Origin of the sequence: Myroides indicus (assembly GCF_004364575.1) — a bacterium.
Lineage (GTDB): Bacteria > Bacteroidota > Bacteroidia > Flavobacteriales > Flavobacteriaceae > Flavobacterium > Flavobacterium indicum_A.
This window is the reverse complement of record NZ_SOAG01000011.1, coordinates 1-57,671: the sequence shown is the minus strand read 5'-3', so window position 1 is coordinate 57,671 and position 57,671 is coordinate 1. Positions and strand designations below refer to the sequence as shown.

At 36.8% G+C, this 57,671-nt stretch carries 40 protein-coding genes (1 of these 40 running past the window's edge); 20 read left to right on the top strand and 20 right to left on the bottom strand.

From position 1 onward, the window contains the following. From C8P70_RS06120 to C8P70_RS06105, 4 genes are all read left to right on the top strand, one after another. On the top strand, positions 1–389 hold the 3' portion of the coding sequence (locus C8P70_RS06120; protein WP_133712456.1) for a DcrB/PsbP domain-containing protein. It extends 112 nt beyond the left edge of the window; only the last 389 of its 501 coding nucleotides appear in the window; its start codon lies off the left edge, out of view; it ends in the stop codon at positions 387–389. A gap of 81 nt (positions 390–470) precedes the next feature. Beyond that, positions 471–983 carry an azurin gene (gene azu / locus C8P70_RS06115; protein WP_133712455.1) on the top strand — a complete coding sequence of 171 codons (513 nt, stop codon included), beginning with the start codon at positions 471–473 and terminating at the stop codon, positions 981–983. 187 nt (positions 984–1,170) lie between these two features. After that, positions 1,171–1,872: a YceI family protein gene (locus C8P70_RS06110; RefSeq protein WP_133712454.1), complete on the top strand. Its 702-nt coding sequence runs from the start codon at positions 1,171–1,173 to the stop codon at positions 1,870–1,872. Positions 1,873–1,995: 123 nt separating this feature from the next. Further along, the gene (locus C8P70_RS06105; protein ID WP_133712453.1) at positions 1,996–2,964 is read left to right on the top strand and encodes a YpdA family putative bacillithiol disulfide reductase; all 969 of its coding nucleotides are present in this window, start codon (positions 1,996–1,998) and stop codon (positions 2,962–2,964) included. Here the strand turns inward: C8P70_RS06105 and C8P70_RS06100 are convergent, their stop codons facing one another. The 4 genes from C8P70_RS06100 to C8P70_RS06085 all read right to left on the bottom strand — a co-directional run bounded on the left by C8P70_RS06100 (position 2,965) and on the right by C8P70_RS06085 (position 7,606). Further along, positions 2,965–3,384 (bottom strand): Fur family transcriptional regulator, encoded by a 420-nt coding sequence (locus C8P70_RS06100; RefSeq protein ID WP_133712452.1) that lies wholly within the window; start codon positions 3,382–3,384, stop codon positions 2,965–2,967. It lies immediately after the preceding gene. Positions 3,385–3,544: 160 nt separating this feature from the next. Further along, positions 3,545–4,264 (bottom strand): tRNA threonylcarbamoyladenosine dehydratase, encoded by a 720-nt coding sequence (locus C8P70_RS06095; RefSeq protein WP_133712451.1) that lies wholly within the window; start codon positions 4,262–4,264, stop codon positions 3,545–3,547. A 24-nt stretch (positions 4,265–4,288) separates the two neighbouring features. Beyond that, positions 4,289–4,921, bottom strand: coding sequence for a TatD family hydrolase (locus tag C8P70_RS06090; RefSeq protein WP_133712450.1), 633 nt, complete (start codon positions 4,919–4,921; stop codon positions 4,289–4,291). A 51-nt stretch (positions 4,922–4,972) separates the two neighbouring features. Beyond that, positions 4,973–7,606: a valine--tRNA ligase gene (locus tag C8P70_RS06085; RefSeq protein ID WP_133712449.1), complete on the bottom strand. Its 2,634-nt coding sequence runs from the start codon at positions 7,604–7,606 to the stop codon at positions 4,973–4,975. A 236-nt stretch (positions 7,607–7,842) separates the two neighbouring features. Here C8P70_RS06085 and C8P70_RS06080 point away from each other — a divergent pair, with 236 nt between their 5' ends. After that, positions 7,843–8,232, top strand: coding sequence for a DUF1573 domain-containing protein (locus tag C8P70_RS06080; protein WP_133712448.1), 390 nt, complete (start codon positions 7,843–7,845; stop codon positions 8,230–8,232). Between the two features lie 140 nt (positions 8,233–8,372). Here the strand turns inward: C8P70_RS06080 and C8P70_RS06075 are convergent, their stop codons facing one another. The 4 genes from C8P70_RS06075 to C8P70_RS06060 form a co-directional block, all read right to left on the bottom strand. Beyond that, a complete protein-coding gene (locus C8P70_RS06075) occupies positions 8,373–8,549 on the bottom strand; it encodes a histone H1 (RefSeq protein ID WP_133712447.1) in 177 nt (58 codons plus the stop codon). Between the two features lie 351 nt (positions 8,550–8,900). Beyond that, positions 8,901–9,638 (bottom strand): tyrosine-protein phosphatase, encoded by a 738-nt coding sequence (locus C8P70_RS06070; RefSeq protein WP_133712446.1) that lies wholly within the window; start codon positions 9,636–9,638, stop codon positions 8,901–8,903. A 17-nt stretch (positions 9,639–9,655) separates the two neighbouring features. Continuing rightward, positions 9,656–10,774, bottom strand: a complete 1,119-nt coding sequence (locus tag C8P70_RS06065) for a lipoprotein N-acyltransferase Lnb domain-containing protein (RefSeq protein WP_133712445.1) — start codon at positions 10,772–10,774, stop codon at positions 9,656–9,658. Positions 10,775–10,777: 3 nt separating this feature from the next. Further along, positions 10,778–11,854: a putative type IX sorting system protein PorV2 gene (locus C8P70_RS06060; protein WP_133712444.1), complete on the bottom strand. Its 1,077-nt coding sequence runs from the start codon at positions 11,852–11,854 to the stop codon at positions 10,778–10,780. Positions 11,855–11,999: 145 nt separating this feature from the next. On the opposite strand from C8P70_RS06060, the gene C8P70_RS06055 reads away from it, so the two are divergent. Beyond that, entirely contained in the window at positions 12,000–12,731 is a 732-nt protein-coding gene (locus C8P70_RS06055; RefSeq protein ID WP_133712443.1) for a CDP-alcohol phosphatidyltransferase family protein, read from the top strand. 60 nt (positions 12,732–12,791) lie between these two features. After that, positions 12,792–13,970: an MFS transporter gene (locus C8P70_RS06050; RefSeq protein WP_133712442.1), complete on the top strand. Its 1,179-nt coding sequence runs from the start codon at positions 12,792–12,794 to the stop codon at positions 13,968–13,970. A gap of 24 nt (positions 13,971–13,994) precedes the next feature. On the opposite strand, the gene C8P70_RS06045 is transcribed toward C8P70_RS06050, so the two are convergent. From C8P70_RS06045 to porU, 5 genes are all read right to left on the bottom strand, one after another. Continuing rightward, positions 13,995–14,582: a uracil-DNA glycosylase family protein gene (locus tag C8P70_RS06045; RefSeq protein WP_133712441.1), complete on the bottom strand. Its 588-nt coding sequence runs from the start codon at positions 14,580–14,582 to the stop codon at positions 13,995–13,997. 143 nt (positions 14,583–14,725) lie between these two features. Further along, positions 14,726–16,114 (bottom strand): hemolysin family protein, encoded by a 1,389-nt coding sequence (locus tag C8P70_RS06040; protein WP_133712440.1) that lies wholly within the window; start codon positions 16,112–16,114, stop codon positions 14,726–14,728. A 169-nt stretch (positions 16,115–16,283) separates the two neighbouring features. Then, positions 16,284–16,766 (bottom strand): cytidine deaminase, encoded by a 483-nt coding sequence (locus tag C8P70_RS06035; protein ID WP_133712487.1) that lies wholly within the window; start codon positions 16,764–16,766, stop codon positions 16,284–16,286. A gap of 73 nt (positions 16,767–16,839) precedes the next feature. Then, complete coding sequence (gene porV / locus C8P70_RS06030) at positions 16,840–17,979, bottom strand: type IX secretion system outer membrane channel protein PorV (protein WP_133712439.1); 1,140 nt, start codon at positions 17,977–17,979, stop codon at positions 16,840–16,842. Positions 17,980–18,019: 40 nt separating this feature from the next. Continuing rightward, positions 18,020–21,862 carry a type IX secretion system sortase PorU gene (porU, locus tag C8P70_RS06025; protein ID WP_243832675.1) on the bottom strand — a complete coding sequence of 1,281 codons (3,843 nt, stop codon included), beginning with the start codon at positions 21,860–21,862 and terminating at the stop codon, positions 18,020–18,022. 202 nt (positions 21,863–22,064) lie between these two features. On the opposite strand from porU, the gene gldJ reads away from it, so the two are divergent. Next, complete coding sequence (gene gldJ / locus C8P70_RS06020; RefSeq protein ID WP_208293384.1) at positions 22,065–23,594, top strand: gliding motility lipoprotein GldJ; 1,530 nt, start codon at positions 22,065–22,067, stop codon at positions 23,592–23,594. A 67-nt stretch (positions 23,595–23,661) separates the two neighbouring features. Next, positions 23,662–24,960, top strand: a complete 1,299-nt coding sequence (locus C8P70_RS06015; RefSeq protein WP_133712436.1) for a UDP-N-acetylmuramoyl-tripeptide--D-alanyl-D-alanine ligase — start codon at positions 23,662–23,664, stop codon at positions 24,958–24,960. A 52-nt stretch (positions 24,961–25,012) separates the two neighbouring features. Here the strand turns inward: C8P70_RS06015 and C8P70_RS06010 are convergent, their stop codons facing one another. The 6 genes from C8P70_RS06010 to C8P70_RS05985 form a co-directional block, all read right to left on the bottom strand. Next, positions 25,013–26,044, bottom strand: coding sequence for an endonuclease/exonuclease/phosphatase family protein (locus C8P70_RS06010; protein WP_133712435.1), 1,032 nt, complete (start codon positions 26,042–26,044; stop codon positions 25,013–25,015). 2 nt (positions 26,045–26,046) lie between these two features. Continuing rightward, positions 26,047–26,889: a rhomboid family protein gene (locus C8P70_RS06005; RefSeq protein ID WP_133712434.1), complete on the bottom strand. Its 843-nt coding sequence runs from the start codon at positions 26,887–26,889 to the stop codon at positions 26,047–26,049. Next, a complete protein-coding gene (locus tag C8P70_RS06000; RefSeq protein WP_166666178.1) occupies positions 26,890–27,651 on the bottom strand; it encodes a rhomboid family intramembrane serine protease in 762 nt (253 codons plus the stop codon). It lies immediately after the preceding gene. Continuing rightward, on the bottom strand, positions 27,651–29,681 hold the full coding sequence (gene mutL / locus C8P70_RS05995; protein ID WP_133712432.1) for a DNA mismatch repair endonuclease MutL: 2,031 nt from the start codon (positions 29,679–29,681) through the stop codon (positions 27,651–27,653). Before mutL ends, C8P70_RS06000 begins: the two co-directional genes overlap by 1 nt. Before the next feature lie 260 nt (positions 29,682–29,941). Next, positions 29,942–30,433, bottom strand: coding sequence for a 6,7-dimethyl-8-ribityllumazine synthase (ribH, locus tag C8P70_RS05990; protein ID WP_133712431.1), 492 nt, complete (start codon positions 30,431–30,433; stop codon positions 29,942–29,944). Between the two features lie 5 nt (positions 30,434–30,438). Then, entirely contained in the window at positions 30,439–31,215 is a 777-nt protein-coding gene (locus tag C8P70_RS05985; protein ID WP_133712430.1) for a tetratricopeptide repeat protein, read from the bottom strand. A 134-nt stretch (positions 31,216–31,349) separates the two neighbouring features. On the opposite strand from C8P70_RS05985, the gene recF reads away from it, so the two are divergent. From recF to C8P70_RS05965, 4 genes are all read left to right on the top strand, one after another. Continuing rightward, on the top strand, positions 31,350–32,447 hold the full coding sequence (recF, locus tag C8P70_RS05980; protein ID WP_133712429.1) for a DNA replication/repair protein RecF: 1,098 nt from the start codon (positions 31,350–31,352) through the stop codon (positions 32,445–32,447). A 15-nt stretch (positions 32,448–32,462) separates the two neighbouring features. Next, positions 32,463–33,476: a UDP-N-acetylmuramate dehydrogenase gene (gene murB, locus C8P70_RS05975; protein ID WP_133712428.1), complete on the top strand. Its 1,014-nt coding sequence runs from the start codon at positions 32,463–32,465 to the stop codon at positions 33,474–33,476. A gap of 66 nt (positions 33,477–33,542) precedes the next feature. Next, positions 33,543–34,646 (top strand): glycosyltransferase, encoded by a 1,104-nt coding sequence (locus C8P70_RS05970; RefSeq protein WP_133712427.1) that lies wholly within the window; start codon positions 33,543–33,545, stop codon positions 34,644–34,646. After that, on the top strand, positions 34,643–35,221 hold the full coding sequence (locus C8P70_RS05965; RefSeq protein WP_243832674.1) for an RNA polymerase sigma factor: 579 nt from the start codon (positions 34,643–34,645) through the stop codon (positions 35,219–35,221). Before C8P70_RS05970 ends, C8P70_RS05965 begins: the two co-directional genes overlap by 4 nt. A 56-nt stretch (positions 35,222–35,277) precedes the next feature. Here C8P70_RS05965 and C8P70_RS05960 read toward each other — a convergent pair whose 3' ends face one another. Then, positions 35,278–36,006 (bottom strand): hypothetical protein, encoded by a 729-nt coding sequence (locus C8P70_RS05960; protein ID WP_243832673.1) that lies wholly within the window; start codon positions 36,004–36,006, stop codon positions 35,278–35,280. 430 nt (positions 36,007–36,436) lie between these two features. Between C8P70_RS05960 and nirK the strand changes: the two genes are divergently transcribed. The 7 genes from nirK to C8P70_RS05925 form a co-directional block, all read left to right on the top strand. Next, positions 36,437–37,906 carry a copper-containing nitrite reductase gene (gene nirK, locus C8P70_RS05955; protein WP_133712425.1) on the top strand — a complete coding sequence of 490 codons (1,470 nt, stop codon included), beginning with the start codon at positions 36,437–36,439 and terminating at the stop codon, positions 37,904–37,906. Between the two features lie 85 nt (positions 37,907–37,991). After that, positions 37,992–38,690 (top strand): formylglycine-generating enzyme family protein, encoded by a 699-nt coding sequence (locus tag C8P70_RS05950; RefSeq protein ID WP_243832676.1) that lies wholly within the window; start codon positions 37,992–37,994, stop codon positions 38,688–38,690. A 5-nt stretch (positions 38,691–38,695) separates the two neighbouring features. Next, a complete protein-coding gene (locus tag C8P70_RS05945) occupies positions 38,696–39,325 on the top strand; it encodes an SCO family protein (protein WP_133712423.1) in 630 nt (209 codons plus the stop codon). 348 nt (positions 39,326–39,673) lie between these two features. Further along, on the top strand, positions 39,674–41,452 hold the full coding sequence (locus C8P70_RS05940) for a tetratricopeptide repeat protein (RefSeq protein WP_133712422.1): 1,779 nt from the start codon (positions 39,674–39,676) through the stop codon (positions 41,450–41,452). A 444-nt stretch (positions 41,453–41,896) separates the two neighbouring features. Next, complete coding sequence (locus C8P70_RS05935) at positions 41,897–52,042, top strand: MBG domain-containing protein (protein ID WP_133712421.1); 10,146 nt, start codon at positions 41,897–41,899, stop codon at positions 52,040–52,042. A gap of 50 nt (positions 52,043–52,092) precedes the next feature. Beyond that, positions 52,093–52,902, top strand: a complete 810-nt coding sequence (locus C8P70_RS05930; protein WP_166666176.1) for an outer membrane beta-barrel protein — start codon at positions 52,093–52,095, stop codon at positions 52,900–52,902. A 1,785-nt stretch (positions 52,903–54,687) separates the two neighbouring features. Beyond that, the coding region (locus C8P70_RS05925; RefSeq protein WP_133712419.1) for an MBG domain-containing protein at positions 54,688–57,671 on the top strand (2,984 nt) is incomplete at its 3' end.

Genomic DNA, 57,671 nt, shown 5'->3' with positions numbered 1-57,671 from the left:
TACCCGGTAACCTCGCAAAAATGGAAGACCTATATGAAGGTGCTGATTTACAATATGGAAATACTTTTTTACAAACTTATTTGGTTGTAAAAGACGATCCAAAAGAAACAAATATGGATTTTAACACCTACGTTGCTAAAGCAAAAGCTACTTATGAAAAAAGACCTGAATATGAGGTTTTAAAGGAAGACAACGTAAAGATAAACGGCTTAAACGGCAAACTCTTTGAATTAAAAATGAATCAGGGAAAAGCCGTCATGTTTATGATTCAGACTATTATAGAAGGCAAAAAAGCAAATTACCAAATTATTTCTTGGACTACTGAAAAAAACAAAGACTGGCAAGGTACAGAAATGATGAATGCTATTTCTACTTTTAAAGAAATATAACCTATTTATCTTTTATAAAATTCATAAATTCTTGTTTTTAATCGTATCTTTATCAATAACTATATTTTTAATTAAAATAGCATGAAAAAATTAAATTATCTTTTAGCATTCACACTAGGTGCAACAATGCTTATTTCTTGTGGTGGTGACAAGAAAAAAGACAATACAACAACCACGCCTGAAACGCAGACAGAGACTCCCGCCAAAGAAGAGAATCAAGGGGTTAAAATTTCAATTTCAGGAGACGATCAAATGAAGTTTAACAAAAACGAAATCCGCGTTCCTGTAGGAGAAAAGATCATCTTGACTTTAAAACATACAGGTAAAATGGATAAAAGCGTAATGGGGCACAATTGGGTTTTGCTTGCGCAAGGCACAGATATGACCGCTTTTGCTACAGAAGCTGCCCAAGCTACAGCTACAGATTACATTCCTGAAAATGGAAAAGAAAACGTAGTTGCCCATACCAAAGTTTTAGGAGGCGGAGAATCAGACACAATTGAATTTACAATTACAGAAGCCGGTACTTATGACTTTTTATGCACTTTCCCTGCTCACTTTGCTCTAATGCAAGGAAAATTGATTGCAGAATAATAATATTTTAAAATTATGATTAAGCCAGCTTTTTCACCATGCTGGCTTTTTTTCTATTTTACAACGTATGCAATAATTTAATAGTACAAAATCTTAATCTAGATTAATTAAATTGTTATTTTCTCTCAATTAATTGCTTATTTATTTTGTCTATTGTATTTTCGCTTCACAATAAATTAATTATAATATGAAAAAAATTGTATTGTCGCTAGCTGTTTTAGCTATGGTTTCTCTTTCCTCATGCGGAAATAAAAATGCCGACAAAGCTACCACTACTACAGAACAAGAAGTAGCGGTTGAAAAAGGAGACAAATTTGCTGTAAATCTTACAGAAAGCTATGTAACCTGGAAAGTAGGGCACAAAGGAGGATTAAATCCAAGATGGGGAAAACTTGCAATCGAATCTGGAGATATTGCCATTGACGCTTCCGGATTAAATGCGGGCTCTTATGTTGTAGATATGAATAGCATTTCTCCGGACAGAGCTTCTGTTGACAAAGACGAAGATGTTGAAAAACTTGGTGGACACCTAAAAAGCCCAGACTTTTTTGATGTTGAAAAACACCCTACAGTTGTTTTTAAAATAACAAAAGTAGAAGATTTTAATCCAGCTTCAAATCAAAGTGCTGTTGAAGGAGCAAATAAATTGATAAGTGGAAATTTAACTATTTTAGAAAAAACAGTTAATATTACTTTTCCTGCAAAAGTTACCATTACCGACAATAAAGCTACAATGGAGGCTAATTTTATCGCTGATCGTTCTGAATGGGGATTAGTGTTCGGAACAACAGATAAAGATTCGGGTGCGGCATTAAATCCGGCTGAATGGGGAATCAGCAAAGATATGGAAATCGGCATTTTCCTTACTGCTGACAAAATTACAGAATAACAATATTTTTAGATAATAAACAAAGCGGCTGTAAGAGCCGCTTTGTCATTTACAATAAACTGCATCTAAAATTATTTAAAAGATCTTTTTGTATTCATTATCAGCTCTTGTAAAAGTATAAAAATGGAACATTTTGATATTGTCATCGTAGGTGGCGGACCAATTGGACTTGCTTGTGGTTTAGAAGCCGAAAAAAAAGGATTATCTTATCTTATTATAGAAAAAGGCTGTCTGGTTAATTCTCTATATAATTATCCTGTCAATATGCAGTTTTTTTCTTCTTCAGACTTACTGGAATTAAATGAAATTCCTTTTATCAGTATTGAAAAAAAACCCAGACGAAATGAAGCTTTAGAATATTATAGAAGAGTTGCCGTATCTAATGGTTTAAATATTCACTTGTTTGAAACGGTTATAGATATACAAAAAAATGAATATAATATATTTGTTATACAAACTTCCAAAAACACTTATACGGCTGCTAACACAATTATTGCTACGGGATTTTACGACATTCCTAATCTGTTAAATATACCGGGAGAGGATTTACCCAAAGTATCTCATTACTACAAAGACCCTCATTTTTATGCAGGAATGAACGTAGTAGTAGTTGGTGCAAGCAATTCTTCTGTTGACGCTGCTTTAGAATGTTACCGAAAAGGAGCAAAAGTAACTATGATAATCCGGGATTCTGCTATAAGTTCACATGTAAAATATTGGGTAAAACCAGACATCGAAAACCGAATTGCTGAAGGGAGTATACATGCTTTATTTAACAGTAACCTGACTAAGATAGATATTAACACTGTTACTGTTGATAGTCCGACCGGAAAAATCACTTTACCCAATGATTTTGTATTGGCTCTTACAGGATATCGACCTGATTTTGACTTTTTAAGAAAAATCGGTGTGGGAGTTGCTGACTTAATAACCAACATTCCTATATACAATACTGAAACAATGGAAACCAATATCTCCAATTTATATTTAGCTGGAGTTGTTTGCGGCGGTTTAAACACACATACCTGGTTTATTGAAAACTCAAGAATTCATGCGGTTAATATTGTTGAAAACATATCTAAAAACCGTTGATTACAGTTCACAGTCTGCACAAACGCCTTTAAATACCATTTCAACATCATCCACTACAAAACCCGCCGCAGGCACTTCAACGTCTGGAATTAAAACCTGAGTTAAGCAAATTGTCTGTCCGCAATTCCGGCAGACAAAATGTACATGTGTATCACGATGTTTTTTTTCGTTACAATCCGAGTTACACAACGCATACTGCGTAACATTATTAGAAGTTATACTATGAATCAGTCCTTTACTCTCAAATGTTTTTACCGTTCTGTAAAGAGTTACTCTGTCCGACTGATCAAAACCTGCTTCAATATCTCCTAATGTAACTGCCTTATGCTGTTGTTTAAAAAATTTCAAAACCAACAAGCGCATAGCTGTAGGGTTTATATTTTTACTGAGCAATTCTTTTTCTAATACATCTGCCTTCATCTCGTTCAAAATATATAATCTGTTACACAAAGATAAGCTTATTTTTAGTTAGTATATATCTTTCTGTTCAATCAGTAAAGATAGATTTCTCAAAATTTTGTGTCAGACACAAAAAACCGGAAAAACTTCCGGCTAAAATAACTCATTTTAGTATTTGTAATTATTCTTTTGATAGAATATAGCGTACTACGTATTCTGCAGAATGCAGACCAAATAAGGCAGGAATCCAACTGTTAGTTCCGAAAAATGATTTTTTAAAATTAGTTCCGTCTGTCATTTTCAGACTGCTTTCATCTGGTTTTTCTTTAGAAAACACAGCTTTGACTCCCGAAGAAATTCCTTCTTTCTTTAAGCGTTTTCTAATTTGTTTGGCCAATGGACAAACGTCTGTTTTAGCAATATCTTTAATAACTATTTTAGATGCCTGCATCTTCCCTCCTGCTCCCATGGCACTGATAACTTTTACTCGTTTCCGCTTTGCCGCCAAAATAAGGTTTACTTTAGGAGTAATACTGTCAATACAATCTAAGATATAATCAAAATCCTCAGTTATAATTTCGTGTGCTCTTTCAGGTGAAATAAATTCTTCTATCTTTACTAAATTCAATTCGGGGTTGATATCCATCAACCGATCCCCTACAATTTGCACTTTAGCCTTCCCGATAGTAGAATGCAACGCCGGAAGCTGCCTGTTGATATTTGTAATATCCACAGTATCACCATCCACAATAGTCATGCTCCCAACGCCTGCTCTTGCTAAAAATTCTGCCGCAAATGATCCTACTCCTCCCATTCCGACAACCATTACTTTTGCTTTTTTCAATTTTTGAAGACCTTCTTCTTTAAAAAGTAATTCTGCTCTTTCTTGCCAAACTGCCATTTTATCTATTTTTATCTGCCTTTTTTAAATTTTAAAAAGTTTAGAAAAGTTTTTTTCTATCAGCATCTCTATATTGGGCTTCAACGCAATTGCCTTTTCATAAACAGCTTCTATAGTTACTTCAGAATCATCCGTTTCCAAAAAAACATGATTCTCCGGAGTATTCAAAAACGCTTCCTGCACCTGTTCGTTATCAACAAGAGCTTTGCCAAAAGACAAGTAAAATCCGTTTTTCCAAAGTGATTCTGCAACCTGTTTTTTCTTATTAAATCCATGAATAATCAATGGGTTGCTTATTTTCATTTCCTTTTTCAAACTGATAATTTCCTGATACGCTGAAACGACGTGCAAAATTACTGCTTTTTTATATTTTTCTGCAAGTTTCAGTTGCTTCTTAAATACTTCGACCTGTATTTTTAACGGTAAATCAATTTTTTTGTCTAATCCGCATTCTCCGATTGCCAAACAATTAGGATGATTTAATGTCTCTTTCATGAGTTGCAATTCTTTTTCTATTTTATTTTCAACGATATACCAGGGGTGAATTCCAACAGAAAAATATTTGATTGAAGTATCTAATCGATTGGGATATTGATTAACAATCTCAATACCATTTTTACTATCAGTAAAGGTGTGAGTATGCAAATTAATTTTCATAACATCCGAAGATAAAAAAAAGAGCTGTATTTGACAGCTCTTTTTTATGTTTTACTTTAACCCTGCCAAACTATGCTCGATAGTTGCAATTTTTGCCAGTGCATCTGCTTCTTTTTTGCGTTCGTTATCTACCACCTGAGCAGGAGCTCCGCCAACAAATTTTTCATTGGACAGCTTTCCCCGTACTGCTTTTAAAAAGCCTTGCAGATATTTTAGTTCTGCTTCCAGTTTTTCAATTTCTTCTTCTACATTTACGCTTCCTGTTACAGGAATAAAATATTCATTTGATTTTACTCGATACGACAATGCTCCGCTTACCTGCTCTGTTACATACTCCAAAGAAGCAATATTTCCTAGTTTTGAAATAATTACATCAAAATAAGACGGCGATTTTTCGTTATTCAGTACTTTAAGCTCAATTGTTTCTTTAAACGGAATATTTTTGTCTTTTCTGACTGTTCTTATACCTGCAATAACCTCAGTTACAAATTCAAATCCTTTAATTAAATCTTCATTAAACGACTTTACTTGCGGCCATGCAGAAACTACTAAAGCTTCTTTAGCTGAGCGCTCTTTAATATGCTGCCAGATTTCTTCTGATAAAAACGGCATAAAAGGGTGTAATAATTTCAGGTTTGCTTCCAACAATTCAATTGTCTTAGCATACGTTACTGCATCTATAGGCTGTTGATATCCTGGCTTAATCATTTCAAGAAACCATGAACAAAAATCATCCCAAACTAATTTATAGATATACATCAATGCATCTGAAATTCTATATTTGTCAAAGTAATCTTCAATTTCAACCAGTGTTTTTTGCAACTTGGTTTCATACCATTCTAATGCCACCTTAGCGTAATCGGGTTGTGCAATAGCAGAATCAACTTCCCATCCTTTTATCAACCTGAAAGCATTCCACACTTTATTAGTAAATGCTTTTCCTTGCGCACACAATTCTTCATCAAACAGAATATCATTCCCTGCCGAAGCGGAAAGCAGCAATCCTACCCGTACGCCATCTGCTCCAAATTTGTCAATCAAACCTAAAGCATCAGGTGAGTTTCCTAATGATTTAGACATTTTTCTTCTCAGTTTATCTCGTACAATTCCTGTAAAATAAACATTCGTAAAAGGTTTTTTACCGGTATATTCATAACCTGCCATAATCATACGCGCAACCCAGAAAAAGATAATATCCGGACCGGTTACCAGATCATTGGTAGGATAATAATAGTTAAACTCTTTATTATCGGGACAGGAAATACCGTTAAAAACAGACATAGGCCAGAGCCATGCAGAAAACCAGGTATCCAATACATCTTCATCTTGCTTTAAGTTTTCTACCGATAAGTCTGCATTTCCTGATTTTGTACGTGCCAGTTCCAAAGCTTTTTCTTTCGTTTCGGCTACTACAAAATCCTCCTTACTATCTCCGTAATAATAAGCTGGAATCTGATGTCCCCACCACAATTGACGGGAAATATTCCAATCGTGAATATTTTCCAGCCAGCTTTTATACGTATTGTTATATCTGCTCGGATACAATTTGATTATTTCTGTATCCAGTACAGCTGCTAATGCTGGTTTTGTCAATTGTTCCATTTTCAAAAACCATTGGTCAGACAGCCTTGGCTCAATAACCGCTTTTGTTCTCTCGGATGTTCCAACATTATTGACGTAATCTTCTACTCTTGCCAAAGCACCTATTTCAGAAAGCTCTTTTTCAATTTCCTTGCGAACCACAAAGCGATCTTTTCCTTTGTAATGCATTCCGAAATCGTTTAAAGTAGCATCAGGATTAAAGATGTCTATGATTTCCAGATTATGGCGTTCACCCAAATTTTTATCATTAATATCATGGGCTGGCGTTACTTTTAAGCATCCCGTTCCAAATTCTACATCCACATACTCGTCAAAAATAATAGGTACAACGCGATTGCATATCGGAACAATGGCTTTTTTCCCTTTTAAATGACTATACCTTTCATCATTGGGATTTATACAAATTGCAGTATCTCCCAAAATAGTTTCGGGACGTGTAGTGGCAATAGTCAAATATTCTTCGCTTCCTTCAATTTGATAATTGACATGATAAAGTTTCCCCTGACGCTCTTCGTAAATAACTTCTTCGTCAGATAGGGTTGTTTTAGCCTCCGGATCCCAGTTTACCATGCGATAACCGCGGTAAATTAGTCCTTTGTTATACAGATCCACAAATGTTTTGAGAACTTGCTCAGACATTTCATGATCCATTGTAAATTTAGTTCTGTCCCAATCACATGAGCATCCCAGTTTTTTAAGCTGTTCCAAAATAACTCCACCATATTCATTCGTCCAATCCCAGGCATGTGTCAAAAATTCCTCGCGCGATAAATCATGCTTATTAATTCCCTGCTCTTTCAATTTAGCGACGACTTTTGCTTCGGTAGCAATAGAAGCGTGATCCGTACCGGGCACCCAACAAGCGTTGAGTCCTTTTAATCTTGCACGGCGTATCAGCACATCTTGTATTGTGTTATTTAGCATATGCCCCATATGCAATACTCCTGTCACATTCGGCGGAGGAATTACAATTGTATAAGGCTCTCTCTGATCAGGCACTGAGTAGAAATATTTATTTTCCATCCAGTATTGATACCACTTTTGCTCTACTTCTTTAGCGTCAAATTGCGCAGGAACTGTCATCTAATTACGTATTTTATTTATTTTTAACACATCAGCTATATTAAAAAAGAATTAACAACTATTCATTTTTATCTTTTAAAATAAAATCTATAATTCCTTTTTTTATATATTTGTAACAGGCAAAAATAGCCATAAGTCACGAATTATGAAAGTAATCTGACAGAAGGATTACAATAAAAAATTTGTTTTATTTTTAAAAGTTTATAATTTTACGAATCAACAAAAAGATTTTTACAATGAAAAAATTATTTGCATTATTAGCTTTAGTATTGACCAGTGCTATTTCTTTTGCACAACAAGGTCCTAAAATCGAGTTTGCAGCAGAAAACAACACGATTGATTACGGAACTGTAGTTAAAGGTCAGGACGACGGCTTAAGATCGTTTGAGTTCACTAACACAGGAGATGAGCCTTTGATTATCACAAATGTTCGTTCTACTTGCGGTTGTACAGTGCCTTCCAAACCAACTGAACCGATTTTACCGGGAAAAACAGGTAAAATTGACGTAAAATACAATATGTCAGTAGGAAGAATCAGCCGTACAATTACTGTTGAATCCAATGCTGCTAATTATGAAAAAGGAATTATTCCTTTAAGAATTAAAGGTGAAGTTGTTCAACAATAAACAACTAAAACAAAGATGATAAAACAAAAAAGCTGCCAATGGTAGCTTTTTTGTTTTCAAACATCCCTTTCAATATAACTTATAGAATTCTATAAGAGAACAATTTAATAAATCCGCTGAAATTTCAGCGGATTTTTAATTTAATTTTTAGATGCTTCTAAAGAGGTTTTTCTAAACTCTTTTAACAACTTCTCTAAGTTTAAAGTTGCTTTTCGTGCTCTTGTACCTGCGGCCTTGTTTCCTTTTTCTGCTTGTTCTCCCGATTCTAATTTGAATGATTCAAATTCTGCATTGATTTTTTCGATCAGTTCTTTCATTTTTCTATTTTATTAATTGAATCTCAAAAATAAACTTTTTTATTCAATTCAGACCAACCAAATCCGAGTAAATTGCAGTAAATATGCTTATTTAGCATAATTTACACCTTCTTTTTAGACAACTATTCTTCCTTAATATTATAAATATCTAGCTATTAAAACGTTGTTTTTAATTATTAGATGAAAAAAATTATTGGTAGTATTATTATAGTGCAATTATTATTGTTCATAAGCGTGTCTAAATTAATAGACAACAGAAACTTTAAATCAAAAAGTAAAAGAGAACCCCAATTATCTATTATAAGTTATTATCCAATATAATTTGGGAAGTATTCTCCAAAATTTAAAAGTTTATATTCTAAAAAATTGATTGTTCTGGATTGCTTTTTCAAAATTTTGTACATTTTTAATCTGTATCTTATTTTCAAAAGCTTTAACATGTCTTACATGGTGAATATCGGAACCTACAAAATCTATCATATCTCCATCGAGCAGATGATTTGCTGCTTCTAAAACGTGATTACCGTAATAGCCGGTTACCGATAATAAGTTCATCTGAAATTTACAGCCTGTCCGTTTTAATTTTTTATAAGCTTCTTCGTTTTGATGATAAAAATTATAACGTTCAGGATGCGCTAATACAATATCATAACCTCTGGATTTTAACTGAAATAAAATATCGTATAATTGAACCGGAGGATTCATATAAGACATTTCCACTAAAACGTAATTGTCTTTTAATGTTAATAGCTTTTCGTTTTCTAACCGATGTAAAAAACTTTCGTCCATCAAATATTCCGAAGCAACCCTCAAATTTAAAGCCTTCGTTTCAACAGGTAAAACACTTTTTACTTCTTCATATTTTGCTAAAATCTGTTCTTTGGTGTTATCCCATACTAATGGAGTAGTATGAGGAGTAGTTATAGCTTGTTCAAATCCCAATTGCTTTAAATTTAAAAGGAGTTCTTTGGTATTTTCTTTATCTTTTGCTCCGTCATCGATTCCAAACAATAAATGTGAGTGTATATCTACAAAATTTTGAGGAATCAAATGTTTTAAAAGCGGCTTTGTCTTAAAAAACGAAAACATAATTCTTTATTTAAGTATTATTTCTTATTTGTATTTAATTTAAAATTAAAAAAGTATATTTCAAATAATAAACTAAACAAAATTAATAAAATTACCGGTAAACTAATCCAAAGTTTTTCTGAAGTAATATTAAGAGCAATAAAAAGCAGAAGCGGAATTCCAAACACAATACTGTATAGTTTTTTATTCCATTTTAAAAAAGGTATAAATACCAAAAGCGGATTACACAATAATATACTGTTGTTATCCAGCAGTTCCTTATGCAAAGAATAAAATCCAACAGCGAAAAAGAAAACGCCCAGTAATCCAAAAATGAAAAAATAAGTGTAACGAGCTATTTTATATCTTCCCAATACGATCAGTCCTCCCGAAAGCACTAACGCAAAAATAAACGTATTCCACCAAGCTGTGTGATTTCCCTGCCTGGCTTCAAAAACGGTCAGTGTTTCTTTTACTAATGGTTTTCCGGCTACCGAAGTCAATGCCAGCGCATTCATAAACTTATCGGGTAAAAACAGCAAATCTGATTTTTTGTCCACTTTTGAACCGAATATCAGATTGATTCCTAACATTTCAAAATACCGATTATGCAAATATGTATTCAGTATCTTTCGATATGAAGCGGTGTTTCCTTCCACTGTCGTACGCAAAGGTACCTCCAGCGTATTATTGACAATATCTACTACTTTAGTGGTACAGTTTTGATCGATAAATTTATAAATGTAATATTTATTGTTTTCAGATAAAGATTCATTTAATTCATTCCAAACGATTTGTTTTTGTTGATCGTTCAAATCTAAAATCTGTTCATAAACAGTTCTGTCGTCGTATATATAGCTTATTAAAAAGTTTTTGTACGTATCGTAATCTACAAAATATAACAAATCGCCTTTTACGAATTTACCGTAAAAATTAGGGGTGAGAAAATCAAACAACCCATAGTTATATACCCTGTCAATTCCCTGCATCGGATCAGAAACCCGAATAGCAGTATGTCCGAAAAGAGCGTACAATTCTTCTCCCGTCCCACAAGTTAAAATACTAATTTGAGCAGTATCAGAAAGCGGTTCTTCATTTTTTGCACTCCAAATCGGCGAGCACAATAGAAGTAAAAAAAACAATATATATCTTTTCATTTTTTATTTGCTAAAAATATCTAAATCCAGTTTTAAAGAAAAAATATTGGAATATATAGCAGCACTTTGATCTCCAATATCCGTTAAAGCATAATCTATCTGAATGCCTTTGTAGTGAAATCCAATACCGATATTAGGTTGAAATTCTACTTTTTCCACACCGTCGAGCTGCATATTTTTTTGAAAATTACCAATTCCTCCTCGTACATATACCAAATCCGTATATGCAAACTCTACTCCAAAAGTTGGATAGAGACTAAATCCTTTAGTAGATATTATTGCTTTGGTCTCGGCAAATTCCACATTTAAACCTAAAGCAGTGAGAACGGAAAAATCCTTATTAAAATAAAATTTTCTTGCTCCCGCTAATTGAAGCTTGGGAAGCGTGATTTCGGTTGTTTCAGGTAATTCTTGATTTTGATCAGGAATAGCATTGCTTATTTTTTCAAATTCTTTTTTATTAATGCTCCACATATTATATGTAGTGGTTATATCTCTTGCCATTACTCCCAGCTGCCATCCTGATTTGGAATGATATTGTAATCCTGCATCAAATCCAAATCCCCAAGAATTAGCAAATTTACCAATAATCCGTCTGACTACTTTTGCATTTGCTCCATAACTCAATCCTTCAATTGGCGTGTTACGCGCATAGGAAATGGCAAATGCGTAATCTGCTGCCGAAAACATATTTATTCTATTATAATCAATATTTCCGTTTTGATCAATCAATTCTGTCGTATCCATAATATCGTCTACTCCAAAGCGGATTATCGAAAATCCAACTGCACTCTTTTCGTCAATAGGCATGGCAAATGCTCCGTAATCATATTGTGCAATATTAGCAAAATAGCTCGCATGCATCAGAGCTATCTGCTTGCTTTGAAGCTGCATTAATCCTGCCGGATTCCAATACACCGCATTTACATTATCCACAGATGCCACAACACTGTTTGCCATTGCCATAGAAGCCGCATCTACACCTATATTCAAAAACTCATTGGAATATTTACGCGCTTTTTGAGCAAAAACAGGTATAAAAAACAAGGATGACAAAATCAAAAATACTATCTTCTTCACGATCTTTACATTATCTTACAAAGATTAAATAAAATTATTAAAAACTAAACCTCTGTCAATATTTAATTATTCTAAGTTTTATGATACATTTGTAAGTACAAAAATGGTTAATTAACCTGTTTGATCATCTTCTAAAAAGACACATATGAAAAAACACATTCCCAATTTCATTACCTTACTCAACTTATCAGCTGGTTTGATAGCCTGTATATATGCCTTTGACGACAACATCAAAATGGCATTTTTATGGGTTTGCTTAGGTATATTTTTTGATTACTGGGATGGTTTTTTAGCCCGGGCACTGAACGTAAAAAGCGAAATAGGATTACAACTTGACTCACTTGCAGATATGGTTACCAGTGGAGTTGTACCTGGATTGGTAATTTATAAACAACTTGCCAACATTCAGGAAAATCAGGAGCTGTACAACCTAACACCTGAAACATACTATATGGCTGTAGTACCCTATATTGGTTTTATCATTACATTGGGTGCTGCTTACCGATTAGCTAAATTTAACGTAGACACGCGTCAGACTGATTCTTTTATTGGTTTGCCCACGCCGGGTAATGCTTTGTTTATACTAAGTCTTCCGATGATAGTCAGCACTACGCACTCAGAATCCATAATCTCTTTACTCAGCAATCCTTACGTTTTGGTTGTTATCAGTCTATTAAGTGCTTATATTATGAATGCAGAAATCCCATTATTTTCTTTAAAAGTCAATCCAAAAAATCTATCAAAATATACTCTGCAAATTACCTTTATTATTTTATCAGCTATTTTACTGTTTGTATTAAAATATCTGGCTGTACCAGTTATTATCGTTGTTTACATCCTTTTATCTGTAATAAAAAACAAGACTTCGAAAGCTTAGGAAAGTATAATTTCACAACAGAAAAACACCCGCCAACAAGCTCCTTGCTATTTTAAAGCCATGTCGGTAAAATCAGCTTCTTCGCACCCTATATACAATACTCAATTCATCTTAGTTTGTTTGAGTTCTCTATTGTTTTCAGCGAGTTTTAATATGCTTATTCCCGAATTACCCGACTATTTATCGGGGCTGGGAGGCACTGAATACAAAGGTTTAATTATTGGTTTATTTACTATAACCGCGGGTATTTCTCGTCCTTTTAGCGGAAAGCTCACTGATAAAATTGGTAGAGTTCCCATTATGGCAATCGGTTCGGTCGTTTGTTTTATCTGCAGCCTGCTTTACCCCATCCTGACCACTGTTTCAGGCTTTTTGTTCTTGAGATTACTTCACGGTTTTTCAACTGGTTTTAAGCCTACAGCTACAGCTGCTTATGTAGCAGATATTGTACCTAAAGAACGATGGGGAGAGGCTTTAGGTCTGCACGGCATTTGTTTTAGTACAGGTATGGCGGTAGGTCCGGCAATAGGAAGTACAATAAAAATATATACTTCTATCAATTTTTTATTTTATGCTTCTGCTCTGTTCGCATTGTTGTCAATCATTATTTTACTAAACATGAAAGAAACGCTTTCTTCAAAGAGTAAATTTTCTTTCTCATTGCTCAAATTATCTCGAAATGATCTATTTGACTTTGCTGTTTTTCCGGCTGCACTAGTCACCTTTTTATCCTATATAGCTTACGGAGTAATTCTTACACTTATCCCTGATTGGACAGCACATTTAGGTATTGAAAACAAAGGGATTTTCTTTATGATTTTCACTGTATCTTCTTTGCTAATCCGGTTTGTGGCAGGCAAAGTTTCTGACCAATACGGAAGGGTTCTCATTATTAACATAGGTCTTTGCCTGCTAATTATTTCTTTGCTTGTCATTGGTTTTTACGATAGTATCGGAGGACTGTATCTCGGAGCATTCACCTACGGGATTTCGTTAGGCGTATTATCGCCTGCACTAAACGCGTGGACTATAGATTTTAGTGCTCCAAACCAACGCGGAAAAGCAGTTTCTACTATGTATATTGCACTGGAAGCAGGTGTTGGCGGAGGTGCTTTTGCCGCCGGTTGGTATTACAAAGACCACATCCAAAATATTCCTTTAATTATGTATGCAAGCGCTTTTATCGTTATTCTGTCACTGCTGTACATGGTATATCGGAAATTAAAAATCGCTGAATAAAAATGTCCAATCTTAGATCCAGATTTATTTTTTATTCAAAATAGTACGAACTCTTTTTTTGAGTTCAGGGATAACTTCCTCTTCAAACCAATGGTTTTTAGCTTTCCACATAAAATTGCGGGGAGAAGGATGTGGCAGCGGAAAATACAGAGGCAAAAAATCTTGATAATGTGCTACATTTTCTGTTAAAGTTCGCTTTGGCTCTTTTTTTAAATAATATTTCTGTGCATATTGTCCTACCAATAAAATTAATTGTATTTCGCTTAAATGTTCTAAAAGCTGTTCATGCCATGTGGGTGCGCATTCTTTTCTCGGAGGCAGATCTCCCTGCTTTCCTTTTCCCGGATAGCAAAAGCCCATAGGAACAATAGCAAAATTATCAGGATTATAGAACTCATCTACAGTAACATCAAGCCATTGCCGCAACTGATCTCCACTTTTGTCATGAAAGGGAATCCCAGAAAGGTGTACTTTTATCCCCGGTGCCTGTCCGATGATCATTATTTTTGATTTTTCACTTGCCTTCAAAACCGGATTTGCTCCCAAAGGCAATTCTGCTTCACATATTTTACATTGTTTTATTTTTTCCAGCAGCCTTTCTAACGATTCCATATTGTTATAATTTAAACAGAGATTTATGACAATTTACTCATTTAAATTAACTGCCTAATATGATTACACGCATATTATGTTTTCAAAAACATTAAAAAAGCACTCTATTAAAAAGAGTGCTTCTATCTTTACAAATAAAGTGATTACCCTTCTTCGATATCTTTTCCTTTAGGCTTTAAGGTAAGCTGAATTTTTTCGATGGAATTGCGATACATATTCAAAACAATTCCTTCGTAATCACATAAATCAATTGCATCTTGCTCTTTAAATTCATCATCCGGATAAGTTTCTGCGATTAAACCCGCCAAAGTATCATAATGCTCGCTTTCTTCAAACTTATAAGGCAATAAGCGGTTAATATCTGATAAATTATAATGTGCATTTACATGATACACTCCTTCTCCAACTGTTGTCACAATAGGTTCTTCATTATCATATTCATCCTGAATCTCTCCTACCAATTCCTCCAAAATATCTTCCATCGTTACTATACCTGAAAACTCACCTACCTCATTAGTAACCACGGCCATTTGGAGGTGCTTTGCCTGAAACTGTTTTAATACATTTTTAATCAATGCATTCTCAGAAATAAAAATAGGCTCTCTCATTAACGGTGCGATTTTTTTATCTTCCATCTTATTCATCATTGCCTTCATTAAATCTTTTGTATAAATAACCCCTTTAATGTTATCCAGCGAATCTTCATAAACCGGATAGCGGGAATACCCTTCATTGATAGCGTAATCAATAGCATCCTTTACTGTAGTTTCAATTTCAATAGCCGAAACATTTTTGCGTAAAGTTTGAATATTGTTTACTCTTCTGTCGTCAAAATCGAATACATTCTGAATTAGCATGCGTTCGGTTTCTTCAATCGCTCCGCCTTCCTGACTCTCGGTAATGATCATCTTTAACTCCTCTTCTGTATGAATATCTGAGCCGTGAATTGGTGTAATTCCCATCATCCTTAAAATTGCATTGGCAAAACCGTTCATTAACCAGATTACGGGTTTAAACACAAAGTAAAAAATTCGCAACGGCAAAGCAATTGTAAAAGTTGTTTTGGTAGGAAAATGAATTGCCAGCGATTTAGGTGCTAATTCTCCAAATACAATATGTAATATAGTTATTATGGCAAATGCCAGGGGAAATGATATATTTTTCGCCACGGCATACCACTCCGGACCTGTCATTCCAAAAAGTTCAAACATTTTCATGATTACAGGTGTAAGAGAACTTTCTCCTACCCAACCTAAGCCCAAGGAGGCTAATGTTATACCTAATTGTGTTGCTGCCAAATAAGCATCTAAGTTAGTTACTATATTTTTGGCGATTCCGGCTACTTTAGAATTTAATTCTTGATGTACTTCAATCTGAGAGGAACGAACTTTTACGATGGCAAACTCTGCTGCTACAAAAAATCCGTTTAACAGGACTAAAAAAAGCGTTAGTAATAACTTCGCTATAGATATTTCTTCGTGTACAATGCCGGCGCTAGCCAACATTGTAATGATCTGGGGGTATGTGTCCATTTTAAATTAAAGAAAAGGCCGTAGTTAATCTGTTTTTAAGACCTCTTTTTGGAATTCTGCCTGATTATTATTGCTGAATCCTCTACCAAAAATAATCAATTTTTATATTATTGCATAACAAAAAATAATTTTATTTAGTTATACTGATTTTCAAATTAATAGTATCTCTTTACATTGAATCCCTATCAAAATAAAAAGGCAGCATATTAACCAAAGAAGGCGAATAGCAAATTTTTCCTTCTGCACCCATAAAAAACATTTCTATAAATTGATTTTGCTTTGTTTCATATTCCAAAATACTTTGACGACATGCGCCACAAGGCGGAATAGGGGCTTGTGTCAATTTTAAGTCAGAAGAGGCTGAAATAGCAATCTTCAAAATCTTTTTATCAGGGTACAGTGCTCCTGCCTGAAAAATGGCTGTTCTTTCAGCACATAAACCAGAAGGAAAAGCAGCATTTTCTTGATTGGATCCTAATACAACTGTTCCGTCTTCCAACAGAAGTGCTGCACCAACTTTAAACTTAGAATAAGGAGCATAGGCACTTTTTCTGATTTGTACTGCCTGATCCATCAGCTGTTTATCTTCTAAAGCTAATTCTTCTATGGAGTCATACTCTATAAATTCGGTTTTTATTTCTATCTTTTTCATGTGATACAAGGTCAGACAAAAAATCCAAACTTCAAATGAAGTTTGGATTTTTATCATATAAGCTTCTTTATATTTATCCTCTGTACGTTTTTTTGCCCAGATCAAAGGTTAATGAAAAGCGCAGAGTATTTTCTAATGGGTTAGTAATTTTTGATGTTGAAAACATATAGGATAAATCTACCGTTATCATACTGTATCTAAACCCTGCTCCTAGCGTAGCATATTTACGAGCCCCTTTATATTCGTTTTCATTAAAGTATCCTGCCCTGAAAGCAAAAACATTGTCATACCAATATTCTGCTCCAAATGACCAAACCACTTCTTTCATTTCTTCACTAAAGCCTCCCGGAGCATCGCCAAATGATTTAAAAACACCTTTAAACCAGCCGATATCATTATATTTTCTCTGCTCTTCTGCATCATAGCTTTCAGGCGGAGTAGGAACCATTAGTTTATTAAACTCCGTAGTAACCGTTACCGTATTGTACTGATCCAATATGAAGTCAAATCCAGCTCCCAGCTTTAAATTTGCCGGTAAAAAACTTCCGTACTGCTCATCCCCATACTTCATTTTAGGCCCCAAATTTTGAAAGTTAAACCCAAATCTCCAACGTCCTTCAAAACTTTCAAACTGCTTGACATCTGATTCATAAAATCCGGAAACATCTACTGCAAAACTACTTGCACTTGACGATTCGCCATCTCCTGCTTCCGGATATTTTAAACTTGAATTAATAAATCTTCCGGCAACTCCCATACCAAAATTATTACTCAGCTTCAGGGAATACGACACATCAATAGCAAACTCATTCGGCTTTTTAGACACAGGCATATCATTATAGTTCTCTCTAAAATTCATTTCTCCCATTCCAAAATACCTTAAACTAGCCCCTATTGCGCTTCGCTCATTAAACTTGTTAAAATAAGTAAGCTGCCCTAAAGACATATCGCTTGCTATTTTTGCCATATAAGGCGTATAGCTTACTGAAAAACTTTGGTCTTTTTCTGCAAATGCATATTTAGAAGGATTGTGCTGCTGTGAGAAAACATCAGAAGTTGTAGCAACTCCCATATCTCCCATTCCGGCAGATCTTGCATCAGCAGCAATTGTTAAAAAAGGAACTCCCGTAGTAATGGGATTCATCTCTTTTGTCTGTGCCCACAGGGCTTGCCCTCCAAAAAAGATCACTAATAAGGCTGTTATGTTTTTCATTTAACTATAGTTAGATTGATTATGCAAATATAATTGTTTTTTAAAGTACAACTAATTTTTCTATTTTTTCTGCTTGGTGTCCTGTTTGATTAGATCGTACTGTTAGTTTATAAATATATACTCCTTTTCCTATTCTATCACCAAAATCATCTCTTCCGTCCCATACAATTTCTCTGCACAAATTATTTTCAGTGGTTACCTGCTGATTTATTGTTTTCACAATTCTTCCGGCAACTGTCATAATCTGCACCTGAACATCTAAAGTTTCATAAGGTCTATTATGAGTAAACCAAAACTCGGTGTAACTCACAAAAGGATTAGGGTAATTTAAAACATGTTCCAATTTTAAATCTTCCTGTTCTGCAACCACAAACTGCAATTCGGCGCTGGAAAGGTTATTATATACATCCCATGCCTTAAACAACAGCGTATGCATTCCTGGTGCAAGGTCTTTTAAAGGATACGTTATCTTTCCTTTTCTAAAATTATCCGGTTCTGTTTCGTAGTAGTCATTCATTACAATCGGTTCTCTTTCATTGTCGTCCAGCACTGCAACCAGATCATGTCCGATACCGCTGGATGTATTAATACCGCTTTCATCTTCTAAGAACGCTAAAAAAACCGGATTATTATCTGTCATACCTCCCGAAATGAAAGATTCGTTATCCATATAGAGTTTTATCACGGGCGGCGTCTTGTCTTCCGGCGCATCTTTATTTAATCCGCCTATTTTTAAACGATCATTGTTTCCTGTGTAATCTATTGCTTCATTATTAGCATAAAAACTGATTCTCCCCTCCCCAACAGCTATCTTTACATCCTTTGGCAGGATAAAATCAAACGCAAATTTCCCTTGATTTACGGATGCGTTTCCTCTAAATACTGTTTCTCCTAAAATCGTAAAATCCATCAATAACAATTCTCCGTTACTTGTAACTCCATCATTGCCCAGCGTTTTTTTATCAATAAACTTATCAAATACCTGAACTGCTAAATTCCCGTTAAAGCTATGAATTAGATTATTGTTTTCGTCTTGTATTTCTCCTCCTATTTTCACATATCCCAGCGCTTGCAGTTCACCGTCAAAAGTATTTACATCTTCATCGTTTACAGTTGTCAGCTCAACTTTTAAATTAGGAATAGCCAGCTCAAGAGCCGGATCTCCAATATAAGACACCACATTTTTATCTCGGGTAGTAGTAGCATTTTTGGTATTCATCAATGCTTCTGCAATAGTTAAATCAGTTTTTGAACGGAACAACTCCTTACTAAATCTCTTATTTATCTGTCGTCCAGTAGCAATTCCGATTTCTCTGGTAGTTGCAACTAAAGCTATAGCGCCCCCTTCTTTATTTTTATACATTGCTTCTCCTCCCGTTGTCTGTAAAGGAGTGTCAAATCTTGTAAACTCACATGTAATCGTTGTAAACAGAGGATATTTCTTATAATTTTTCAGATTATTTGCATCTTCGATCGTAAAAACGCGCTCTTGAGTCAGTGCATCTTCTCCTCCATGTCCTAAATAATTAATATACAGAGCTCCTGATTCAATAGCTGCAATAAAATCTTTTTGTGCTTTAAAATATCGGTTTCCGCCTGCCGAAACATCTTGCACATAAGCGTCTAAATAAATTTTTACGGGATTAAAATAAGGACGCTCCTCAATTATCTCCTTCACTATTTCATCACTGTCCAACTCCAAAACATAATCGCTCTCTCTATCTACATCATCTGCCATCGCTATTATATTATTACGCCATCTTCCTTGTGTTTCTTTTTGATTGTAATCCATCACTTTGCTCACCATAGCATTGGCCTCTTCTGTATTTTTTGCCAGCATGCGACCAACCGCAATATCAATTCCATAGGCAGAATTCGTCATTTCTCCTTCTCCAACATCCATTTGTCCATAATAATCATCAGACATAAATGTAGTGTACATCGAAAAATTAGCTCCACTATTTACTACTTCTCTTGTTTTATTCATTCCATAAAAAGTAGGTACTATATTCGTATTATTTTGAATTCTATCTTTGTAATCAAAGGAAGTATCTCCGAATAAATTAACAAAGCGGAGTCGTCTGCTCTCGTCCGAGGCGTTTTCATATACATACCGAATAAAATTTCTAATCGCTGCCACATCCTGTTTACCCGACGAAAACTCATTATATATCTTTTCCAGCTCTACTACTTTTACTTTATAACGGTGTTTACCCGAACGGTGAAAATTTGCCAAGCGCTCTGCAGCTCCTCTCAGCTGTTCATTAGTAATAATGAGATAATCTACGTCACCTTCTGAAAAGACACTCCCTTTTACATCTTGATTTACGACACGGGAATTTGGAAGAGCAATGGGGCTGTAATAGTCGCTACCTGACAGAGCGTGAAACTTGCGAACCGCTCCTCCCATTACTTTAAAGGAAACAATATTTGCTGAATTAAGTGATATATTCTGTATATTTTCGATATCATTCACATACCATATTTCATTTAGTTGGCTGGCATTTTTGACCTGATATTGAACAATACCCGATTCTTGTGCCAAATCGGTATTATAAAATCCAAACTGTTTATTTCCTCCGGACAAATCAGCTTTATACTCTATTTGAATATAGTCCAAATATCCTTCTGCATTGGGAACTCCTCCGTTATTATAAGTCAGTGAAACAGTTGGATTTGCTGAATTGATTGTAATTTCTTTAGAAAAAAAAGTTTCATAGGCTTTCACGGTCGAACCTTGTATAGATGCAAAATTAATCCCTCCCAAATAGTTTCCGTTTAACTCAAAACCAAAAGAAGAGTTCCCATAAGAAGCCGATGCCGTGTTAATATTTACTTTTATTGGAAAAGATGAGTTTAAATTTAATAGCGAAAACGAGAAATCCTGTTTGTTTTGTATATTAAACCTCTCCCCAAACCATTTTCTTCCAAGTTGAGCTATATTATTCAAATCATGTTCATGAAAGGCAATAGCATTATACGTATCGTATATTTTAACTGCTCCACCCGACGGTTGTTGGTATGCTCTGATGCGTTTGCCAAAATCACCATCATAAGTCAAAAAACAATAGGCTTTATCTTCAAATAAATTTAAATGTGTCAGATTATCTCTATCCCACTGATCAACACCGACAGCATAAAATAAAATATAATCTTCATCGTCAAAAACTCCGTCTTGCTCGCCAACTACTTTGATTGCATTTTCTTTTAAATCTTTCTCAAAGTCGGCAATATTGGATACAGGCAGCATTTTTCCACCTGAACCATATATCTTTATTGTTCGCGGATCTACTGACTCAGGTACTCCCAAACTCTGCAAAAAAGCTTTCGATATTCTATATACACCAGTTTTTTCGACGGCAAATTTAAACCAGTTCCCACTCTTTAAAACAGATGATCTTCTTTCTATTGAAGCAGTTGAATATCTGCTTTTTCGCTGGGTACTTTGCCCTGTTTTATAAGACACTTTTATGCTTTTAATGCGTTTAATGGCATTACCTTCTCTTATAATCGGATAAAAATTCAAGATATTTTTAATACTGTTTCTGGCATAAAAAGATTTTACAGATACTTCTGAGTCTACAGGCAGAGTACTTTTGGACAAAACACCCAATTGATTTTCATTGATGTTTTCATAATTTACAGACTCAACTTTTAAAGATTTCTCATCTACAAAAACCCCATCTTCCAAAACTACAGAATAAATTAACCTATTATTAACAGCATCAAAATTATAATTTTCCCCTTCAAAGTAGGGTATTTTCTCTTTTAAAGCAGAATTTATTAGCTCTTTTGTTCCATTCCACTCCAAATTAAACGTTTTTTGTTGCCCGAATAAGGTAAAATAAGTAAAAAACAGAAGTGTCAATATTAATTTTTTCATATATATTTGCATAAAAGCAGGTTATTAAAACGCAAAAAAACATGATTTGCTACACAATAACCCTGCTAAAATAAGCGTTATAGAAGATATCGCATAATATAATCAGAAAAAAATTTAAGTTTTTTTTAAATATTTGTTCAATAAACATTGCTAATTAATCGTTAATTCTTATATTGCGTCAAATTATTTACCCGTTTTTAACATGAAGATAAATAGACTTATGACATTACAACTGATCGCTGGCCTTATCGCTTCAGTTGGTTTCACTAGTTGTAGCAACACAAACAACGGACTTACGTCAAGTGCTACCGGATGGAAAATAAATGATAAAAAAGGAGGCTTCCAGTATAATTCAAACTTTTCTCAGCAGACTCCGCAGGGTATGGTTTCCATTGAAGGAGGCACCTTTACTATGGGAAGAATTCAAGACGACATTATGGCTGACTGGAACAACAATCCAAAACAGCAGTATGTGCAGTCTTTTTATATGGATGAAGCTGAAGCTACCAACTTAATGTACAATGAGTACCTGTATTGGTTAAAATCAGTTTTTCCGCCTTCCAACGAAATTTATGCAGAAATCTACAGAAGTGCCTTGCCGGACAGTACTGTTTGGAGAAGCTCTGCCGGATATAACGAAACACTTATCTCAAGTTATTTACGTCATCCCGCTTATGCAAACTACCCGGTTGTAGGCGTTACATGGCTACAGGCAAATGACTATGCTAAATGGAGAACAGATCGCGTTAATGAATTAACATTGGAGAGAGCTGGTTATCTTAAAAAAGATGCTAAAATTCTTGAAGCATACGGAGACGCTCATTTTAGCACCGAAACTTATCTTACCAATCCTGAAGCTGTTTACGGCGGAAATAGCGACATTGTTCGCAGAGGCGTAAAAGGTAAAGCTAAAGAAGGAGAAAAAAACATTTATGCTACTTTAGAATACGGCTTATTCACTGCTGAATTTCGTTTACCAACAGAAGCTGAGTGGGAGTATGCTGCTATCGGAATGGTGTCTGACAGAGAATACAACAATTACAAAGGACGAAAAATATATCCTTGGGAAAAATCAAACAAGAAAAGCAATAAAAATAGAGCGGGGTCTTCAATGACTCAGTTTGCCAACTTTAAGCAAGGACGAGGAGACTACGGCGGTATTGCAGGATGGTCTACCGATAATGCTGACATTACAAATGCTGTTAAATCCTACCCGCCAAATAACTTTGGGCTATACGATATGGCAGGAAACGTTGCGGAATGGGTAGCAGATGTATATGATCCAAATATTGATAATGTATCTGATGACTTCAATTTCTTTAAAGGTAATGTATATTACAAAAACCAAATTGGAAGTGACGGAAGAACTCAAATTGTTACAGACCAAAGCGTCGCTTTTGACACGCTGTCTACAGGCAAATTACGCGTAAGAAATTTACCGGGACAAGTAGCTCAAGTTATGTATGACAATGGCGCTGAAAAACAACAAGCTACAGAAGAAAACGAGACAGATTTTATGGCTGCTGCTCCAAAAAAAGAAGACAAAAGAGCTACTTTATTTGACAGTAAATCAAGAGTAATCAAAGGCGGTTCGTGGAAAGACAGAGCTTATTGGCTAGATCCTGCTACCAGAAGATTTTATCCAGAAGACCAAGCTACTGACTATATCGGGTTCCGTTTAGTAATGACAAAAGTTGGTCAAAAAGAAGCCAAAAGAAAAACCAAAAATTAATTTTTCATTATACTCATTTTTTAAAAAAGCTCTAATTAAATTAGAGCTTTTTTTATACATTTGATTTATGAATATAAAAGAATTGTATCAGTGTTTTTTATTGTGTAACGGTGTGAGTACTGATACCCGGAACATACATCCAAACTCTCTCTTTTTCGCCTTAAAAGGTAATAACTTCGATGCTAATGAGTTTGCTGAGGAAGCCTTGGATAAAGGCGCCGCATATGTGGTAATGGACAATAAAAAACTAATCACAGACACTTCGAAAATGTTTTGGGTACCCGATGTTTTATCTGCTTTACAGCAACTCGCAAAATACCATCGTCAACAATTAGGACTCCCTGTTATCGCACTAACCGGAAGCAACGGAAAAACAACTACCAAAGAACTCATTTATACGGTACTTTCTAAAAAATATAATACAAAAGCCACCACAGGGAATCTAAATAATCATATCGGGGTTCCCCTTACTCTGCTTTCTTTTGACGAAGAAACTGATTTAGGTATTGTGGAAATAGGAGCAAATCATCGCGGCGAAATTGCACAGCTTTGCGAAATTGCACAGCCCGATTTTGGCTACATTACCAATTTCGGAAAGGCACACCTCGAAGGCTTTGGAGGTTTTGAAGGAGTTATAAAAGCAAAAAGTGAGCTCTACGATTATCTGGAAGACAATCACAAAATGGTATTTTGTAACATTGACGATCCGAGACAAGATGCCAAGACCTTGACATTTTCCAGATTTTCATTCGGGAAAAACCCTGAAGCAGACGTTATAATAGATAAATACGCAGCTTCACCCAACGCAACTGTTAGCTATAAAAAAGAAATTATAACTTCAAACCTGACAGGAATATACAATACTGCAAACATAGCAGCAGCCCTTGCTTTTGGTCTCTTTTTTAATGTAGGCTTACAAGACATAAAAGAAGCTCTTGTTCATTACACCCCAATCAACAACAGGTCGCAATGGACAGAAAAAAACACTTCAAAGATCTTGTTAGATGCTTACAACGCCAACCCTAGCAGCATGGAAGCGGCTATTTTAAATTTTGACCAACTCCCAGAAAAACATAATCTATCTAAAGTCTATATTTTAGGCGATATGTTTGAACTGGGCTCTGAAAGCACACAGGAGCATCAAAATATCATAAATACAGTTTCTGGGTATACTAATCCGACCTATTTTATCGGAGAAGAATTCTATAAATTAGCTGGACAAAAATCGCAATTTATCAGTTTTTTTAAAACTTTTGATGATTTTAAAATATTTCTGACAAAAAATAAGTCCCTTTTTTTACAAAAACAAATATTGATAAAAGGATCCAGAGGAATGGCTTTAGAAAGAATTCTTGATTTTTTATAGCCATAACTAAATTAATGAAGCTTGTTTTTTCTAAGAGAAAACAAGCTTCATTTTATTTATTTAATGTTAACCGCGTAATTATCGGGAAGTGGTCTGAGTTTATAAAATCACTGTGGGTTACAAAAGATTTTACATGAATCTGCTCATCTACAAACACATAATCAATACGCATAGGATAATAAGCAAAATCATAACTTTTCCCAAAACCTTTCCCGGCTTCTACAAAAGCGTCTTTTAAATTGCCCCTTATGTTTCTATATACATACGAAAAAGCACTGTTATTCATATCTCCACAAACAATTTTAGGAAACGAAGCATCATTCATATGAGATTGGATAAGCTCGGACTGGAGCTGTTGTTCTTTAAATGCCTTAGAAATTCTATTGAATATTTTTCGGGATTTTGTCTCGTCAATTTTTTCGTGAATATCAGGACTGATACTTATTGATTGCAAGTGAATACTGTAAATCCGAATCGTATCTTCTTCCTTTAGGATATCGGCATACACTACATTATTATTCGAGTTTGGCAGTTTTATTTCTCCTTTATCAATAATTCTGAACTTAGAAAAAATTGCCTGTCCTGTTTGAATTTTACTTCCATGAGAAATAATGTGCTGATAAGGGTATTGCTTAAACTTTAACTTGGTATTTTTGGAATATTCCTGCAAGCACAAAACATCCGGATCGTGTAAATCAACAAACTCTTTGATCTTATCCGGAACCTCCTCGTCGGCAATCCAATTAAAGAGGTTAAACAACCTTACGTTATAAGTCATCAATACAAAATCGCTCTTAGCTTTCTCTTCATCTATGCCTGAAAATTTATAAAATTTATTGATATTAGAAATTCCAATCGCCAAAATCAGCAGCGGAAGCCAAATCTGTTTTTTAAACTGAATGGCCCAATACAATAAAAAAAACAAATTGACTATCAAAAAAGAAGGTAAAAACAGCGTAAAAACAGATAAGAGCGGAAATATCTTAGGTGCTAAAAAAGACAAAAAATAACCTGCTATGGTCAATATTCCAACAAAGATATTTCCAACAAAAACAATTTTATTAAACCATGACAGATTCTTCATAATCAGTCTTTCCCTGTTCTAAATAAAAAATCTTTTTCTTCTTTCGTCAGACTTTCATATCCGGATTTGCTTATTTTATCCAAAATACGGTCAATTTTTTGCTGCTTATTCTTATCTTCTGTTACTTTTGTTTGAGAGTCCGCCTTTTTATTGACATACACCTTCTTAAATTTTGCTCCTTGACGGTGCTTGAAAAGATTTACCAATTTATCAAAAACACAACTGAGGTCGGTTCCCTTCGTCAACAATCTGATATATAGCACTCCGCTTAACGCACCACCTAAATGGGCTAAATGTCCTCCAAAATTAGATGAAGAAAGCTGGAAAATATCCAGAATCACTATAAAAATGGCTATGTGCCACATTTTTACCCGTCCGATCAATGCCAATCTTACCTCCATATGCGGAGCATAAAAAGCCAAACCAATTAAAGGACTCATGATCGCGGCAGAAGCACCTACAAGAATACCCATCTGCCAAAAAAGAGAAGCGAGAATATAAAACACCCCTCCTCCTACAGCTCCTAATATATAAGCAGTTAAAAATTGTTTTTGATTAAAAAATGTCAAAAACAAATTGCCTATAAAATAAAGAATAAGCATATTAAATATCAGATGCCAAACCCCTGCATGAGCTACGGCATAGGTCAAAATTGTCCACGGTTTTATCAATGCCGAAAACCAATTACCCGACAATCCGATATAAGGTATAATCATACTATAAAAAGTAGAAAATACCCCTTTTAAAATAAACAGAAAAACAGAAATCCCTACGCTCCAAAAAATTAATTTTTGAACGATTCCTCCATATTTATATTGCTGTTTTAAATCTTGTATAAAACTCATCTATAAATCCCAACGATTGTGTTTAAATTGATTTTTTTTCCAATACCACATCAATAAATATCCCATCAGAGCCCCTCCAATATGGGCAAAGTGCGCAATACCGCTACCTCCGCCAAAAATACTGAATCCGCCAAAAATTCCTCCGTATAAATCTAGCAGCAATATTCCGGGAACAAAATATTTCGCTTTAATCGGAATAGGCAAAAACATCAACATCAGCTCTGCATTAGGAAACATGAAAGCAAAGGCTACCAAAAGTCCGTAAATAGCACCGGAAGCCCCTACAACAGGTACATTAAGTGCTGAAGCAGCATTTGTAATTTGTTCCATAGAAACATAATTCAGCCACCTTGTATCGTATCTAAAACTGCCCGTATTGCTGTAAATAGTTTCGAGAATTGTTTGTTTAGAAATGCCGTGCTGTCCTAAAGTGGAAATAAGTTCATGTAATGAATAATAATTTACCCCTGTATGCAGGGCTGCTGCTCCAAAACCGCATACCAGATAAAACAACAAAAACTTTTTGCTTCCCCATATGCTTTCTAATGTAGAACCAAAAGAAAACAAGGCAAACATATTAAAGAAAATATGCATCATTCCGCCATGCATAAACATATGAGTTAACGGCTGCCAAATATAAAAATTGGGATTTTCAAAATTGTACAACGCCAAATACTGCATTGTGGCAGGCACAAAATACGTTCCTATAAAAAACAAGGCATTTATTATAATCAGCTGCTTAACTGTTTCTGTCATTCTCATCATAAGGTAAATTTTTTCTCTATATCTTCTACTTTCATGGTAATAAAAACAGGCTTCATAAATGGCGAAATCTGTGGATCTTTACAGGCAAATAGCGAGTTAACCATATTTTCCTGTTCCTCTTCATTTAAAATTGTTCCCGTTTTTACTGCCAAACTATGTGCCAAAGACTTAGCAATCCTGTCTCCTTGACTAAATGTCGTATCGGGAAGTCCGTTGTGAAAATCAGCGATTAAATCTTCCAGCACAATCGATGCTTCACTTTCGGCTACATGCAACGGCAGTCCGGAAATAACTATATAATCTTCTCCTGTTTGTTCAAATCCAAAACCAATGCAAATCAAAAGCTCCTTTAGTTCTTTCAGCATTTCTATTTCATAAGGTGCATAATATAACGTCAGAGGGAATAGCAATTGTTGTGATGAAGCTTGCTGATGCACCGTTATGCTCTCCATAAATTTTTCGTATAAAATACGCTGATGCGCTCTTCCCTGATCAATAATCAGCATTCCTGACTTAATCGGGCTAACAATGTATTTTTTATGAATTTGGAATGTTTTATTTGCTGCCGTATTGTCAGTTATGACATCAAACAATACACCTGTAACTATTTCACTTTCAATATTCAGCTGAGAAACATCAATGTTCTGCCCAGACTGCTTCAGGTTTTCATACATCTTGTTCCACTCCCCTGCACTTCCGTCTGACAATGGTTTATTGGCATTTTGCTTACCTCCTGCATTTTTTCCTTTAAAAGAAGGTGAGGATATTTTACTCTTAAATACTTTTTGCAAATCAAGCGAAGCTGTGTCATTATTCATCAAACTACCATACAAGCGCTCCTCTATTTTAATCGCCTTTTCCTCTTTTAAATCTTCATCATCCTCAAACGGATTATAGCTCTTTTTAGAATTATTATCCTGCTTAAACGGATTGTAAAGGGTATCAATAGCTATTGTTGGCGTTTCAGCCTCTTTTCCTTTAAACCCATAAGGCGTATCCAGAGAAGCATCTCTTTGAAAATCCAAAGCTGCTGTAACATTAAACTGCCCCAAGCTATGTTTTACGGCAGATCTTAAAATACTGTATAAAGCCTGTTCGTCATCAAATTTAACTTCCGTTTTAGTCGGATGAATGTTAATGTCAATGGTATCGGGAGGAAGGTTTAAATAAATAAAATAAGTAGGGTGTACCCCCTCTTTCAGCAGTCCTTCGTACGCCGATAATACAGCGTGATGCAGGTAACCGCTCTTTATGAACCGATCGTTTACAAAAAAAAATTGCTCTCCACGGCTTTTTTTTGCATATTCCGGTTTCCCTACAAATCCTTCCACCGTTACGATGTCTGTATTTTCTTTAACCGGCACTAATTTTTCATTTGTTTTTCCGCCAAATACATTCACAATCCGCTGGCGCAAGTTGGACGCAGGCAGATTAAACACTTCGCTGCCATTGTGCAGCAATATAAAATGAATATTGTGATGTACTAAGGCAACACGCTCAAATTCGTCAACTATATGTCTGAATTCTACTGTATCTGATTTTAAAAAATTACGTCTGGCAGGTATATTGAAAAATAAATTTTTGACAGAAAAGCTCGTTCCTTCTGGAACGACAGCAACTTCTTGAGAAACCACTTTAGACCCTTCTATGACAACATGAGTTCCCAGCTCAGCCTGTTTAAGACAAGTTTTTAACTCCACATGTGCAATGGCAGCGATAGATGCTAAAGCTTCTCCTCTAAACCCCTTTGTTTGCAAAGCAAATAAATCTTCTGCTGTAGAAATTTTAGAAGTAGCATGGCGTTCAAATGCCATACGGGCATCAGTTTCACTCATTCCCTTACCATTGTCAATTACCTGAATAAGCGTTTTACCTGCTTCTTTTAAAATCAATTTAATTTCAGTTGCTCCCGCATCCACCGCGTTTTCAATTAGCTCTTTTACCACAGAAGCAGGTCTTTGCACTACCTCTCCGGCTGCTATCTGATTAGCTACATGATCGGGTAATAAACGGATGATATTAGACATTTACGCTTTTAAATTGTTTGAAAGTTTAAATTTATGCACAAATACAAATTTAATGAAATATGTAGGATTACTGCTTTTCTTAAAAATTATTCTACAAAAAAAAGAGGTTATCTCTCAAAAACCGCATTACTCAAATTGAATTTACTTTCGATTTCTCTCCAGCTGAGTATACATCAGCTTTATGAGCTCCTGAAGTCAATTCAGCCTGACCAGTTTGGCAATTGTAAGACAACCTCCTTGTAAAGTTGTATTTCAGAATATTAGTATTTTCTGTTTAATTCTATCATTTTTAAAGCAGCTATAGCGGCTTCTGTTCCTTTATTCCCATGAACGCCACCACTTCGTGCGATAGACTGCTCCTGATTGTTATCTGTCAATACGCAAAAAATAGTTGGAATATCTGCCATTAGATTAAGATCTTTAACTCCTTGCGTCACTCCTTCGCACACAAATTCAAAATGCATCGTTTCGCCTTTGATCACGCAGCCGATTACGATTACCGCATCTAAATCTTCATATGTTTCAATCATTTTTCTGGCTCCAAAAACCAATTCAAAGCTTCCCGGAACATTCCAGCGAATTATGTTTTCTACCGCCATACCGCAATCTGTCAAAGCTGATTGTGCACCTGAAAATAACCCTTCGGTAATCTGATCATTCCATTCCGAAACTACAATCCCTACTTTAAAGTCCTGTGCATCGGGCAGTGTAGATTTATCGTATTCTGATAAGTTTTTATTTGCTGTAGCCATTTATATTATTGCGCCATTCCTATCAAAACATCAACTGCATTTGCTTCTGCAGACTCCTGATAGTTGTTTTTTATTTCATTAAATAATTTCAAAGCTTCCTCTTTTTTCCCTAAATCTAAGGCTATTAATCCTGCCTTGTTTAAAAATCTTGGAGCTGTAAAATCATTTTTGTTATAAGCTGCTGCTTTTTTATAATAATCTAATGCGTCTTCTTTTTGTCCCAATTCAGAAAAAGCATCTCCGATTGCTCCTAAAGACAAAGCACCTAAAACTATATCGTTAGCTTTAAATTTTTCTAAATGCTGGATGGCTTCTTTAAATTTTCCTTGGTTCAAAAAAGTAGTCCCCACATAATATTGAGCCAAATTTGCTGCTTGTGTACCGCTATAACTATCTATAATTCCCAAAAAACCTAATTTTCCTTCTCCTCCATTTAATGCCAGCGTATATAAAGAGTCACTTGTTGCTGTGTTTGCCATAGCGTCGTTATAATACGTCTGAGCCTGAAACATTTCATTAGCAGCATCTTCATTTTTAGGCTCTACAACAAACTTACTATATCCCACATAGCCAATTGTAATTAAGGCAATTGCTCCTACAAAACCAAAAATAGCTTTCTGGTTGCGAGCCACCCAATTCTCCATTCTGTTTGCATTTTTATCTAGCGTATCAAATACCTCCGCCGTTGTACTGTTAGAAGTATCTACGTTGCTAAACTGATCAAATTCGTTTTCCTCTTTTGGTTTTGGGGCTTTATAACCTCTCTTATTATAAGTTGCCATGTATAAAAAGTTTAATGATTGGCAAAAATAGGATTTTTATTGTAATTTAAAAGTGCTTTTTATCTATATTTTTGATAATTTGCACCGAAATTAGGCAGAAGTCTCTCCGAACCATTAAAATCTTAGATAACTCCGTGTATTTAAAAAGCTTAAACATTCTGAATTTTAAAAATATTGAAGACGAAAATTTCCAATTTAACCAGCGAATCAATTGTTTTGTCGGATTAAACGGAGTGGGTAAAACAAATATTCTAGATGCTATTTATTACATGGCATACGGAAAAAGCTATTTTAATCCTATTGCTCTTCAAAATATCAAACACGGAACAGATTTTTTTGTCATAGATGCTCATTTTGTAAAAAACGACAAAGACGAACACATTGTTTGCAGCCTGAAAAAAGGACAAAAAAGAATCTTAAAGAGGAATGGCAAAAATTACGATCGTTTTTCGGATCACTTCGGGCTGATTCCCCTGGTTATTATTTCACCTTCTGACACGGATTTAATCACCGAAGGAAGTGAAACCCGCAGAAAGTTTTTAGACAGTGTAATTTCGCAGATGGACAGCCAATATCTGCAACAGCTCATTCAATATCAAAAGCTGATTGCACAGCGCAATGCCTTGCTCAAAAACTACGCTTTAAGCCATTTTTTAGATCAGGATACGCTGGTTGTTTATAATGAGCAGCTTGAAATACTTGCGCATCCGATTTACGAATCTCGCAAGCAGTTTATTCAAGATTTTTTACCTATTTTTAATTATTATCACCAATTAATAACAGACAATAAAGACGATGTACAGCTCATTTACGAAACCCAGCTCAACAGCAAAACAATGAGTACGCTGTTAACCGAAAACCTCAACAAGGATCTTGCTTTGCAATACACTTCAGTGGGTATTCACAAAGATGATTTGTCATTTGAGTTAAAGGGATATCCGATTAAAAAATTCGGATCGCAGGGGCAGCAAAAATCATTTTTGATTGCGTTAAAAATAGCTCAGTTTGAATTTATCAAAAAGCAAAAAGGCATCGCTCCTATTTTACTATTTGACGATATCTTTGATAAGCTGGATGAAAACAGAGTTCGGAAAATTTTGGAACTCGTAAATCTTGATACATTCGGACAATTGTTTATATCCGACACCCATGCTGAAAGGACTGAGAATTTGCTAAACAGCATACATCAAGATTTTGAAATTTTTAAAATTCAAAATCCTAACAATGAATAACCACTGCTAAAAACTATGAAAGTAGAAGAAAATTTTTCTTTAAAACCGTATAATACTTTTGGCTTTGACGTAAAGGCAAAATACTTTGTTGAAGTAAACACAATAAACGAATTAAAAGACGTTGTCCGCACTCACAAAAAAGAGGATCTTTTTATTTTGGGAGGCGGGAGCAATATGCTTCTTACAAAGGACATCAGTCAAACCGTTGTCAAACTCAACTTACGAGGCATAGAAATTACTAAAGAAACAGATGATTTTGTTTGGGTAGAAGTTCAGGCAGGAGAAGTTTGGCACCAGTTTGTGCTCTGGGCTATTGAAAACGGATACGGAGGCATCGAAAACCTCTCTCTTATCCCGGGAAATGTAGGCACTACCCCCATCCAAAATATTGGTGCTTATGGCGTCGAAATAAAGGATGTGATGGTGAACTGTAAAGCGATTTCCCTGACGACAGGCAATATACAGACGTTTTCCAATCAAGAATGTCAGTTTGGTTACCGGGAAAGCATCTTCAAAAATAAACTCAAAAACCAATTTATAATTCTTTCAGTCACTTTTCAGCTCACTAAGCGAAATCACAATTTAAAAATAAGTTATGGAGCTATACAAAATACACTGGAGCAATCCCATATCACTTGTCCTACTATAAAAGACATTGGTAATGCTGTAATCGCTATACGAGAAAGCAAGCTGCCTAATCCGGCAGAAATAGGCAATAGCGGTAGTTTTTTTAAAAACCCCGTAGTTGACAAAAAGGTATTTGAAAAATTACACCAAGTATATCCCGATATGCCATTTTATACAGTGAGTGATACTTTAGTCAAAGTTCCAGCAGGATGGCTTATTGAGAAAAGCGGCTTTAAAGGTTATCGGATAGGTGATGCCGGCGTACACAACCAGCAAGCTTTAGTATTAGTGAACTATGGAAAGGCCAACGGAAATCAAGTAAAAAAACTGGCAGAAATGATCCAGCGCGAGGTCAGAAAGATATTTGACATTGCTATTGAGGCGGAAGTAAATATATTCTAAAACCTCTCGCCATTGCAGATTAATTGATAAATTTGCCTTTTCAAAAAACAAGGCTAACTTACTACTATGCTAACGATACTTTTTTATATTTTTATTGCTGTAATTTTTATTCAGATTTTGCATTACACTATTTTGTACGGCAATATAGCTTTTGGAAGCAGCAATTCGCAAAAAAGTTCAGAAATCATCCCGGTTTCTATTCTGGTCTATATCAAAGATCAGGAAAACAATCTGCCTGCTTTCCTTCCGGCACTCTTAAATCAGGAACATCCGAAGTTTGAAATTATATTAATCAATAATGCTTCTGAAGATAACAGTCTGGAAATTATAGAGTCTTTTGCTACCGGCAATCCAAAAATAAAAATAGTTAATGTAATCAACAATGAAGCGTTTTGGGGCAACAAAAAATATGCTTTAACCCTGGGCATTAAAGTAGCTTCTTTTAATCAGCTTCTTTTTATCGAGCCTGATGCTTTACCAAGCTCTCCTTTTTGGGCACTGGAAATGAGTCAGAAATTCTCCTCGTCCAAAGGGGTTATTTTAGGACATACTCAAATCAGAAAAACACCAAAATCTTTTATCAGCCAACTCCTGCGCTACCAAAATACTTTTAAAAGCACCGACCTGTTTGCATGGAGCCATTTTGGAAAACCCATCCACGGAAATGCCAGAAATCAAGGATACAAAAAGGACTTATTCTACAAAGTAAACGGTTTTATCCGTGAAATGAAGATACCCTATGGCGATGAATATGCTTTTATTGAAGAAATCGGAACAAAAAAAAATACCGCTGAAGCTATTTCGGCAAACAGTTTTACGGTCATGGATATTCCCAATACATTTTCAACGTGGAAAGAGATACTTAAAACTAACAACCTGCTTCTAAAAAGCTCTAAAATCGGACATCGGATCAAAATTCGGTTTTTTAATTTTATACAACTGTCATTCTTTATCCTCTCTGCCGTATTATTAAGTCTTATATATCAATGGAAAGTTGTTTTAGCATTGTTTTTATTCCGATATTTAATCGTATATTTTTACAACAATAAGCTATTCAAGATTTTTAATAATAAAGATTTAATATGGACACTTCCTTTCTTAGAAATAATCCATATTTTTACGGTTAGCTATTATAGTTTGATACATTTTATCTCACGCAAAAAAATTTGAAAGAAAACATTTTTTTATCCCATATAAAAGCTGCCCAAGAGGGAGATCAGGCTGCCTTTACTTTTTTGCTAAACCATTACTGGAGCGAAGTTTTCAACTTTATTCTTAAGAGGAGTAACAATGAAACTGACGCTGAAGATATCACGATCGAAACTTTTTCAAAAGCTTTTAGCAGCATTCATAAGTACAATCCCGATTTTGCTTTTAATACATGGCTGATTTCCATTGCCAAAAACGTTCATATTGATATGACGAGAAAGAGAAAGAATTTTTCCTTTCTTGAATTCAACAATGAAGACAGCGAATCCTACCAAAATATTGCAGACGAATCGCCCAACGTAGAGGATGAGCTTATAAAAGAACAAAATCTGCTCATTTTTAAAAACTATATTAAACTTTTAAAACCGCATTATCAAGAAGTTATTGAATTAAGGTTTTTTCAGGAAATGTCATACAATGAAATTTCGGAAGCACTTAATGAACCTTTAAACAATGTAAAAGTAAAGATTATGCGAGCCCGAAAACTTTTGGCAGAAGTCATTCTTAAACAAATTGACAGAAATTTCACTCTATAAATATTCTCAAGAAAATTGATTCCCTTTGCAGTTCATTCTTAAGCAATCCTATAAATTCAACTATTGCGGTAATTATGCATTATCTTTTTAAACAAATCCCCGTTAGAAGGAGGCGTCAAAACCACCCCGCTGACTTCTTTAGCTATTACTTCTTTTAAATCGGACATTAATTTTCCTCCCGTACAAATAAATGGTATATCTGGGAAATTTTCTTTGATATGCTCAATTATCCGCGTTGTATTTTGTCCTCCTGTAATGTGGAAAAAAGAAACGCCTGATTCAATTCTTTCCTTAAAATTAAAATTAAGAGCAGAAACGCTCGATAGAATAGGAATACTGATTTTTTTCCTTATTTTTAATATATCGGAGTTTCTAAAAGGCTGATTTACAATAACGGCAGAAGCACCCAATTGTTCGGCTTCAACAGCCATATTTAAGGCAATACTGCCTTGGGTTATCCCTCCTCCTATCCCGCATATCACCGGTTTATTGCTAAACTCTATCAGCGATTTCATAATTTTTTTAGAAGGCGGAAAAGGATACACAGCCAAAATAGCATCGCAATCATTATTTTCTATCAATGCTAAATCTGTGGAAAACAAAATAGATTTTACCAATTGATTGTCAAGTAAAATACCTTTGCATTTTTCACCTATAATCAAAGGAGTATAAAGGTGTTTTTTAACTTTATTTCTTTGATTCCAAAACAGTAAATACCTCAATATACGCTTCTTTTCATTAGGCGTACTCCAAATAGAAAAATTATCCTTCATTTCTACAACCATCTTTTTTAGATTTTACAATCTAAATTTACTGCATATAACGCACTTACTTACATAAATAAAAATAGTCAAATTAAAAAATGAAACCAAACAGTGAAAAATTGTAATAAAGTAAAGAATATGCTTACTCTCTTTCTATATTAAAGCAATAAAGCTAAGCTATTTTAGCACTTTTTTATTTTTAAATTGTTTCAAAACATCTTCCTCATTTAATTAAACCAAATCAATATTACAACATAAAAGATCACATTAATATTAAAATATTCAAAAAATTAATACTTTATACTTATTTTTATTACAAAAAACAGTTCATGATTAATTTAAAAAATACCCACACAACCTATCGCTTTTTTGAGAAAACTGATAATTATCATAATAAAAGACATTTTAGTCTTTTATATTTGTATATATAAATTATGAAATATCACTGACTATGAAGACAAGAAAAAAACTTTCGACTACAGCAGCCTATTTTTTACTTTCTGCTTTACTCATTACCGGACTCAGCAGCTGCAAAAAAAAGGAAACAGCAGCAGATCAAAAAATGACTACTGACCTCGCTGAAAAAATTGTTGCTCAAGGAACGATTGAGGCGGAACTCACCTCTCCTCCTAACGTTCCTAAACCAATAGGCAAGCGAAAAGCCTCTAAAATCAACGTCAGCCTTGAAATTTTGGAACAGGAAGGCGAAATGGTAGGCGGCGTAAAATATATGTATTGGACTTTTGGAGGATCGGTTCCGGGAAGTTTCATTAGAACCCGTGTGGGAGATGAAGTGGACTTTACCCTGAAAAACCATCCGGACAATAAGCTCCCCCACAACATTGACCTACACGCAGTAACCGGACCGGGAGGAGGTGCGGAATCATCCTTGGTAGCACCCGGACAAGAAGTTTCATTTTCTTTTAAAACGCTTAACCCCGGACTGTATGTTTATCACTGTGCAACAGCTCCTGTTGGAATGCACATTGCCAACGGAATGTATGGTCTTATTTTGGTTGAACCGGAAGGAGGTTTAGCTCCTGTAGACAGAGAATACTACATCATGCAGGGAGATTTTTATACCAAAGGAGATTATGGCGAAAAAGGATTACAGCCATTTGACATGCACAAAGCTTTAAAAGAACAGCCCGACTATGTTGTTTTTAACGGAAACGTAAATGCTTTGGTAAACGACAATGCTATTACAGCAAAAGTAGGAGAAACGATTCGTTTATTTGTAGGAAACGGAGGTCCTAATCTGGTGAGCTCTTTCCACGTTATCGGAGAAATTTTTGACCGTGTACACGTAGAAGGAGGCGATTTAATAAACGAAAACGTTCAAACCACCTTAATCCCTGCCGGTGGTGCTGCAATTGTTGAGTTTAAAGTTAATACTCCGGGAACTTTTGTTTTAGTTGACCATTCTATTTTCAGAGCATTTAACAAAGGAGCTTTGGGAATGTTGAAAGTAGAAGGAGACAAAAATGAAAAGGTATTTGCCGGAAAAACCAGAGAGGGGATTTACCTGCCTGAAGGAGGAACCATTCAAAAAATGCCGAACGGCACAGCTAAAAAAGAAATCATTGAAAATAAAACACTCGCCCAGCAAATGGCAGACGGTAAAAATATATTTTCACGAACTTGTTTTGCGTGTCACCAATCGGAAGGACAGGGAATTGAAGGAATTTTCCCACCGCTGGCAAAATCAGACTACCTCAATGCAGATGTTAAAAGAGCTATCACTACTGTAATACACGGTTTACAAGGCGAAATTACAGTAAACAACGTTAAATACAACTCTATCATGACAAGTCAAAACCTGTCCGATCAAGAGGTTGCCGACGTACTTACTTATATATATAACAGTTGGGGAAATAACAAAACAGTGGTTACTCGTGAAATGGTTAAACAAAACAGATAGAATGTCGTTAATCAAAAAATTATACCTTGCCATTTGGCTGTTTTTAACTGGACTGATACCTGTCGTATCACAAAATCAAACAGCAATGCGTACTATCCAAAGCGGAACTTTCGTTCCGCTTTACGGAAGTACAGAAGAAGGATACGTAAAAGTAGAAGCTTTTGAAATAGATCAATACCCCGTCACTAATCAGCAATTTGTAGCATTTTTAAAAGAAAATCCGGATTATCAACGCTCAAAAATAAAACCGCTTTTTGCCAATAAAAGCTATTTGTCTCACTGGAAAAGCGAATTGGATTTTGGCGATCTCCCGATCAATGCTCCTGTCACCAACATTTCCTGGTTTGCTGCTAAAAAATACTGTGAGTGCCAAGGCAAACGCCTCCCGACCATGGACGAATGGGAATATGTAGCAATGGCAGATGCCAAAGATATGGACGCGCGCACTAAGGAAGAATACAACAAGTATATTCTGGCTTGGTACGAAACACCAAAAACTTTTAATAATCCTGTGGGCAGTACATTCAAAAATTATTGGGGCGTTTACGATATGCATGGTTTAGTTTGGGAATGGGTATATGATTTTAACTCCGTTTTTTTGTCCGGAGAAAGCAGAAAAGACAAAGGAAATGACACCGATTTATTTTGTGGAAGCGCTTCTGTTAATGCTTCCGATTTAATGGATTATGCTGCTTTTATGCGATACGGTTTCCGCGGAAGTCTAAAAGCTTCTCTTACAACCAAAAACTTAGGTTTTAGATGTGCTAAAAATTTAAAAAATTAATTCCTATGAAAAAGTTTATTTTAATGATACCTATATTTTCTGCCATATTTTTTATCGGCTGCAAAAACAAAGAAAACAACAATCAACCCCTTACAGTTGAAACAAAGACAGAAACAACAGAGACTAAAGCAATCAGCGATTTGTCCATCTACAACTTGCCGTCGGTGTGGACCAATCAAGAGGGGCAAGATATTGAATTAAAAGAGTTAAACGGAAATGTACTGGTCATGGTTATGATTTATACGTCGTGTAAAGCTGCCTGTCCACGCTTAGTTGCCGATATGCGGAACATAGAAAAACAAGTAGCCGCGTCTGGCAAAGCACCAATCAAATATATTTTAGTAAGCATTGACCCTGAAACCGATACTCCCGAACGTTTAAAAGCCTTTGCCCAAGAAAATCAAATGAATGGAAATCAGTGGATTTTTCTGAGATCTACCAATGAAAACACCAGAGAATTCGCAGCTATACTGGCAGTAAATTACAAGCGGATATCTCCTTTAGATTTTTCTCACTCAAATATTATAAGCGTATTTAATACTCAGGGTGAGCTTACCTATCAACAGGAGGGTTTAGGTATTGACTACGCTCCTACTGTAGCCAAAATCAAAGAAGAATTAGCTAAAGCTCATTAATTTATAAAAAGGGTTTAACACATATTCCTTATCATTTCAGCTTTTGTCCATTCATCTCTTTTTACTGAAGAATTTAAAACAGAAATTCGGCTGCGAAAAGATAATAAATTATCCGGAAGCTATGCTCGTTTATTTTATTACAAAAGTTTAGAACATTTAAAAAATGCCGACAACAGCAACAAGCAACTTATGATCTTGGATAATGGCAAGCAGACAGCAGACGCTATTTACAACTAACCAGTTACCTTAATCTGTCAAGCATTCTTTTTGGTTAGTTAAAAATTGAAATCTAAAAAAACTGCTAAAAAAATGTATGTTTGCAGAGAATAGAGAATAAATGGATTGATTTTGAAATATTTTAAACTATTAAGCATCTTTTTGTTTTTTGTTTATACAATAACAGGAGTTTCGCAGCAGAATCTTCATATACAATTCCTTGAAGGTATAAAAGAGTTAAACTCTGATGAACGAATACGTGCTTTTGCCACTTATTTGGATACACTCCCTGTTTTTCAAAACAATCTCGGAGCAGTGGAGCTGTTTTTAGCAGAGTCAAATCGCCGTGCAAGCACGTATCAGGATCAGGTTTGGAAAGCATATATCAAATATGCTGAGTTAGTCAAAGAAACTTACACCACAAATGATTCATACGGAAAAACACAGCTTTTTAAACAAGTTATAAATGCGTTAGAAAACGACAAAAGATATTGGGCTGTAGCCAAGCACTTTTTGGGTCAGGAATATTTTAAACAAAAAGAATATGCAAAAGCCTTTTTGCATTTAGAAGAAGCCAACCGGGCTTTTAAGGAAATCGGTTATGAAAAAATACCCGAAATAGAGCGCTACTTACACGGCATAGCACTGGATTACTATTTGTTTCACGATTACGTAAAAGCCAAAGACTTTACTTTAGAAGCACTGCAATACCCTGCTTTTAATAAAAACTATGATATGCAGCGCTACAACACGTTGGCTTTGTGTTACGAAAAATTAGAGCAAAGAGACAGTGCAAGATATTATTTCCACAAGGCTTTGGATTTAGCAAAAAGCTACGCGGACCATACCTGGATAGGGTTATTGAATGGAAATATAGGGGATTTGTATTTCGAACAACAAAAATATCAATCGGCGCTAGACCATTACCTTATCAATATTCAGTATAATAATCAGCATCCGGATTATCCGGAGATTGCTCAGGGAGCCGCCATTAAGTTGGCTAAAGCTTACGTGGCATTAGGAGAATTAGAAAAAGCCAGGCAATATATTTTGCAAAGTGAAGAAATTGAACGGCATATGGAATTCCCCAGTTTGGGACAACAGCAAAGACAGGAATCTTACCTAAAGAATTATTACTGGGCATGGAAAGAATACTATATAAAAACAGGACAGCTGACAAAGGTGATAGCCTATCAGGATAGTTTATATCAACTAGATAAATATATCCTTACACAATACAATAGACTGATTACAGAGGTGGCTCATAATCAATTGCAATTACAATATAAGACCTCAGAATTGCGTATCGGCAAAACTAAAGAAAGAGCTTTGCAGGCAAAGTTGGCTTTAACGGTTACCATCATAATTTTGATTCTTGTTTTGGTTGGAGTTTCGTCTTACTACTGGGTGCACAGACAAAAGCGGTTAAGAGAACTACATCGCACTAAAGAAAGTCTATGGCTCTCCAAACAGGAAAATTTGGAAATCGCCTTATCCCATGCAAAAAAAGAAATGGAAGAGCAGTTAAAGCACATACAGCAAAAAAATAAAATGATTCATTCCATCTCTGAACAGTTAGAACAGGTACAAGTTCAAAACGCAAACAATTCACTCGAGAATGATGGACGCATACAAAACATCTTGGCTGAACTACACCAAAGCAAATTGCTTACCAATGAAGAATGGGCTACGTTTTTAAAACTTTTTGACACTGTATATCCCGGAAAAATTCTGCATTTACGACAAAACTGCGCTGAAATTACCCCTTCAGACGAGCGAATTTTCGCTTTACTGCAGCTGCAAAAGACAACAAAGGAAATGGCAGACACTTTGGGAATTTCTCCCGAATCAGTTCGAAAAGCAAAATACAGACTCCGCAAAAAATTGGGACCCCATTTCGCAATACAGTAATGCTTTATTTGTAAGTCTTGTCCTTTATTATACCAAAATCTTCTCTTTCTGACGTGTCCCCACAGGAAAAACCATAGTTAAACAAGTGGTGTACGCACAAACCATTAGTTATCAGTAATCTAATTTTGTTTCTTTACACATTTGTCCACGTTTTTGTCCACGTTACATATTGGATAAATCAGTTGGAATTCACAATTTTTGTATTGTGTATTCTAACGGTTAAGTTATGAGAAATGTACTAAACATTATATCTTATATAAAAATTAGAATCCGTCGAATCCTAGTCTGCACCTTGTCAATCTGTTTTAGTAAAAAATCTGATTGCTTCAAACTGGGTATATCCTACGGTCTAGAAAGAACTGTTCTTCAATTAATTTTGGTACATAAATACACTTTGTGTGTAAAACTTGGTAAAAAATAATATCTACATATTTATATATAATTATGAAATACAACTATCTACTATACTTTATCCTTTATTCTTTTTTTTGGGTTGCTGGTTATTCACAAAATCCGATTTCTCCCAATTCTGACAACATCCTCTACGTCAATCAAAGCGTAAATGGAGGTAATGGCTCTGGGGATAGCTGGGACAATGCCATACCCGAATTGGCGGATGCGCTAAAATGGGCGAATGATAATAAAGCAGCCAACTTATGGGATGCCAACAATCCATTAAAAATTTACGTAGCTAAAGGTACTTACAAGCCGAAGTACACACCAGAAGATGGGAAGGGATTTAGCGCAGATGCACAGTATGCTCGCGACCGAACCTTCTTGATGGTCAAGGATGTGGAGTTGTATGGTGGTTTTGATCCTGCCAACGGGGTTACCGAACTTACGCATGCGCGGATCTTACCGGATAAGGATGGGGCTAACCTTAATGGTACTATCTTAAGCGGTGATCTGGATGGTGATGATGTTGTTGGTACCATGCCTGGTCGAGGGGCTGCGTCGATATCCGGTAATGAAGAGAATGTGTACCATGTTGTTATGGCAGCTAGTGCTACCGAGGATGTAGAAGTAAAGTTGCATGGTTTTAATATCTCAGGAGGAAATGCAAACGGTTTTTCCGGTTTTCAAGTAAACGGAGCTAATGTTTCTAGAAGATCTGGCGGTGGCATTTATTCTTATTCTTCTTCTTCTTCTTCTTCTTCTTCTGTTGTGTTAACGAATTCTTCGGTATATAATAATAGTAGTAGTGAATCTGGCGGCGGTGGCATTTATTCTTTTTCTTTTTCTAATTCTTCTTATTCTTCTTCTTCAGTTGTGTTAACGAATTCTTCGGTATATAATAATAGTAGTAGTTATGGTGGAGGGATTTATTCTTCTTCTTCTTCTAATTCTTATTCTTCTTCTTATTTTAATTCTTCTGTTGTGTTAACGAATTCTTCGGTTTATAATAATAGTAGTAGTGATGGTGGAGGGATTTTATCTTTTTCTAATTCTTCTTCTTCTCCTGGTTCTTCTTCAGTTGTGTTAACGAATTCTTCGGTTTATAATAATAGAAGTAATAATGGCGGTGGGATTTATTCTTATTCTTCTTATTCTTCTAATTCTTCTGTTGTGTTAACGAATTCTTCGGTTTATAATAATAGTAGTAGTAATGGCGGTGGGATTTATTCTTATTCTTATTCTAATTTTTCAAATGAAATAACATTAATCAATAGTACGCTTGCAGGCAATATAGGAGGCTCTTGTATTTATTTTGATGGTAGCGGAGTTAAGAAGTTTACAGCACACAACAGCATGGTGTATGGCAACGTGAAAAGTGAGATAGATGATAGTAACAGTGTATTAGATTCAGAGACAGGTACCATCTTGAAAGATATCCAATTCAGTCTGGTGCAGGGTGAAAACAGTACAGCTGACGGTAACCTGGACGGTACTTTAGCTTTTACCGACTTATTTGCCGATGGGTCAAATGGTGATTATAGTTTGCAAAGCGGTAGCCCTGCCATTGATGCGGGAAAAAATGCTTTATACTCAGGCGATATAGACAATGACACTGACTTAGCGGGCAATCCCCGATTGTTTGGTACTGCTATCGACATGGGAGCCTATGAGAGTCAGACCGTGCAATATAGCCCCAATTCTGAAAATATCCTATACGTCAATCAAAGCGTAGACCAGAATGCTACGGGCTATACGGGCGTGGGCGATAGCTGGGCTAATGCCATACCCGAACTGGCGGATGCGTTGAAATGGGCGAATGATAATAAAGCAGCTGACTTATGGGATGCCAACAATCCTTTAAAGATATATGTAGCTAAAGGTATCTACAAACCTAAGTACACGCCGGAAGACGGGAAGGGATTTAGTGCAGATGTACAGTATGCCCGCGACCGAACCTTTCTGATGGTCAAGGATGTAAAGTTGTATGGTGGTTTTGATCCTGCCAACGGGGTTACCAAACTGACGCATGCGCGGATATTACCGGACAAGGATGGGGCTAACCCTATTGGTACTATCTTAAGCGGTGATCTGGATGGAAATGATGTAATTGGTAGCACCCCTGGTCAAGGAACAGCGCCGATATCCGGTAATGAAGAGAATGTGTACCACGTTGTTATCGCAGCAAGTGCCACGGAAGATGTAGTAGTAAAACTAGATGGTATTGCCGTCACAGGTGGTAATGCAGATGGTTCTTTTGGTCTTCAAGTAAACGGAGCTAATGTTTCTAGAAGATCTGGCGGTGGAATCTATTCTAATTTTTCTTCTTCTTCTTCGGTTCATTTAACGAATTCTTCGGTTTATAATAATAGTAGTAGTGAATCTGGCGGTGGCATTTATTCTTATTCTTATTCTTATTCTTCTTATTCTTCTTCTTCTGTTGTGTTAACGAATTCTTCGGTATATAATAATAGTAGTAGTTATGGTGGAGGGATTTATTCTTCTAATTCTTCTTCTTCTTCTTATTCTAATTCTTCTGTTGTGTTAACGAATTCTTCGGTCTATAATAATAGTAGTGGTGTTGGTGGTGGAGGGATTTATTCTTTTTCTAATTCTTCTTCTTCTCCTGGTTCTTCTTCAGTTGTGTTAACGAATTCTTCGGTTTATAATAATAGAAGTAATAATGGCGGTGGGATTTATTCTTATTCTTCTTCTTATTCTAATTCTTCTGTTGTATTAACGAATTCTTCGGTTTATAATAACAGTAGTAGTAATGGCGGTGGGATTCATTCTTTTTCTAATTCTTCAAATGAAATCAAATTAATCAATAGTACGCTTGCAGGCAATATAGGGGACTCTTATATTTATTTTGAAGGTTATGGAGCTAAAAAGTTTACAGCACATAACAGCATCGTGTATGGCAATGTGAAAAGTGAGACCGATGATAGTAACAGTACTTTGGATACAAATACGGGTACCATCTCGAAAGATATCCAATTCAGTCTGGTACAAGGTGAAAATAGTACAGCAAATGGTAACCTGGACGGTACTTTAGCTTATGCCAACTTATTTGCCGATGCGTTAAATGGCGATTATAGTTTGGGAGACAGTAGCCCGGCAGTAGATGCTGGGAATAATGCTTTATACCCGGACGAAATAGACAATGACACCGACTTAGCGGGCAATCCGAGGTTGTCAGGTTGTAATGTGGATATAGGAGCCTACGAGAACCAGAGCAATCAGGGAACGTTTTGCTTCACGCCCGACATGGACAACATCCTCTACATCAACCAAAGCGTAGACCAGAATGCTACGGGCTATACGGGCGTGGGCGATAGCTGGGCTAATGCTATACCTGAACTTGCGGATGCTTTGAAATGGGCGAATGATAATAAAGCAGCTAACTTATGGGATGCCAACAATCCATTAAAAATTTACGTCGCTAAGGGTACCTACAAACCAAAGTACACACCGGAAGACGGGAAGGGATTTAGTGCAGATGCACAGTATGCTCGCGACCGAACCTTCTTGATGGTCAAGGATGTGGAGTTGTATGGTGGTTTTGATCCTGCCAATGGGGTTACTGAACTGACGCATGCGCGGATAATACCGGACAAGGATGAGGCTAACCTTAATGGTACTATCTTAAGCGGTGATCTGGATGGTGATGATGTTGTTGGTACCATGCCCGGTAGAGGGGCTGCGTTGATATCCGGTAATGAAGAGAATGTGTACCATGTTGTTATGGCAGCTAGTGCTACCGAGGATGTAGAAGTAAAGTTGGATGGTTTTAATATCTCAGGAGGAAATGCAAACGGTTCTTCTTATTTTCAAGTAAACGGAGGCGCTGTTTATAATGACTTTGGTGGGGGGATTTCTTCTTCTTCTTTTTCTTCTTCTTCTTCTGTTCGTTTAACGAATTCTTCGGTCTATAATAATAGTAGTGGTGCTGGTGGTGGAGGGATTTATTCTTTTTCTAATTCTTCTTCTTCTTCTTCGGTTCATTTAACGAATTCTTCGGTTTATAATAGTAGCAGTGCTTATGATGGTGGTGGAATTCTCTCCTCCTCATCATCATCTTCTTCGGTTCATTTAACGAATTCTTCGGTTTATAATAATAGAAGTAATAATGGCGGTGGGATTTATTCTTCTTCTTATTCTTCTTATTCTTCTGTTGTGTTAAGGAATTCTTCGGTTTATAATAATAGTAGTAGTGACTTTGGCGGTGGGATTTATTCTTCTTCTAATTCTTCTTCTTCTGTTGTGTTAACGAATTCTTCGGTTTATAATAATAGAAGTAATAATGGCGGTGGGATTTATTCTTCTTCTAATTCTTCTTCTTCTGTTCTTTTAACAAATTCTTCGGTTTATAATAATAGAAGTAATAATGGCGGTGGGATTTATTCTTATTCTTCTTCTTCTTTTTCAGTTGTGTTAACGAATTCTTCGGTTTATAATAATAGAAGTAGTTATGGCGGTGGGATTTTTTCTTCTTCTTCTTCTTCAAATGAAATAACATTAACCAATAGTACGCTTGCAGGCAATATAGGAGGCGCTTATATTTATTTTGATGGTAGCGGAGCTAAGAAGTTTACAGCACACAACAGCATTGTGTATGGCAACGTGAAAAGTGAAACAGATAATAGTAACAGTGTATTAGATTCAGAGACAGGTACCATCTCGAAAGATATCCAATTCAGTCTGGTGCAGGGTGAAAACAGTACAGCTGACGGTAACCTGGACGGTACTTTAGCTTTTACCGACTTATTTGCCGATGGGTCAAATGGTGATTATAGTTTGACAGCTTGTTCTCCAGCGGTCAATGCCGGAAGTAACAGTCTTCTTACAGGATTGGATGCGAATAGCAAAGATTTAGCTGGTAATCCAAGGGTTTATGACTTTGCTGGCGGAGGTATCATTGATATGGGAGCATATGAATTCCAAGGTGAGCATGTTAATTACGATAATGTGCTGTTTGAAGATACAGATGTTACATATAATGGTATCGCACATACCATCACAGCTACAAATTTGCCTACGGGCGTGACGGATTCTTATGTAATTACGGATGTGGAGGGTACGGTAGTGACCGAAGCAATGGATGCAGGGGTTTACACTGTTACTGTTACACTCTCTGGTTGCGGTCTGGATAAGACATTGACCGCTACGCTGACGATTGAAAAAGCTACACTTACGGTAACGGCAGATGCTAATCAAAACAAGGTGTATGGAGATAGTGACCCTGAATTTACTTATACCGTTTCGGGTTATCAAGATGCGGATGACAACAGTATCCTAAGTGGTGCATTGAGCAGAATCCCTGGCGAAGACGTCGGCACCTACGCTATTGGGCAGGGCGATTTAAGCGCCGGAGCGAATTACGAGATTGACTTTACAAGTGCGGATTTTGAGATTACCAAAGCTACACTTACGGTAACGGCAGATGCTAACCAAAACAAAGTGTACGGAGATAGTGACCCTGAATTTACTTATACCGTTTCGGGCTATCAAGGTGCAGATGATCAAACCATCCTAACCGGAGCATTGAACAGAATCCCTGGTGAAGACGTCGGCACCTACGCTATTGGGCAAGGCGATTTAAGCGCCGGAGCGAATTATGAGATTGACTTTACAAGTGCGGATTTTGAGATTACAAAAGCTACGCTTACGGTAACGGCAGATGCTAACCAAAACAAGGTGTACGGAGATAGTGACCCTGAATTTACTTATACCGTTTCGGGCTATCAAGGTGCAGATGATCAAACCATCCTAACCGGAGCATTGAACAGAATCCCTGGTGAAGACGTCGGCACCTACGTAATTGGGCAGGGCGATTTAAGCGCCGGAGCGAATTACGAGATTGATTTTATAGGGGCTGATTTTGAAATTACCACAGCTACACTTACGGTAACGGCAGATGCTAACCAAAGTAAAGTATACGGCGAAGCTGATCCCGTGCTGACCTATACCGTTAGTGGTTTCCAAGGCTCAGATGACGAAACTGTCCTTACAGGTTCTCTAAGCAGAGCGGCAGGAGAGGGTGTGGGGAGCTATCCGATTGATCAAGGTGACTTAAGCGCAGGCGGGAATTACAACATTGATTTTGCAGGCGCAGATTTTGCGATTACCAAGGCTACCATTACAGGTATTACATTTGAGAATGCCAGCTTTACCTACGACGGGACAGCTAAGTCACTTGCGATCTCGGGTACATTGCCAACGGGTACTTCGGTGAATTATACAAATAACAACCAAACGGATGCTGGTAGCTTCACGGTAACGGCAGAGATCGACGGCGGTAACAACTACGAAAACCTGACGTTGACCGCTACGCTAACCATCAATAAAGCCGCAATCACAGGTATTACATTTGAGGGTGCCAGCTTTACCTACGATGGTACGGTCAAGTCGCTGGTTATCGCAGGTACATTGCCAACGGGTACTTCGGTGAGTTATACAGGTAACGACCAAACGGATGCAGGCAGCTACACGGTAACTGCTGAGATTGATGGTGGTACCAACTACGAAGACCTGACGTTGACCGCACAGCTAACTATTGAGAAAGCCCCTATCGCAGGTATTACCTTGAACGACGCCAGCTTTACCTACGACGGTACAGCCAAGTCGTTAATGATTGCAGGTACATTGCAAACGGGTACTTCGGTGACTTACACAAATAACGACCAAACAGAAGCTGGCAGCTACACGGTAACTGCTGAGATTGATGGAGGAAACAACTACGAAGATCTGACGCTGAACGCACAGCTAACTATTGAAAAAGCCCCTATCGCAGGTATTACTTTAGACGATGTGACTTTTATCTACGACGGCACCGCCAAGTCGTTGATGATTGCAGGTACATTGCCAACGGGTACTTCGGTGAGTTATACAAATAACAACCAAACGGATGCTGGTAGCTACACGGTAACGGCAGAGATCGACGGCGGTACCAACTACGAAGATCTGACGTTGACGGCGGAGCTGATCATTGAAAAAGCTACCATCACAGGTATTACCTTGGATGATGCGGCCTTTACCTACGATGGTACGAGCAGATCACTAGTGATTGCAGGTACATTGCCAACGGGTACTTCGGTGACTTACACAAATAACGACCAAACAGAAGCTGGCAGCTACACGGTAACTGCTGAGATCGATGGAGGAAACAACTACGAAGATCTGACGTTGACGGCGGAGCTGATCATTGAAAAAGCTACCATCACAGGTATTACTTTGGACGATGCCGGCTTTACCTACGACGGCACCGCCAAGTCACTGGCGATCGCAGGTACACTGCCAACGGGTACTTCGGTGACTTACACAAATAACGACCAAACAGAAGCTGGCAGCTACACGGTAACTGCTGAGATCGACGGTGGTACCAACTACGAAGATCTGACGCTTACTGCTGAGCTGATCATTGAAAAAGCTACCATCACAGGTATTACCTTGGATGATGCGACTTTTATCTACGACGGCACCGCCAAGTCACTGGCGATCGCAGGTACATTGCCAACGGGTACTTCGGTGAGTTATACAGGTAACGACCAAACGGATGCAGGCAGCTACACGGTAACTGCTGAGATTGATGGTGGTACCAACTACGAAGACCTGATCCTGACTGCTGAGCTAACTATTGAGAAAGCCAGTATCACAGGCATCTCGTTTACCGATGCCAGCTTTACTTACGACGGTACAGCCAAGTCGTTGATGATTGCAGGCACATTGCCAACGGGTACTTCGGTGAGTTATACAGGTAACGACCAAACGAATGCAGGCAGCTACACGGTAACTGCTGAGATTGATGGTGGTACCAACTACGAAGACCTGACGTTGACTGCTGAGCTAACTATTGAGAAAGCGCCTATCACAGGTATTACTTTGGACGATGCAACCTTTACTTACGATGGTACGGTCAAGTCGTTAATGATTGCAGGTACATTGCCAACGGGTACTTCGGTGAGTTATACAAATAACAACCAAACGGATGCTGGTAGCTACACGGTAACGGCAGAGATCGACGGCGGTAACAACTACGAAGATCTGACGTTGACGGCGGAGCTGATCATTGAAAAAGCTACCATCACAGGTATTACCTTGGATGATGCGGCCTTTACCTACGATGGTACTAGCAAATCACTAGTGATTGCAGGCACATTGCCAACGGGTACTTCGGTGAGTTATACAGGTAACGACCAAACGGATGCAGGCAGCTACACGGTAACTGCTGAGATTGATGGTGGTACCAACTACGAAGATCTGACGCTGACTGCTGAGCTAACTATTGAGAAAGCCCTTATCGCAGGTATTACCTTGAACGACGCCAGCTTTACCTACGACGGTACGGTCAAATCGCTGGCGATTGCAGGTACATTGCCAACGGGTACTTCGGTGAGTTATACAGGTAACGACCAAACGGATGCAGGCAGCTACACGGTAACTGCTGAGATTGATGGTGGTACCAACTACGAAGACCTGACGTTGACCGCACAGCTAACTATTGAGAAAGCCCCTATCGCAGGTATTACCTTGAACGACGCCAGCTTTACCTACGACGGTACAGCCAAGTCGTTAATGATTGCAGGTACGCTGCCAACGGGTACTTCGGTGAGTTATACAAATAACAACCAAACGGATGCTGGTAGCTACACGGTAACGGCAGAGATCAACGGCGGTACCAACTACGAAGATCTGACGCTGACTGCTGAGCTAACTATTGAGAAAGCCCCTATCGCAGGTGTTACCTTGAACGACGCGACTTTTATCTACGACGGCACCGCCAAGTCGTTGATGATTGCAGGCACATTGCCAACGGGTACTTCGGTGAATTATACAGGTAACGACCGAACGGATGCAGGCAGCTACACGGTAACTGCTGAGATCGATGGAGGAAACAACTACGAAGACTTGACGCTGACCGCACAGCTAACTATTGAAAAAGCTAGTATCGAAGGTATTACTTTGGACGATGCCAGCTTTACTTACGACGGAACAGCCAAGTCGTTAATGATTGCAGGCACACTGCCAACAGGCACATCGGTGAGTTATACAAATAACGACCAAACGGATGCAGGCAGCTACACGGTAACTGCTGAGATCGATGGTGGTACCAACTACGAAGATTTGACGTTGACCGCTACGTTGACCATTGAAAAAGCGACACAGAAACTTACGTTTGAAGCTTTAGCTGTTCTGTTGCTTGAAGAAGCTTCAGACTTTCAATTGGCAGCACATTCCGATTCCGGTTTAGCTGTTTCCTACAGTTATACTTACGAAAGCGAGAATCCTTCCGCTACGGTAACACCGGAAGGTTGGGTAAGTTTACAGCATGCAGGCGTCATTGTCATTACAGCTTTTCAAGAGGGAAATGAGAATTATTTGGCTGCAGAACCGGTAAATCGCAAATTGCGTATTGAAAGTCGCGATGCATCAATCCATCGTTTGATAATCGAAGGAGAAATCTTCGAAACACTTTCTTCAGTGATGTATTACACTCAGCAATGCGATGCCTTGTCGAATGAAGTACGCGTAGAGATTGACACCGAATACGGAGCGTGGGTATCGCCTTCACATAATTTTGTAATAGCAACGCCTCGAGCCGGGATATACCGTCAGTCTGTGGAGGTGATCTCTGAAAATGGAGAAGTGGTACGTCAATATGAAATAGTGGTAAACCGTCCGTTTGCTTTTGAAGATATCGTCGTTCAAAAGTTTGACAATACTTTGCTGGTCAACAACAATCCGGCAACTAACGGAGGATATCGCTTTATAGGCTATCAGTGGTATCGCAATGACAAACCCGTCGGAAATGAACAGATATATTCGGCAGGAAGTAGTTTAGAACATCTTCTGGAAGAAACCGCAACATATAGAGTGGTGTTGACTACAGACTCTGGTGAGGAGTTCCATGTATGTCCATCTTACATAAGTTATAAACATAATTTCGGATTGAAAGTTTACCCAAATCCGGTAGATTCCGGCGGAGAGTTGCATGTTGTATTCGACTATCCTTCGTCTTCTTTCAAAGGCGCCATAGCTCAGCTTTATGCAGTAAGCGGACAGCATTTGTTGACAATTCGCTTGGAGGATCGCTCTTCTGTATTGCGCCTTCCGGATATGTTGCAATCCGGAACTTATTTGCTTCTCTTGTATATAGAAGGGCAGCGTGAGACTGTGAAAATTGTAGTAAAACCATAAAAATAAAAAAATTGATTAGTTCATCTAGATTAAGAATAATATTGGGGTGTTTGGCTGCGTTCTCTCTGACAGGCGCAGCCCAAGCTCAAGAATGGTATTTGGAGGGGTCGGGATATTTTGTTCGAGAAGCAGGATCCGATAAAGTTTCGTTAAGTAATTCTTCTACGGGGTATTCCCTGGGTTTGGGATATCAGCACTATTTGAACCAGCACTGGAGTTTGGGCTTGGGGTTATCTTATACCAACGGAGAGTTTTCCTACCGAGAACGTTCAATACGCAGGCAGTATACCGAAGTGGACTTGGAAGGAGATCAGTTTGAGTTTCGGTATCAAGCAAGTTCTTTTTCGGAGCGGGTTCATTGGCGGACTTTGAATTTCCCTTTGACTATACAGTACCAGACCGGAGCCCAAGTGCAATGGTATATCCGTACCGGCGTATCCTATGGTTTGCAATTGGGAAATGCCACCTATCGCTTACAGTGGAGAGATCTTCGTACTTCGGGCTATTATCCGCAATGGGATGCAGAGCTTCGCGGACCTGAATTTGTCGGATTTGGAACATTTGGTCATCCGGTTAGAAAGGGAAATATGAGGTTAAAGAATCGTTTCTCATGGCTTTTAGAGACAGGAGTAAAACAGAATTACTCTACAGGGAATAGCCTGTATCTGGGGGTATTTTTAGAATTAGGACTGAATGACATACGACCTAAGAAAGAAGATTTGAGTCAAGAGATCAGCTACACCCACGATGTTGAAAATCCACTTTCATATCCCAGTGTGTGGAACCAATCTCGTTTTAAAGATGCTGTTTTAAATAGTTATACATTTGGATTTCGCATGCGTTACGCCTTTGGAAAATAAACCTATATGGTTTATTCAGGTTTTGTTTTGTATCATACATGGTAATTTGGTAATAAAAGTTCAGTATCGAGCTAATCGCCAATCATTAGCTGAAGGCGAAGGAATGAAAATTTAGAATCTGAAAGAAACCTAAAACAAAAATCGGTATTAACAAACAGAAACTTTGCATTAAAGTTCACTCCAAAGGAACATTGTAACCATAAGAAAACATTGAATAGTCAATTAAATTAAGAAGTAATAATTTTGTAAATTACAATAATTATTTTAAATCCAAAAAAATAAACAGATACTAAAAGATAGTAACGTATTCAATATTTGAATCAATTTTAGATAAAATAATTGGTTATCAGTCTATAAGGAAGGAATAACCTTAGCCCCATTGGGTTAAATATTGAGAAAACCTCTTGATAAGAAGTACAGACGTTGGGTTGTTGGAAAGAAAGTAAAATTAGATGATAATTACGTATCTTGGTTTCTTACCTGATTATGCCTTAAAATAAGCAGATTATCCTTTTTATTGTTTATATTCTAAATATTTGTTTATCTTTAAATTGTCTTAAGGGTTTAATTTTCAGACAGTAGAAACATAGCCTTTCTCTTTGCTAAAGAATATGAATTTGTCAGAAACCATGAAAAATAAAAGAATAAAACATCATCAGACTTTTCGTACAATCAGAGTGAATTCCGGGAGGTATTTTTTTTCAATGATGGAGAAGGTTGTACGGAATCTGGAGTATTTAATGTCAATGTTGAATGGGAAACAACGGATCTTTATGATCAGCTATGAGAGATGATTCGATAATATGGTATCAGAAGATTGAAACCCTGATCAATCAGGACATTTATGTATCCCCCCACCCCAAGCTCCGAACCGATCTACTTGTTTAAGTTTGTACTTGACCAAAATTGCGATATAGAGCTTCATAATTAAAGAAGGTTAGTTTCGGAAGAAAAACCTGATTCTCTACAATATCTGGAAGGTCATGGTCTGACGTTGCCTGCAGGATATTGGGGAAAGATATTACAGATAATAGCCCCCATCGTTTTCTTTCGGAGTACGTCCCGCAAGACTATTTACAGTACCCCGTTACACAGTCTATCGTTCAAAAAAGGGAAGCAGGTATCCTAATTATCGATCTACCCCTTTGTGTCTGTAATTCGAGTTGAATAAAATGATTGATCAGCTCAAAAGATCAACCCATCAGAAAACCAATAAACTGAAACTTTTCCAATTGACAGCTCGGTTCATAGACTCCTTTTTAGGTTGTACTTGGGAGAGATACCACACGGTAGCTATCTATCCGATTAGGATTGAAAGATTTTTAAAAACAGTCCCGAAAAACAAACCAGTATGCAGAAAGGTGTTCTGATAATATTATTTTTTGGCTAAGATAGCCAATTGCCGTTATTTTTTAAAACACCTATAAACATATAAAAATCAATAAATTACAAAAACACTATTCTTTTGTCCACCCCTTTGTCCACCCCCTAAATGCGCCATTTATTCATTTCTTCATTTATTTTTGATACTAAAATGAAAAGATAAAAACATGACACAAGCTTTTAAACGAGAAAAACAAATACAAGGTTGAAGTAGAGCTAAAAAAGAAGCATTAATTAATTAATTAATTGGAACTCCTAAATTATTACCAAGCCTTGCAATTGCATACCGTGATTTAAATAAAAATGAAGAATAAAAACTATGGTGACTTTGAGAAAGGAAATTGATGTTTTTGAAACCACCATCATTACACATAAAGCTGTTACAATTATTAAAACAAATAAATGAAAAAATTTTACTTATTACTTACATTTATATTTCTTGGAGTTCAAATGCTAGCTCAAGACTATACTCCTTTAACTATTACCTCCGGTTTCAATGAAGATGTTATTGCAGAGGATACACCCGCATCTACCCATACTACAGCAGCGGTCGATGCAACAAGCTCTGGTGCCAATAATGCTTTTATGAGTATTAATTATCCCAAAGCAAAAGTAGGTCTTCCTGCTAATGGATTAATTACTTCTATAGCAACAGCTACACCAGGATTGACTTTTCAATTAGCGCCTTATGATCAAAATAACAGCTTAAAGATCAATGCGAATAATGGAACAGGTACTTTAGCAGTTCAAACAACAAATAAGTTAATTAAACTATATTTATTAGCTACTTCCGGGAGTTCGCCGTCAACTTTTATGGGGATCATTACTTTTACAGATGGAACAACACAAACCTTTTCTTCTCAGTCTGTTCCGGATTGGTACGACCAAGGTACACCAGCAATTGCGATTCGAGGAATTGGAAGAGTACCTCGTACAGGAACTCAAAACCCAGATAACAATACGACTAATCCAAAACTATTTCAAGTAGCCATTGATATTAGTCCAGATAATCAAAATAAGATTATCCAACAAGTTGCGCTTACTAAAACCAGTTCAACCAGTGGGTTTTTGCATATTTTTGCTTTATCCGGTGAAATTACACCAACTTGCTTTAAACCAGAGAACTTAGGTATTCAAAATTTGACTGCAACAAGTGTAGATTTAACTTGGACAAGCGCAGGAAATACGTTTGATATTAAATGGGGGGAAAGAGGTTTTAATGTTGCTACAGCTGGAACATTAGTCACTGGTTTTGCCAATGGAGGAACACTTTCTGGTTTAACTGCAGATATGGATTACGACTATTATGTACGCCGTGATTGTGGTGCTGTAGATGGAGTAAGTGCCTGGGCAGGTCCTTTTCAATTTAGAACAGGATATTGTATACCTACCGGAGCTGGAAATAACGGAGATGAGATTAGAAACTTTAAATTATCAAATTTAAATAACAATTCAAACGCCTCTGAAGGAACAGCTGGATATAAAGATTATTCAGGAACAGTTGAACCAGCCATACTAGAAATAGGAGAGGCTTATATTGCTTCTTTGACCAGTGGAACTGGAACTGGAAATCATGGGGCTGCGATTTGGATTGACTATAATAATAATCTTGTTTTCGAATCAAATGAAAAAGTTAGTGTCATTGCCAGTACTATTGCCTCTAGTACTACTGCCAATTTTCCTAGTTTTACTGTTCCTGCAACTGTGGAACCAGGTATATACCGATTAAGAGTACAATATCACTACCTTAAAGGTGGTGCTGATTTAGATCCTTGTTCATTAACGTCTACGTATGGTGAAACTGAAGATTATGCGGTTCAAATTATACCAGCACCTACCTGTTTTCCGCCTTTGAATATAAAGGCAAAAAGGATTACTAAAAATTCAGTACAAGTCGTTTGGGATGCGCCTATACTGGGAACTCCTCCTGCTTTAGGTTACAAAATTGAAGTAAGAACCAGTGGACGTCCAGGTGACGCTACAGGGCTAGTTCGTACCTTAACTACTACTAATTTATCAGAAACCCTAACAGGTTTAAGTGCCGAAACAGAATATCTTATCTATGTCCAATCGCTTTGTGCTGCAACAGATGAAAGTACTTGGAGTCGAATATCTTTTACTACGTTATGTGAGCATCCTGATTATGAATTAACAACAAGTGCTACAGATTTAACTTTCTGTGGTTCTCGTGAGGTTACTTTAACTGTAGACACACAAGGAATCGTGAATTGGTATAATTCACAAACATCAACGACACCTATACATACAGGAAATACCTACACAGCTACGGTTTCAGCAACTTCTTCCTTTTGGTATGAAGTAACGACCCCTGAATCAGCAACAGGTCCATTAAATGCGGCAGCAGTAAGTACATCATCAGGCAATTGGGGGACAGAATGGGATGTGTATTTTACTATTTTAGAATCGACAAAATTAAAGAGTATTGATATCTATCCTTCTACTGCAGGACAAACTGGTAGAATGACATTTAAACAAAGAGGAGCGACAGGTTCCGCTACCGTTGGTACCATTAATTATACCACCGTTGGAGCAAACAGAACTGTAAAACAAGTAGTTCCTATAGATATTCAATTACTACCAGGAACCTATGTAATAGAAACTACTTTACCATCTAATGGAATGTTGAGAAATACGAGTGGTGCATCTTATCCTTATAGTTCAGCAGTAGCTTCTATTACAGGCAATGAATACCTGCCTTCTTATTATATGGGATACTACAACTGGATTTTTGAAACAGGATGTAAATCGCTACGAGAAGAAGTGGTTGTAATAGTCAATGACGTACCGGATATGCCTGTATCATCTGCAACACTAACGTATATCTATGGAGATATTGCTACAGCATTAACCGCTACAGCAGACACCAATAATAGTTTGTTGTGGTACACAACCGAAACCGCCGGAACCGGCACCAACACCGCACCAACACCAACAACGGATGCAGTGGGCACGCAAACGTATTGGGTAAGCCAAGTTACAGCCAACGGTTGCGAAAGCGAACGCACAAAAATAGAAGTAGTTATTAACCAAGCCACATTGACCATAACCGCCAACAGCGGACAAAGCAAAGTATACGGCGAAACCGATCCGGTACTAACTTATAGCGTTAGCGGATTCCAAGGCTCGGATGATGAGAGCATCTTAACCGGAGCTTTGGACAGAACAGCAGGCGAAGACGCGGGAACCTACCCAATCACTCAAGGTGATTTAAGCGCAGGAGCAAATTACGTGATTGACTTTACAAGTGCGGATTTTGAAATTACCAAAGCCACGCTGACTGTTATTGCCGATGACAACCAAGGTAAAATATATGGCGAAGATGATCCAACATTTACTTATACCGTTACCGGATTCCAAGGCTCGGA

Excerpts from the sequence above, each read along its gene's own strand:
- azu (WP_133712455.1), top strand. The coding sequence starts at position 471 with ATGAAAAAATTAAATTATCTTTTAGCATTCACACTAGGTGCAACAATG.
- C8P70_RS06110 (WP_133712454.1), top strand. The coding sequence starts at position 1,171 with ATGAAAAAAATTGTATTGTCGCTAGCTGTTTTAGCTATGGTTTCTCTT.
- C8P70_RS06105 (WP_133712453.1), top strand. The coding sequence starts at position 1,996 with ATGGAACATTTTGATATTGTCATCGTAGGTGGCGGACCAATTGGACTT.
- C8P70_RS06100 (WP_133712452.1), bottom strand. The coding sequence starts at position 3,384 with ATGAAGGCAGATGTATTAGAAAAAGAATTGCTCAGTAAAAATATAAAC.
- C8P70_RS06095 (WP_133712451.1), bottom strand. The coding sequence starts at position 4,264 with ATGGCAGTTTGGCAAGAAAGAGCAGAATTACTTTTTAAAGAAGAAGGT.
- C8P70_RS06090 (WP_133712450.1), bottom strand. The coding sequence starts at position 4,921 with ATGAAAATTAATTTGCATACTCACACCTTTACTGATAGTAAAAATGGT.
- C8P70_RS06085 (WP_133712449.1), bottom strand. The coding sequence starts at position 7,606 with ATGACAGTTCCTGCGCAATTTGACGCTAAAGAAGTAGAGCAAAAGTGG.
- C8P70_RS06080 (WP_133712448.1), top strand. The coding sequence starts at position 7,843 with ATGAAAAAATTATTTGCATTATTAGCTTTAGTATTGACCAGTGCTATT.
- C8P70_RS06075 (WP_133712447.1), bottom strand. The coding sequence starts at position 8,549 with ATGAAAGAACTGATCGAAAAAATCAATGCAGAATTTGAATCATTCAAA.
- C8P70_RS06070 (WP_133712446.1), bottom strand. The coding sequence starts at position 9,638 with ATGTTTTCGTTTTTTAAGACAAAGCCGCTTTTAAAACATTTGATTCCT.
- C8P70_RS06065 (WP_133712445.1), bottom strand. The coding sequence starts at position 10,774 with ATGAAAAGATATATATTGTTTTTTTTACTTCTATTGTGCTCGCCGATT.
- C8P70_RS06055 (WP_133712443.1), top strand. The coding sequence starts at position 12,000 with ATGAAAAAACACATTCCCAATTTCATTACCTTACTCAACTTATCAGCT.
- C8P70_RS06050 (WP_133712442.1), top strand. The coding sequence starts at position 12,792 with ATGTCGGTAAAATCAGCTTCTTCGCACCCTATATACAATACTCAATTC.
- C8P70_RS06045 (WP_133712441.1), bottom strand. The coding sequence starts at position 14,582 with ATGGAATCGTTAGAAAGGCTGCTGGAAAAAATAAAACAATGTAAAATA.
- C8P70_RS06040 (WP_133712440.1), bottom strand. The coding sequence starts at position 16,114 with ATGGACACATACCCCCAGATCATTACAATGTTGGCTAGCGCCGGCATT.
- C8P70_RS06035 (WP_133712487.1), bottom strand. The coding sequence starts at position 16,766 with ATGAAAAAGATAGAAATAAAAACCGAATTTATAGAGTATGACTCCATA.
- porV (WP_133712439.1), bottom strand. The coding sequence starts at position 17,979 with ATGAAAAACATAACAGCCTTATTAGTGATCTTTTTTGGAGGGCAAGCC.
- porU (WP_243832675.1), bottom strand. The coding sequence starts at position 21,862 with ATGAAAAAATTAATATTGACACTTCTGTTTTTTACTTATTTTACCTTA.
- gldJ (WP_208293384.1), top strand. The coding sequence starts at position 22,065 with ATGAAGATAAATAGACTTATGACATTACAACTGATCGCTGGCCTTATC.
- C8P70_RS06015 (WP_133712436.1), top strand. The coding sequence starts at position 23,662 with ATGAATATAAAAGAATTGTATCAGTGTTTTTTATTGTGTAACGGTGTG.
- C8P70_RS06010 (WP_133712435.1), bottom strand. The coding sequence starts at position 26,044 with ATGAAGAATCTGTCATGGTTTAATAAAATTGTTTTTGTTGGAAATATC.
- C8P70_RS06005 (WP_133712434.1), bottom strand. The coding sequence starts at position 26,889 with ATGAGTTTTATACAAGATTTAAAACAGCAATATAAATATGGAGGAATC.
- C8P70_RS06000 (WP_166666178.1), bottom strand. The coding sequence starts at position 27,651 with ATGAGAATGACAGAAACAGTTAAGCAGCTGATTATAATAAATGCCTTG.
- mutL (WP_133712432.1), bottom strand. The coding sequence starts at position 29,681 with ATGTCTAATATCATCCGTTTATTACCCGATCATGTAGCTAATCAGATA.
- ribH (WP_133712431.1), bottom strand. The coding sequence starts at position 30,433 with ATGGCTACAGCAAATAAAAACTTATCAGAATACGATAAATCTACACTG.
- C8P70_RS05985 (WP_133712430.1), bottom strand. The coding sequence starts at position 31,215 with ATGGCAACTTATAATAAGAGAGGTTATAAAGCCCCAAAACCAAAAGAG.
- murB (WP_133712428.1), top strand. The coding sequence starts at position 32,463 with ATGAAAGTAGAAGAAAATTTTTCTTTAAAACCGTATAATACTTTTGGC.
- C8P70_RS05970 (WP_133712427.1), top strand. The coding sequence starts at position 33,543 with ATGCTAACGATACTTTTTTATATTTTTATTGCTGTAATTTTTATTCAG.
- C8P70_RS05960 (WP_243832673.1), bottom strand. The coding sequence starts at position 36,006 with ATGGTTGTAGAAATGAAGGATAATTTTTCTATTTGGAGTACGCCTAAT.
- nirK (WP_133712425.1), top strand. The coding sequence starts at position 36,437 with ATGAAGACAAGAAAAAAACTTTCGACTACAGCAGCCTATTTTTTACTT.
- C8P70_RS05950 (WP_243832676.1), top strand. The coding sequence starts at position 37,992 with ATGCGTACTATCCAAAGCGGAACTTTCGTTCCGCTTTACGGAAGTACA.
- C8P70_RS05945 (WP_133712423.1), top strand. The coding sequence starts at position 38,696 with ATGAAAAAGTTTATTTTAATGATACCTATATTTTCTGCCATATTTTTT.
- C8P70_RS05935 (WP_133712421.1), top strand. The coding sequence starts at position 41,897 with ATGAAATACAACTATCTACTATACTTTATCCTTTATTCTTTTTTTTGG.